Origin of the sequence: Streptomyces sp. NPDC056600, assembly GCF_042792855.1 — a bacterium.
Taxonomy (GTDB): Bacteria; Actinomycetota; Actinomycetes; order Streptomycetales; family Streptomycetaceae; genus Streptomyces.
This window is the reverse complement of record NZ_JBHTVQ010000012.1, coordinates 1-57,205: the sequence shown is the minus strand read 5'-3', so window position 1 is coordinate 57,205 and position 57,205 is coordinate 1. Positions and strand designations below refer to the sequence as shown.

The following is a 57,205-nucleotide window of genomic DNA, read 5'->3' as shown; positions in this document are numbered from 1 at the left end:
CTGTGCCCCCACAGGTCTCGTCGAGGCGCGGCGTCACACGATGCCGCACGCGGGACACATCGAAGCGCTCGGGGCGGAACGGGCACAAGGGAGTTGTGTGACAAGCGTGTACCAGGCGCCGGGTACCGGGCACGGGGGCATGTCCGCCGCTCCGTGCCGCCCGCCGCCGGGTGGCGTGCGCGAGGATGGAGGCATGGCAAACCGACTCGCGCAGGCCACGTCCCCCTACCTCCTCCAGCACGCCGACAACCCGGTCGACTGGTGGGAGTGGCAGCCCGCCGCCTTCGAGGAGGCCCGCCGGCGGGACGTCCCGCTGCTGCTCAGCGTGGGGTACAGCAGCTGCCACTGGTGCCATGTGATGGCGCACGAGAGCTTCGAGGACGAGACGGTCGCCGCCTACCTCAACGAGCACTTCGTCCCCGTGAAGGTCGACCGCGAGGAGCGGCCGGACGTGGACGCCGTGTACATGGAGGCGGTTCAGGCGGCCACCGGGCAGGGCGGCTGGCCGATGACCGTCTTCCTCACCCCGGACGCCGAGCCGTTCTACTTCGGCACGTACTTCCCGCCCGAGCCCCGGCACGGCCAGCCCGGTTTCCTGCAGGTGCTGCAGGGCGTGCACGCCGCCTGGGCGGAGCGGCGCGACGAGGTCACCGAGGTCGCCGGGAAGATCGTGCAGGACCTGTCGGGGCGGGTCATGCCGTTCGGCGACGCGGGCGAAACGGCGCCCGGCGAGGAGGACATGGCGGCGGCCCTGCTGGGGCTGACCCGCGAATACGACGCGGTGCGCGGCGGGTTCGGGGGCGCGCCCAAGTTCCCGCCGTCCATGGTGCTGGAGTTCCTGCTGCGCCACCACGCCCGCACCGGCTCGGAGGGCGCGCTGCAGATGGCCGCCGACACCTGCGAGCGGATGGCGCGCGGCGGCATCTACGACCAGCTCGGCGGCGGCTTCGCCCGGTACTCGGTGGACCGGGACTGGATCGTGCCGCACTTCGAGAAGATGCTCTACGACAACGCGCTGCTCTGCCGGGTCTACGCCCACCTGTGGCGGGCCACCGGCTCGGACCTGGCCCGCCGGGTGGCGCTGGAGACCGCCGACTTCATGGTGCGCGAACTGCGCACCGCCGAGGGCGGGTTCGCCTCCGCGCTGGACGCGGACAGCGACGACGGCGCGGGCCGTCACGTGGAGGGCGCGTACTACGTCTGGACGCCGGAACAGCTGACCGAGGTGCTCGGCGAGGAGGACGGCGAACTGGCCGCCCGCGTCTTCGGGGTGACCGAGGAGGGCACCTTCGAGGAGGGCGCCTCGGTGCTGCGGCTGCCGCAGCAGGAGGGCGTCTTCGACGCCGACCGCGTGGCCTCGATCCGTCGCCGGCTCACCGAGGCCCGTACCCGGCGCCCGGCTCCCGGCCGGGACGACAAGGTGGTCGCGGCGTGGAACGGGCTGGCGGTCGCCGCGCTCGCGGAGACCGGCGCGTACTTCGCCCGGCCGGACCTGGTGGAGGCGGCGGTGGCCGCGGCGGACCTGCTGGTGCGGGTCCACATGGACGAGCACGCCGGACTGACCCGGACCAGCCGGGACGGCCGGGCGGGCGCCAACGCGGGCGTGCTGGAGGACTACGGCGACGTCGCCGAGGGGCTGATCACCCTGGCCGGGGTCACCGGGGAGGGTGTCTGGCTGGACTTCGCCGGGCTGCTGCTCGGACACGTGCGGGAGCGGTTCACCGACGAGGAGACCGGGACGCTGTACGACACGGCGGCGGACGCCGAGCGGCTGTTCCGGCGCCCGCAGGACCCCACCGACAACGCGGCGCCGTCCGGCTGGACGGCCGCGGCCGGGGCGATGCTGTCCTACGCGGCGCACACCGGTTCCGACGCGCACCGCACGGCGGCGGAGCGGGCGCTGGGCGTGGTGCGGCTGCTGTCCCGGCGGGTCCCGCGCTTCATCGGCTGGGGTCTCGCGGTGGCCGAGGCGGGCATCGACGGTCCGCGTGAGGTGGCCCTGGTCGGCCCGCGGGACGACGAGGCGACGCGCACCCTGCACCGGACCGCGCTGCTCGGCACGGCGCCGGGGGCGGTGGTGGCGGTCGGCGCGGAGGGCGGCGACGAGTTCCCTCTGCTGGCCGGCCGGCCGCTGGTGGGCGGCGCGCCCGCCGCCTACGTCTGCCGCCACTTCACCTGCGACGCCCCCACCACCGACCCCTCCCACCTTGCCCAGGTGCTCAACGCGCAGATGGCCTGAGCTCGGGGAGGCCTGAGCCCTGAGCCCGGGGGCGGGCACCGGCGGGTCGCTGCGTCCCCGCCACGCCTCGGCCCCGGGGGTCTCGCTCACCCGAGGGCAGGGGCCGCACGAGCCGGGACGTCGGCCTCGCCGTGCTTCGGCCCCCGAGGGCTCAGCGCTCGCCCGAGGGTAGGAGGCCGGACCCCGGCACGGGCGCCCGTGCGGGGGCCGGTGCTGGAGCGGCGGCGTGCCGGCCGGCTCTGTCCGGCATGAGGAGCGGCGTCGGCCCGGCACGGGGTTCGCGGGCCGACGGGCCGGTCGTCGGCGACACAGGTCCCGGCCCGGAGGCGGTCCGCCCTCTCGTGACGGCGCGGCGACCGGCCGCCGTGCGGGCTCCCGCTGGGCGGTGACCCCCTGTGCCGGCGCAGGGGCCGGACCCAACGCCAGGGCCCGGCCCGGCCCGGCGCAAAAGCCGGCCTCGGCGCGAAGACCCGCGCGCCGCGAGGACGTGCGAGGGGCTCAGATCGCGCGAGGGGGGCAGGTCGCGCGCGAGGGCTCAGGCTGTGCGCCAGGGCTCAGGACGTGCGAGGGAGTCAGGACGTGCCGGGGCCGTGCTCGGCGACGGCGCGGTCGACGATGTCGACCAGCTGCTGGTGGTGCGCGCCCTTCCAGTACACCCGCCCGCACCCGGCGCACTCGGCGAACACCTCGTAGGACCGCGACGTCCCCGCCTCCAGCCGGTCGGCGACGTCCTCCTTGGTGGCGGACCGCAGCTCCCCGTTGCACGCGGTGCACCGGGTCCACGGCCGCAGCCGGGGGGCGAACCGGCGCAGGACCTCGCCCAGCTGCTCGTCGGGCCGGGTGCTGTAGACGTACGCGCCCGCCCAGATCTCGCGCCGCCGCAGCAGTCCCCGGTCCCGGCTGAGCAGGATCCGGCGCTCGGCGGCGGACCGGGTGGCCAGGGCGGGGTCGCCGATGTCGGTCGACTCGTAGGCGACGTCGACGCCCAGCAGCCGCAGCCGCCGTGCCAGCGTCCCGAGGTGGACGTCGAGCAGGAACCGCAGCGGCACCTCCGGCGCCCCCGGCGTGAGCTGCGGCGGCCGCACCGCGCGGACCTCCACGCTCTCCCCCGCGGTCGGGTGGTGCGAGACCGGCACCGTCCGGCCGTCGACCAGCAGCTCGCCGACCTCGGTCAGCGGCACCCCCAGCGACTCCACGACGTGCCCCAGCGTCGACACCCCGTCGACCCGCGCCGTCGCCTCCCCGGCGCGCACGAAGAGCCGCAACTGCGGCGCGACCCGCACGTGGATCCCCGTCGCCCCCGCCCCCGTGCCGCCCGCACCCGCGCCCGTGCCGGCGCCCGCACCCGTTCCCGCACCCGCACCCGCACCCGCGGCACCCGTGTTCCCCGTGCCCTTGGCACCCGTACCCGTACCCGCGCCTGTGCTCGCACTGCCGACCATGCGGCCAGAATGACACGTGCGCCCGGGCGGACCGGAACGATTTCCGGCCCTCCCGGGCGCACGGTCCAGGGCGCGCGGACTACGCCTTCGTGTAGGCGACCAGCGAGATGCCGACGTAGTGGGCGATGAACGCCGCCAGCGTGAACGCGTGGAAGACCTCGTGGAACCCGAAGTACCGCGGCGACGGGTTCGGCTTCTTCATCGCGTAGATCACGCCGCCCACGCTGTAGAGCACCCCGCCGACCACCACGCACACCAGGACCGCGATGCCGCCCGTGCGCATGAAGTCCGGCAGGAAGAAGACCGCGGCCCAGCCCATCGCGATGTAGCAGGGCGTGTAGAGCCAGCGGGGCGCGCCGACCCAGAAGACCCGGAAGAGGATGCCCGCCACCGCGGCGGCCCAGATGCCCCACAGCAGCCACTGGCCCTGGGCGTCCGGCAGCAGCAGGATCGTCAGCGGCGTGTAGGTGCCGGCGATGATCAGGAAGATGTTGGCGTGGTCCAGTCGGCGCAGTACGCCGTCCATTCGGGGGGACCAGTCGCCACGGTGGTAGAGCGCGCTCACACCGAAGAGAAGACATGCCGTGAGGGCGTAGACCCCGCAGGCGATGCGTCCCCGGGTGGAGTCGGCGAGAGCGGTCAGGACGAGTCCGGCGATCAGGGCTGCCGGGAACATCCCCAGATGCAGCCAGCCGCGCAGCCGGGGCTTGATCTCCTGCGAGATCTGCTCCGGAAGTGAGGGTGCGGTCATGTCAATCATCGTACCTACGGGACCGTAAGTTACAGGTGAGTGCCCAGGTCACCGAGGGACCCGTGACCAGGCAAGTGTGCTCTTCCCCGCCGCCAAACACCACAATCAGTGAGGTTGCTCACGCCGCTCAGGTGTGCGCCCCCCTGGACAGATGGGCGCTTCTCCTCGAAGATCATATGAGTGAGACCTGCCGCGAATGAGCACCCGTAATCATCCGGGGCGGTCGAAACGCACCAAAAGGGCACCACCCACGTCCCGGGCAAGACCACCCGCAGCAACCCTGATTAGGAGCAATTCGTGGCGCGCGACATCGAGGCTCCCCCGTCCGTCCCCGCCGACGCGACGGAAGAACCCCCCACCAAGCACCGTGAACTGGTCTCGTGGGTCCACGAGATCGCCGAACTGACGCAGCCCGACAGGGTGGTCTGGTGCGACGGCTCGGAGGCCGAGTACGACCGGCTGTGCGAGGAGCTCGTCGGCAAGGGCACCTTCAGGCGGCTGGACCCGGTCAAGCGCCCGAACTCGTACTACGCGGCCTCGGACCCCACCGACGTCGCCCGGGTCGAGGACCGCACGTTCATCTGCTCCGAGCGCGAGCAGGACGCCGGCCCGACCAACCACTGGAAGGCCCCCGCCGAGATGCGGGAGATCTTCCAGGGCGCCGACGGGCAGGGCGGCATCTTCCGCGGCTCCATGCGCGGCCGGACGATGTACGTCGTCCCCTTCTGCATGGGCCCGCTGGGCTCCGACCTCTCCGCCATCGGCGTGGAGATCACCGACTCGGCGTACGTGGCCGTCTCGATGCGCACCATGACCCGGATGGGCCGGCCGGTGCTGGACGAGCTGGGCGACGACGGCTTCTTCGTGAAGGCCGTCCACACCCTCGGCGCCCCGCTGGAGCCGGGCGAGCAGGACGTGCCGTGGCCGTGCAACTCCACGAAGTACATCTCGCACTTCCCCGAGAGCCGTGAGATCTGGTCCTACGGCTCGGGCTACGGCGGCAACGCGCTGCTCGGCAAGAAGTGCTACGCCCTGCGCATCGCCTCGGTGATGGCGCGCGACGAGGGCTGGCTCGCCGAGCACATGCTGATCCTCAAGCTCACGCCGCCGCGGGGCGAGTCCACGTACGTGGCCGCCGCGTTCCCGAGTGCCTGCGGCAAGACGAACCTGGCCATGCTGGAGCCCACGGTCCGCGGCTGGACGGTGGAGACCATCGGCGACGACATCGCCTGGATGCGCTTCGGCGAGGACGGGCGGCTGTACGCCATCAACCCGGAGGCCGGCTTCTTCGGCGTCGCCCCCGGCACCGGCGAGCACACCAACGCCAACGCGATGAAGACCCTCTGGGGCAACGCGGTCTTCACCAACGTGGCGCTCACCGACGACGGCGACGTCTGGTGGGAGGGCATGACCGAGGAGCCCCCGGCCCACCTCACGGACTGGAAGGGGAACGACTGGACGCCGGAGTCCGGCACCCCGGCCGCCCACCCGAACGCCCGGTTCACCGTGCCGGCCGCGCAGTGCCCGATCATCGCGCCCGAGTGGGAGGACCCCAAGGGCGTCCCGATCTCCGCGATCCTCTTCGGCGGCCGCCGCGCCAGCGCGGTGCCGCTGGTCACCGAGTCCTTCGACTGGAACCACGGCGTCTTCCTCGGCGCCAACGTGGCCAGCGAGAAGACGGCCGCCGCCGAGGGCAAGGTCGGCGAGCTGCGCCGCGACCCGTTCGCCATGCTGCCGTTCTGCGGCTACAACATGGGCGACTACATGGCGCACTGGGTCGAGGTCGGCAAGGCCGCCGGCGAGGACGGCCAGGCCAAGCTGCCGAAGATCTACTACGTCAACTGGTTCCGCAAGGACGAGAGCGGCCGCTTCGTGTGGCCCGGGTTCGGCGAGAACAGCCGCGTCCTGAAGTGGATCGTCGACCGGCTCGACGGCAAGGCGGAGGGCGTCGAGACGCCCATCGGCATCCTGCCGGCGAAGGCCTCCTTCGACACCGAGGGCCTGGACATGCCGGAGGCGGACCTCGACCTGCTGCTCAGCGTCGACAAGGAGGTCTGGAAGCAGGAGGCCGCCCTGGTGCCGGACCACCTCAACACCTTCGGCGACCACACGCCGAAGGAGCTGTGGGACCAGTACGAGTCCCTGGTCCGCCGCCTCGGCTGACCCAGCTCCCGCGTACCCCGCGGCCGGCCACTCCCGACGTATGCCCTGACCGCGACGTCGCCTGGCCGGCCGCGGCCGTTCCCGGACCGCGGCAGGCTGCGCCGGGGGCGCCCGGGCCTCCCCGGGCCTTCTGAGTCACGCCGGGCCCCAGCCGGGCCTCGCCGGGCCTCGCCGGGCCTCGCCGGGCCTCAGCCGAGGATCTCGCGGGCGGCGCGGGTCGGGGTGAGGTCCAGGCGCCACGCCGCCCACGCCTCGCCGGGCGGGAGGCCGCGGCGCAGGTAGAGCTCCCAGGTGGCCGCGCAGTCGGCCAGCCGCGGGTCCTTCACCGTGGGGAGCAGTTCGGCCAGCTCCCGCTGGGCCACCGCGGCGCCGTCCGCCGAGGCGTACGGCAGCAGCGTGCAGCGCAGGAACCGCGCCCAGGCCTCGGCCCGGACGTCGCCGCAGGCGGCCGCCAGCTCCACCGCCTCGTCGCACAGCGCGAGCGCCCGTTCCTCGCGCGAGTTGCCCGCGTCGATCACCGCGAGCTCCACGCAGCTCCACGCCTCCCCGTGCACCACCCCGGCACGCCGGAAGTCGGCCCGCGCGTCCACCAGCAGCTGCCGCGCGAAGCCGGAGTTGCGCAGCGACCCGGCCCGCGCGGCGCGCTGGTCGCGCGTCACCCGGGCCAGGTGGTGGCGGGCCCAGCCCAGCCCGTAGACGTCCCGCATCCGGGAGAACAGCGCGCGGGAGCGTTCCAGTTCGCGGCCCGCCTCGTCGAGGTCGCCGGTCTCCTCCAGCGCCTGGCCCAGGTAGTGCAGCGTCCACGCCTCGCCGCGCAGGTCCTCCACCTCACGGTGCAGCGCGACCGCCTTGCGCAGGCCCTCCACGGCGGCGGCCGCCTCCCCGTCCGCCAGCCGGGCCCGCTCCAGCTGGGTGCGGGTCCACGCCTGCCCGCGGGTGTCCCGGGTGCGCCGGTACCCGTCGAGCGCGGCCCGCAGCTCCTGGCGTCCGCGCTCCACGTCGCCGGTGCGCAGCGCCAGCTGGCCGAACTGGTAGCGGGCCCACGCCTCTCCGTGCACCGCCTCGGCGGCCCGGTGCAGCGCCAGCGACTGCCGCAGCAGCTGACGCGCCTCGGCGAGGTTCCCCCGGTCGCGCTCCACGGCGCCCAGCGCGTGCAGGGTCCACGCCCGGTCGGCGGACAGCTCCGGCGCGCCCTGGAGGTTGACGGCCTCGCGCAGCTTGGCGGCGGCCTCCGGGAGGTTGCCCTGGTGGTGGAGCGTGATGCCGAGCGAGCCCATCGCCCGCGCCGCCTCGGCCTCCTGCTCGGAGGCCCGGTAGTCGTCCACCAGCGACGACAGCGTGCTCCTGGCCTTGTCGAGGTCGCCGATCTGCCGGGCGGCGATGCCGGTGCGCCAGGTCACCGAGCGGAGCATCAGCCCTTCGTCGACGGACCGGGCCAGCTCGTTGATCTCGCCCAGCCGGTACATGTCGCCCCGCAGCAGGCAGTAGTCGCAGAGCGCGCCGAGCAGGGCGTGCACGGCCGAGCTGTCCACGCCGTCCGCGTTGCGCAGTGCGGCGGTGATGAACGCGGACTCGTCGTCCAGCCAGCGCAGCGCCTCCTTGAGGGAGGAGAAGCCCTGCGGGGCCGCGCCGGCCGGGGTGGACAGGCCGGTGCGGGTGGAGATGTTGCCGTCGATCAGCCGCAGCACGGAGTCGGCGAGGGCGGCGTAGGTGGTGATCAGCCGGGTCTGGGCGGCGGTGCGTTCGGCCGGGGTCTCCTCCTCCTGGAGGCGTTCCTGGGCGAAGGCGCGGACGACGTCGTGCAGCCGGCAGCGGGTGCCGCGGACCGGCTCGACCAGGCCGGCCCGGGCCAGCGAGGCGAGGTGCCGCCAGGCGTCCCGCTCGTCGGTGTCCAGCAGCGAGGCGGCGGCCGCCGCGCCGAGCGAGGCCCGGCCGGCCAGCGCGAGCCGCCGCAGCAGGCGGCGGGCCTGCTCGGGCTGGTCGGAGTAGCGCAGCCACAGGGCCCGCTGGACGGGGGTGACCGGGCCGTAGGCGCCCAGGTCGTCGGCGAGCCGGCCCGCGCCGCGGGCACCGAGGGCGGTGCCGGCGACGCGCAGGGCCAGCGGCAGACCGCCGCACAGACGGTGGACGCGCTCGGTGGCCTCGTCGTCCCGGGCGCGTTCGGTGCCGGGTGGCGTGTAGGCGGCCAGGGCCTCCCGGGAGGCCTCCACCGGCAGTGGCTGCACGGCCAGCTGGTGGGAGCGGGCGGGCATGTCGCGCAGCAGCGCCAGCGGGGTGCGTGAGGTGACCAGCACCAGGCTCTCGGAACGCTCCGGAAGCAGGGCGCGCACCTGCTCCGGGTCGGAGGCGTCGTCCAGCACGACGATCACCGGCAGTCCGGCCAGGTGACGGCGGTAGAGCTCGGTGAGGCGGGTCAGCTGCTGCTCCGGGGTGGAGCCCTCGCGGAACAGGAGCTGTTCGCGGGGCGCGCCCAGGCGGTTCAGCAGGTGCAGCAACGCCTGTCTGGTGGGCAGCGGCGGGTCGGAGGGGGAGTCGCCGCGCAGGTCGACCAGGCAGGCGCCGCGGTACTCGTCGCGCAGGTCGTGGGCGGCGCGGGCGGCCAGCGCGGTGCGGCCGGAGCCGGGGGCGCCGTGCAGCACCACCACGGTGGGGCGGCTGTCGGCGTCGGCGCGGGCGGCACGGGCCCAGCGGCGGATGGCGGCCAGTTCCTCGCGGCGGCCCGCGAACGGGGCGTCCGCCGGCGGTAACTGGTCGAACGACCGCTCCAGCACGGCGCGGCGGCGGGCGGCGGCGCTCTTGTCGGTGCCGCGCAGCCGGGGCGGCGCGGTCGGCGTCCGGGGCGGGGCGGCGAGCCGGCGGTGCTGCTCCAGCCACGGCCGGATGCCGCGTAACTCCAGCGCGGTGAGCCACTGCAGCCGCAGCGCCTCGTGTCCTCCGGGCTGCAGCACGGCGCCGGCGTGGTGGTGGGCGGCGGGCACGTGCGAGGCGGTGACCCGCACGACGGCGGTCGCGGTGGCGGTCAGCCCGACGGAGATCCCCGCGCCGAGGGCGACCGCCCCGCCGGTGCCGAGGGCGAGGTCGGCGACGGTGGCGGTCGCGGCGGCCACCCCGGCCACCAGGAAGGTGGTCGGGCCGCCGCCCTCACGGGCGAAGCGCCGGGCGAAGGTGGGGTGGGCGTCGCGGACGGCGTCCAGGGCGCGCAGGTAGGCCTGGTACTCCGGCTCGGCGGCGCGGGCCATGTCGTCCAGGGCGGCGCGAGCGCGGGTGAGCAGGACCGCGGGGTCCGCGCCGCTGCGGCGCGCCTCCTCCTTGACCGTGCGGTCGAGCAGGTTTTCGGCGTCCTGGCGGTGCGGGTCGCGCATGTCCGGTCCCCCTCCGGTGGCGATGCCGTGCGCCTGCGGCGGTCCCGGGAGATGTTCCGCCCCCGTGCGTCCCCCGTAGCCGCCCAGTGTTCCTCCCCCGTCCCCCGGGGGGCCGAAACCGCCCCTTCCCCCCGAACAGCCCCTTCCCGGCCACGGGTTGGGACGCCGGGGGTTCGCTCCGGGCTCCCGTGCGGGGCGGTCGGCCCGGGGGGGCCGGTCAGCCGGCCCGGCGGACCGGTGCGGCTCCGGTGGCGACGAGGAAGCGGGTCATCTCCTCGGCCAGACGTTCGGGCTGGTCCTCGGGGACGAGGGTGGAGGAGTCGGCGATCTCGACCAGCCGTCCCTGGGGATAGAGCTCGGCCAGCCGGGGTCCGTGCTCACGGGGCATCAGCCGGTCCTCGGCCGCCCAGACCACCAGGACCGGGCGGTCGAAGTCGCGCAGTCGCCCGCTCCAGTCCAGCAGGGTCGCGCGGTCGGGCGCCCCGGTGGCGAACTTGGCGAAGTCCCGGCGAACGGCCCTGCTGCGGGTGGCCGGGCCGAACCAGTCGTCCATGACCTCGTCCGGGATCCCGCGCAGGCTCATCCCGCCGTAGCCGCCCCGGGCACGGCGGACCGCGCGGACGCCCATGAGCCGGGTCAGGAGCCGGACGCCGCCGGGAACCCGGCACACGTGGGCCATCGCCCTGGCCGGTCCCGGGGGGAAGTTGTCGAAGGCCTCGCAGGCCACCAGCACCATGCGCGCGAGCCGCTGGGCACGCCCCTCGGACACCAGGAACTGGCCCCCGCCCCAGTCGTTCAGGACCAGGGTCACCTCCTCCAGGTCCAGGCGTTCGAGGAACTCGCCGAGGAGCAGGGCGACCCCGCGCTGCGACAGGTCGGCGTCCGGCCTCATGGGCCGGCGGTGACCGCCGAGGGGCAGCGTGGGAAGGACGCAGCGGTATCCGTCCAGCAGCGGGACCACCTTGCGCCACTGGGTCTCGTTCATCGGCGGGCCGTGCCCGAAGACCAGCACCGGCCCGTCCCCGCCGGTGTCCTGGTAGTCCACCGGCCCGGCCGACAGTTCGACACTCGGCATCGCAGCCTCCCGCCACTTGATAGATTGTTCTACTGTCATCCTGCATGCGCGGAGAGTGGAGAGCAATGGGACGTCCCGACAGTGGCGGCATCCGCGACACGCGCGCCCGGATCAGGGGGGCGGCCGCGACGCTGTTCCGCCGCTACGGCTACTCGGCCACCGGACTCAAGCGGATCGCGGCGGAGGCGCAGGCGCCGTTCGGCTCGATCTACCACTTCTTCCCCGGCGGCAAGCAGCAACTGGCCGAGGACATGATCCGCACGACCGGCCCGGAGTACGGCCGCATGGTGCTGGCCGTGCTGGAGAGCGAGCCGGACCCTGCCGCGTCCCTCGTGCGCGCCTTCGAGGCGGCCGCCGACGACCTCGCGGCGGCCGACTACGCCGACGCGTGCCCGATCGGCACGCTCGCCCTGGAGGTCGCGAGCAGCGACGAGGTGCTGCGGGCCGCGACGGCGGACGTCTTCGGGGAGTGGGTGGACGGCGCGGCGGGGTGGTTCGGCCGCTGGGTGCCCGACCCGCGGGAGGCGAGGTCGCTCGCCACCTCACTGGTCATGATGCTGGAGGGAGCCTTCATGCTCAGCCGGGCCGCCCGCGACCCGGAACCACTGCGCGTCGCCGGCCGCGCGATGGCCGACCTGTTCCACGCGACGATCACCCGGACGGACCAGCACTGAGGCACCGCGCCGGCCACACCTGGTCGGCAGGGGTCGCGAGGGGCACGTGGCCCGGTCGGACAGCACGCGTGGCGGCCCGGCGCGGTCGGGCAGCGCAAGGCGCGTGCCACCTGTGGGGCCGGACCGGCGCCGCGGTCGGTCGGGACCGGGCCTCGGCAGGCAGCGTGCGGCCGGAGCCGGGCGGACCCAGGGCCGGTCTCCCGCCCGGGCGCGCGCCGCGGATGCGGCGGTGCCCCCGGGCCCGGGGCGGTGGGCAGGCGAACGCGACGGCCGCCCCGCCGCGCGGGGCGCGGAGGCGGGGCGGTCGGTGGCGCGCGGCCGTCGGTCCCGCCACGTCGGGCGGGACCGGCGGGCGGCGGCTACTTCTCGGCGGAGGGCGCCGAGGCGGTGGAGGCCGCCTCGGCGGAGGGCGCGGTGTCGGAGGCGGCGGCCTCGTCCTCGCGGCCCACCATCTTCGCCCGCTCCATGTGCTTGTTCATGGACTTCATCAGTCCCCACACCGCCAACGCCATCACGGCGAAGACGATGAACCCCAGCACGCCGGGCGTGACCTTGTCCTTGTCGAATTCCTCCGCGGCCAGAACCAGGAGGCTTGCGCTTGCGCTCATGTCAGCCATTCTCCCGGACCCCTGCGAAGAGGTCCGACTCGGGGATGGAGGTCTCCACCAACGACTTCGCGAGCTCGTAGTCCTCGGTGGGCCAGACCTCCCGCTGGAGGTCCAGCGGGATGCGGAACCAGCCGCCGTCGGGGTCGATCTGCGTGGCGTGCGCGATCAGCGCCCGGTCCCGCGTCTCGAAGAACTCCCCGCACGGCACGAACGTGGTGAGCGTGCGCTCGACCCGCTCGAACTCGTCCCACCGCTTGAGCCAGTCCCCGTAGGGGGACTCCAGCCCGCGCGACTCCATCGCCTCGTGCAGCGCGACCGTGCGCGGCCGGTTGAAGCCCTGGTTGTAGTACAGCTTCACCGGCTGGTAGGCGGCCCCGTACTCCGACTCCGGGTACTTCTCCAGGTCGCCGGCACCCTCGAAGGCCACCATCGTGATCTTGTGGGTCATGATGTGGTCGGGGTGCGGGTAGCCGCCGTTCTCGTCGTACGTGGTGACGACCTGCGGGCGGAAGGACCGGATCTGCCGCACCAGCTCACCGGCCGCCTTGTCGACGTCCTCCAGCGCGAAGCACCCGTCGGGAAGCGGCGGCAGCGGGTCGCCCTCCGGCAGGCCGGAGTCGACGAAACCGAGCCACGCCTGCTTGATCCCCAGGATCTCGCGCGCCGCGTCCATCTCCTTGCGGCGGACCTCGTGGATGTTCTCCTCGATGTACGGGTCGCCCTGGAGCTTCGGGTTCAGGATGGAACCGCGCTCACCACCGGTGCAGGTCACCACGAGGACGTCGACGCCCTCGGACACGTACTTCGCCATGGTGGCGGCGCCCTTGCTCGACTCGTCGTCGGGGTGGGCGTGGACTGCCATCAGTCGCAGCTGCTCGGTCAAGGCTCAATCCTCAGAGATCGGTCGGCGCCCGGGCGGCGCACACGCGTGCGCGAGCGGTCCCCGGTGGGCATGGGTACCATCCGCGCCTTCTATAGTGACGGAATCGGGGGACGATTGATTCCGGGGTCCGGACAGGACGCTCCGCCCCCGCCCGAGAGGACCGATCATGAGCACGGCGAATGACCAGCAGTCCGAGGGCCGGCCCACCGGGCAGCCCACGGGCTCCCGGCCGCCCGCCGGCCGTTACGGACGTGCCGCGGACGCGGAGGCGGACCGCCGCGCCGACCGCACGCTGAAGATCGTGGGCTCGGTCCTCGGGGCCGTCCTGATCGCCGTCGTCGCCTGGTTCGGTTTCTACCACGTCGGCGGCAGCGAGATCAGCGGTCAGATGATCACCTTCAAGACGGCCGAGGACTCCGTCCGGGTCGAGCTGGAGGTCTTCAAGGACGAGGGCGTCACCGGTTACTGCACGGTCCGCTCCCAGGCGGAGACCGGCGCCGAGGTCGGCCGCGCCGACTTCCGGTTCGACGAGGACTCCACCCGCGTCCACAAGACGGTCACCCTGCGCACCACCAGCCGCGGCACCACCGCCGAGCTGCTGGGCTGCCACACCGGCTGAGCCGCCGGACCACCGCACCGGACGGGCGGCCGCGGACCTCCGGCCGCCTGGCATTTCTTCTCCCACTTTCGCGGCGCGATTGTTAGGCTCGTGGTTTCGCCCACCCATGAGGGACCATTCTTCTGGGTAGGGCGTTGCTTTGTATTTCCAGTACGGACGAGGAGCACCTGTGACCCAGACCAGCGAGAACGTCACCTGGCTCACCCAGGAGGCGTACAACAAGCTCAAGGACGAGCTTGCGTACCTTACTGGTCCTGCGCGCACCGAAATCGCCGCCAAGATCGCGGCCGCGCGCGAAGAGGGCGATCTGCGGGAGAACGGCGGCTACCACGCCGCCAAGGAGGAGCAGGGCAAGCAGGAGCTCCGGGTGCGGCAACTCCAGCAGCTGCTGGAGTCGGCGAAGGTCGGCGAGGCGCCGGCCGCCGACGGCGAGGTCGCTCCGGGCATGCTCGTCACGGTCGCCTTCGACGGCGACGAGGACGACACCCTGACCTTCCTGCTCGCCTCCCGGGAGTACGCCAGCGAGGACATCGAGACGTACTCCCCGCAGTCCCCGCTCGGCCGTGGCGTGATCGGCCACTCGATCGGTGAGGACGCGGAGTACGAGCTGCCCAACGGCAAGAAGGCCTCCGTGCGCATCCTGAAGGCCGAGCCCTACAAGGGCTGAGCCGCCGCAGGCGTGCCGCGCGGTCCCCGCGCAGGACACGGAACCGGAACGAGGAGGACCCCCGGGCGCCGAGCCCGGGGGTCCTCGCGCGTCTCCCGCCGTGCGGCGTGCCCGCGTTATCGCGTGCCCGCCGTGCGGCGGCACCGGACGGACCGGTCACCGGTCACGCGGACGCGTCAGACGGTGGCGGACCGGTACTTGCGCACGGACAGCGTCCGGAAGAGCACGATGATCGCCACCGAGTAGATCAGCGACGCCCACACCGGGTGCTGCATCGGCCACGCGTCCGAGGTGGACTGCCCCGGGTTGGCCCACAGCACACGGCACGCCTGCACGATCGCGCTGAACGGGTTCCACTCGGCGATGTGCCGCAGCCAGGGCGTCATGTTGGCCGGGTCGACGAACGCGTTGGAGATGAAGGTGACGGGGAAGAGCCAGATCAGCCCGCCGTTGGTGGCCGCCTCGGGGCTGCGCACCGAGAGGCCGATCAGCGCGCCGATCCAGGTGAACGCGTAGCCGCAGAGCATCAGCAGCCCGAACCCGGCGGCCACCCGCAGCGGGTCGGTGTCGCCGTTCGTCCCGACCCGCCAGCCCAGCAGCAGGGCGACCGCGGCCAGGACCATCACGGTCAGCGCGGTCTGCACCAGGTCGGCCAGCGTCCGCCCGGTGAGCACCGCCCCGCGGGCCATCGGCAGGGCGCGGAACCGGTCGATCAGCCCCTTGTGCATGTCCTCGGCGATGCCCGCGCCCGCGCCGGCGGTCGAGAAGGTGACGGTCTGCGCGAAGATGCCGGCCATCAGGAAGTTCTTGTAGGCCTCGGAGCTCGTCGAGCCGCCGACCTTCAGGGATCCGCCGAACACGTAGGTGAACAGCACCACGAACATGACCGGCTGGATGAGCCCGAAGAGCACGATCTCGGGAATCCTGGTCATCCGGATCAGGTTGCGCTGCGCCACGATCACGGAGTCGCGCCACGACTGCCGCACCCGCCCGCCACGGCTCGTGACGGGCCGGCGTCCCTCGGCCTCGGTGACGGCGCTCATCCGCTTGCCTCCTCGGTCTCGGCCGCCTCGGCCATGTGGCCGGTGAGCGAGAGGAACACGTCGTCCAGCGTCGGGCGCCGCAGCCCGACGTCGTCCATCTCGATGCCCCGCGCGTCGAGCTCGCGGATCACCTCGGCCAGCAGCTTGGGGCCGCCGCTCACCGGGACGGTCAGCTTGCGGGTGTGGTCCTCGACGGCGAGTTCGCCCACCCCGTACCCGGTCAGCACCGTGGCCGCCTCCGGCATCAGCTCCCGGGCGCGGACGATGACCTCGATGCGTTCCCCGCCGGTGCGGGACTTCAGCTCGTCGGAGGTGCCGCGGGCGATCACCTTTCCGTGGTCGACCACCGCGATGTCGTGGGCGAGGTGGTCCGCCTCCTCCAGGTACTGGGTGGTCAGCAGCAGCGTCGTGCCGCCGGAGACCAGGTCCTTGATCACGTCCCAGAGCTGGAGCCGGTTGCGCGGGTCCAGGCCGGTGGTCGGCTCGTCCATGAACATCACCGGCGGCCGCACCACCAGCGCCGCGGCCAGGTCGAGGCGGCGGCGCATACCGCCGGAGTAGTTCTTGGTGATCCGTTCGGCGGCGTCGGTGAGATGGAACTGCTCCAGCAGTTCGTTCGCCCGGACCTTCGCCGCGCGGCGGCCCATCTGGTAGAGCCGGCCCACCATCACCAGGTTCTCCCGCCCGGTGAGGTACTCGTCCACGGCGGCGAACTGACCCGACAGCCCGATGTTGTGCCGCACCGCGTCGGGATCCTTCAGCACGTCGATCCCGGCGACGACGGCGTGCCCGGCGTCCGGGCGCAGCAGCGTCGTCAGGCACCGCACGGCGGTCGTCTTCCCCGCGCCGTTGGGGCCGAGCAGCCCCAGCACGGTCCCCTCGGGAACGTCCAGATCGACGCCGTCCAGCGCCCGCACGTCCCCGAAGGTCTTGACCAGCCCTTCCGCCCGAATGGCCCCCGGCATACCGCCTCCGGCCCCGCTCGACGACAGTCGTCCGCCTCCGAGCCTAGAGTCGCCCGCCCTCCGCCGCGCGCCGGACTGGGCGGCCCGGGTGGGCCTCCCCCGCCGCGGTTCGCCGCCCGCCGCGGCGCGCGCGGTGGCGGGCGGGCACCGTCCGTCGGCCCCGCACCGCCCCGCGCGGCCCCCGCACCGCCCGGCGCGCCCCACACGCCGTCACCGCGACGAGGTCTTCGCCCGCGACCCGTTACGCTCGGTGCACATGAGTGACACCCACTTCAGCGAGCACTTCGAGACGCTGGCGATCCACGCGGGCAACACCGCCGATCCCCTGACCGGCGCCGTCGTTCCCCCCATCTACCAGGTCTCCACGTACAAGCAGGACGGCGTCGGCGGCCTGCGCGGCGGCTACGAGTACAGCCGCAGCGCCAACCCCACCCGCACCGCCCTGGAGGAGAACCTCGCCGCGCTCGAGGGCGGCCGCCGGGGTCTCGCCTTCGCCTCCGGCCTCGCCGCCGAGGACTGCCTGCTGCGTACCCTGCTCGCGCCGGGCGACCACGTGGTCATCCCCAACGACGCCTACGGCGGCACGTTCCGCCTGTTCGCGAAGGTGGTCTCCCGCTGGGGCGTGGAGTGGTCGGTCGCCGACAGCAGCGACCCGGAGGCGCTGCGCGCCGCGATGACCCCGAAGACCAAGGCCGTCTGGGTGGAGACCCCTTCCAACCCGCTCCTGGGCATCACCGACATCGCCGCCGCCGCGCAGATCGCCCACGCCGGCGGGGCCCGTCTGGTCGTCGACAACACCTTCGCCACGCCGTACCTCCAGCAGCCGCTGGCGCTCGGCGCGGACGTGGTGGTGCACTCCCTCACGAAGTACATGGGCGGCCACTCCGACGTGGTCGGCGGCGCGCTGATCACGGCCGACCAGGAGCTGGGCGAGGAGCTGGCCTACCACCAGAACGCCATGGGCGCGGTGGCCGGACCGTTCGACTCCTGGCTGGTGCTGCGCGGCACGAAGACGCTGGCGGTCCGCATGGACCGTCACTCGGAGAACGCGGCGAAGGTCGTCGACATGCTGAGCCGTCACCCCAAGGTGACTAAGGTCCTGTACCCGGGCCTGCCGGAGCACCCGGGCCACGAGGTCGCCGCCAAGCAGATGCGGGCGTTCGGCGGCATGGTGTCCTTCCAGGTGGCCGGCGGCGAGGAGGCCGCGGTGGCGGTCTGCGACCGCGCCAAGGTCTTCACCCTGGGCGAGTCCCTGGGCGGCGTGGAGTCCCTGATCGAGCACCCGGGCCGCATGACCCACGCCTCCGCCGCGGGCTCCGCCCTCGAGGTCCCCGCGGACCTCGTGCGCCTCTCCGTCGGCATCGAGAACGCCGAAGACCTCGTCGAGGACCTCCGCCAGGCCCTGGGCTAGGACTTGGGCCGGGCATCTCGCGGTGCCCTCACCTCTGCGGGAAGCCCGGGGAAGGTGGGCGCGGGGCCTCATGTGCGGGCAACGGCTCGCACCGCAGCGGTTCGGTCTCCCGGGCAGGGGGCGGGTCGGGGAAACAAGTGGTGCCGCCCACCGGGTGCACGGCTCCCGCCGCTCCCGCCGCACGAGTCCACCGGGCCCGTCTCCCTTCCGGGGGCGGGCCCGCCGGGCTCCGGGGAACTCTCGGGCCGGGGGAACAGGCCGCCGCCCCAGGCGCAACCGCGGCCGCCCCTACCCCCAGCCGCCCTCACCCAGGGCCACAGCAACCAGCACGCCGACTCCGAGCAGCACCCCCACCACACCCAGCACCCGCACCACCCACACGCGCCCCCGCACCCGCCGCCCCTCCGCGACGGCCCGCTCCGGCATGCCCACCGGCACCGCGGGCAACCGCACCGCCGCCAGCGCGCGCCGCGCCGCCGCCTCGCACCGAGGTCCCGCCCCCGCCGCGAATCCCCTGGTCGCACGCGTCGTCAGGGCATCGACCCGACCGGCCGTGATCCCCAGCAGCACCCCCGCGCGCTCCGCGTCGATCCCTTCGTGGAGCCGCAGCACCAGCACCATCCGGACGAGCGGCCGCAGCTGGACCAACGGCCCGAGGTCACCACCGGGACCAGGCGGAACGCCGCCGCCCCGCCCGCGCCACCCCTCCCGCACGCCTCGCCGGAAGCGGATCCGCCGCAGATACCCCCGCGTGAGCTCGACCCGAGCGAGGTCGTACGGGTCCTCCCCGTCGATCCGCCCCCACCGGGCGTAGGTCCGCGCCAGCGCCTCCACCAGCAGCCGCCGCGCCAAGGGGCAGTCCCGCGGATCCTCGGCGGTGAACAGCGTGGCCGTGCGCAGCAGCCGTCCGCCGGACGCCGCGGCGAAGGCCCGGAACTCCTCCTCGCCCCGCTCCTCGCCGACTCCGAGAGCCGTCACACCCGCCCCCTCCTCCGGTCACCCACCCGTCAGGAACCGCCCCCGCGATGTGGTGGCCCCAGGAATCTTCGGGACCGACAGGACTGACCGGCGGGACCGACAGGACCGGCGGGATCCGTCGGACTCAGGAGCCGGAAGGCTCCGCCGCCCCCCGCACGCCCCCGGCACCGCCCGCCTGCCCCGCCATCCGTTCCGACAACGCGTCGTTCATCCGCGTCAGCAGCCCGCAGAAGGAGTCCCGCTCCTCCTCCGACCAGTCCTCGGTCAGCTCCGCCATCAACTGCCGGCGGGACGCACGGACCTCCTCCAGCCGCCCGCGCCCGCGGGGCGACAGGTCGAGCACGACGGCACGGCCGTCCTCCGGGTGCGAGGTCCGCCGGACCAGACCGGCCTCGACAAGGGGCGCCACCTGGCGGGTGACCGTGGAGGAATCGATGCCCATCCCGGCGGCCAGCGCCTTGACGCCCATCGGGCCTTCCTCTTCGAGACGGTGGAGAAGCAGGTACGCCGCACGGTCCATCGAGTCGCGCAGCCGTCCGACTGCCCCCAGCCGGGTCTGCTCGGCGCGGCGCGCGAACAGGGCCATCTGGTACTGGAGCGACTCGAGGAGACCGTCGTCGTCGGTGGTCGTCACGTCCGTCGACTCCGTCGAGATGTCGGGTGCAGTGGGCATGGCCGGAAGCTCACTTCGATCTGGGCCGGTAATGGGGGACAGGCTACGCGGACTCGCACCGGTGCGTAATGAGCCTGTGGAAAACCCGCCCCCGGAGCGTCAGGCCTTGGGCACGACCGGTCACGGTTTTCCACAGGACAGGTGGCGCGCGAGTTCTCCCTGCGAGACTGGCCCCATGAATCACCGCACATCCGCGGCTCCGTCTCCCGTCACCCTCGACGACGTCCGCGGTGCCCAGAAGATGCTCTCCGGCATCGCGCGGGTCACCGGCCTGGAGGGCAGCAGGTACCTGTCCCGGCTGGTGGGCGCCCCGGTGCTCCTGAAGTGCGAGAACCTTCAGCGCACCGGGTCGTTCAAGCTGCGCGGCGCCTACATCCGGATCGCCGGCCTGCTCCCCGAGGAGCGCGCGGCCGGCGTGGTGGCCGCCAGCGCGGGCAACCACGCGCAGGGCGTCGCCCTGGCCGCCTCGCTGCTCGGCGTGAAGGCGACGGTCTTCATGCCGAAGGGCGCTCCGCTGCCCAAGATCAGCGCGACCAGGGAGTACGGCGCGGAGGTCATACTCCACGGCCAGGTGGTCGACGAGACCATGGCCGCGGCGATCGCGCACGCCGAGGAGACCGGCGCGGTCTTCATCCACCCCTTCGACCATCCCGACGTGATCACGGGTCAGGGCACGGTCGGGCTGGAGATCCTCGAGCAGTGTCCCGAGGTCCGCACGATCGTGGTCGGCGTCGGCGGCGGAGGGCTGGCCGCCGGCATAGCGGTCGCGGTGAAGTCGCTGCGCCCGGACGTCAGGATCGTGGGCGTGCAGGCCGAGGGTGCGGCCGCCTACCCGCCCTCGCTCGCGGCGGGCCATCCGGTGGCGGTGCCCCGGCCGGTGACGATGGCCGACGGCATCAAGGTGGGCCGGCCGGGCGAGGTGCCGTTCGCCCTGGTCAGCGAGCTGGTCGACGAGGTGCGCACGGTCGGCGAGGACCAGCTGTCGGCGGCGCTGCTGCACTGCCTGGAGCGCGCCAAGCTGGTGGTGGAGCCGGCCGGCGCGAGCCCGGTCGCCGCCCTGCTCGCCGACCCGAGGTCGTTCCGGGGCCCGGTGGTGGCGGTCCTCTCCGGCGGCAACGTGGACCCGGTACTGCTCCAGGGCGTCCTGCGGCACGGCATGACGGTGCAGGGCCGCTACTTCGCGGTCCGCGTCCGCCTCGACGACCGCCCGGGTTCCCTCGCCACCCTCCTGTCGGTCCTCTCCGAGATGGACGCCAACGTCCTCGACGTCAGCCACCGCCGCACGGCCCCGCGTCTGGGCCCCACCGAGGCGGAGGTGGAGGTCCATCTGGAGACCAAGGGCCCGGAGCACTGCGCCGAGGTGCACCGGGCGCTGCGCGCCGCGGGCTACGCCATAGCGGACTGACCCGGCCGAAGGCGGGTGCGGGGCGGGTGCGGGGCGGGTGCGGGGCGGGTGCGGCTGCCCGGCGCGGGTGCCGTGCAGGTCACCCCCACATTGGCCCCACCCCCACCCCGTCTGGTTCGCTGGTGGCATGGAATTCATCTGGGTGCTCTTCGCCGTCGCCCTCCTCGGCTTCGTCGTCGCGTCGATCTACCGCCGCAGGAGCGCCGGAGGCATCGCCCTGGCGCGCCCCGGCGACCCCGACGCGGCCGACCCGGCGGCGTACGGGTTCCTGCGCCAGGAGGACCTGGACGTCCGGCTGCCCGGCCCGGACCAGGACCTGACCGACGTCCTGGACCTGGTGCAGCGCACCCAGGACTACCGGGCCGCGGCCCAGCTGCTGGCCGGTACCGAGAAGGAGGGCGAGGCGCGCTGGCAGCGCGTGCAGTCCTTCGCGGGGGCCGCCTCGCTGGAGCTCGCCCGCAAGCCGGCCGGCGACCCGTCGCAGACGCCCGGCGGCCAGTGGCTGCGCGTGTGGCGCACCGAGCAGCCCAAGGACGCGGGCGGCGCGGCCGTGCACGCGGAGTTCCTGGTCCAGCAGGCCTGGCGCACGTCCACGCCCGGCAGCGACGAGTTCCGGATCATCATGGAGGAGGCCAAGGAGGCGTGCGGCCGGGCCGCGCTGCTCGCCCCCGGCGACCCCGTCCCGTACCTCACCGAGCTGTCGGTGGCCCGCGGACTGGGCTACTCCCGCGAGGAGTTCGAGCAGCTCTGGCTCAAGGTCCTGGACCGGGCCCCGCACCACATGGGCGCCCACCTGGCCGCGCTGCACTACTGGTGCGAGAAGTGGTACGGCTCGCGTGAACTGGCCTACTCCTTCGCCGAGTCGGCGGCCGCCCGGGCCCCGGAGGGCTCGCTCCTCTCCGCGCTCCCGCTGTTCGCCGTCTTCGAGCACCTGCAGGACCTGACCCTGGTGGCCAACCTGTACGAGAGCGAGGTCGTCACCAAGGCGATGCACGGCGCGCTGTACGCGGCCGGCCGGGCCCGGCCCGACGACGCGGTCCTTCCGCACGTGCGTCACCTGCTGATCTGGTTCCTGGTCAACGGCTCCCGCTGGTCGGAGGCGATGGGCCAGCTGATCCACGTCGACGGGCACGTGGGCGCGCTGCCCTGGACGCTCAGCCAGGACCCGGCCGCCGAGTACGCCGTCTACCGCGCCCTCGCCGTGGCCGGCTTCGAGGCCAACGGCGGCACCCCGGCGTCGCTCCTGCGCTGACCAGGCGCCCCGGCCCGGGGCTCTCCGCCGACGGGGACTCCTCGCGGCCGCCGTCACCACCCACCGCCGCCCCGAACACCTTTGCGGTTCGGGGCGGCGGTGCGTCATAATCCGCATCCCCCACACGGCCCCGGCCGCGCCTTGTCATGCCCGTTTCCAGCCGCTTTCCCCGTAATGCCCAGCCGTCCTTCCTCCCCGTTGCCCTCTTCCAGTGATGTGTAGGGAAGCTCCATGAGTTCCACGTTGCGGGCCGTCCGCGCCCTGATCCTGCTCGCGGGATTCCAGTTGCTCAGCCTGGTCCTGCTCGGCGTCCTGGCGGCCGTCGACTGGGCCGCGATCTACGCCCCGAGCAGCGTCACCAGCAAGGTCTGGCTGGTCTCGGTCGTGCTCGCGATCCCCGTGGTCCGGGGCATGTTCATGCTCCGTCTGCCGGACATCGAGGAGCCCCCGGGCGTCCCGCTCACCGAGGAGGCCGAGCCCCGTCTGTGGGCCATGGTCCGTGAACTGGCCGAGGCCGCCGGCACCCGCGCCCCGAACACCATCATCCTGACCGCCGAGGTCAACGCGTCCGTGATGGAGCGCCCCCGGTTCGGCGGCCTGCTCCCCGGCCGCCGCAGCCTCCACCTCGGTCTGCCCCTGCTCACCGGCCTGAGCGAGGCCCAGTTCCGCTCGGTCCTCGCCCACGAGTACGGCCACTACATCGGCGGCGACACCCGCCTCGGCCCGATCGTGGCCCGCGGCCGCCTGCAGATCCGGCGCACCATCGCCCACTTCCACGAGAAGGCCGACAAGAAGGTCGCGCAGGAGCGCGCCGAGCAGGAGAAGAAGTCCGCCCGCCGGGTCGCCAAGGGCAAGGAGGCGAAGGAGGTCGACACCACCGGAGCCGGCGCCACCTACCGGGCCATGGCGAAGATCTACACCTGGTACGGCACGTTCTTCCTGCGCGCCTCGCAGTCCACCGCCCGCGCCGAGGAGTTCGCCGCGGACCGCTCCGCCGCCCGCCTGGCCGGCCGTGACGCCACCGCCTCGGCCCTGCGCGAGATCCCGGTCCTGTCCTCCGCCTACGACTTCTACCTCGAGTCGTACGCCACCGTGGGCCTGGACGCCCGCACCATGCCCCCGCGCGGCGCCTTCTTCGGCGGCTTCAACGACCTGCTGACCGCCCGCGAACTGCAGCTCGCCGACATGCGCGCCGAGCTCCCCGTGCAGCAGCTCTCCCCCTACGACTCCCACCCGCCGATCGGCGAGCGGGTGCGCGCCGTCGAGGCCCTGCCGGACGACGGCCGCACCGACGACGGCCGCGGCTCCGCCCTCGGCCTGCTCGCCGACCCGCGCGCCCTGGCCACCGCCCTGGAGCCGGCCGTCCTCGCCGAGGAGCTGCTCGGCTTCCGCCGCGCCGAGGACTGGCCGGAGCTCCTTCGTTCCGGCATGACCGCCCGCCTCGGCGAGCTCGACACCCCGCTGCACCGGGCCCTCGCCGTGTACACCAAGTCGGCCCCGACGCTGCCCGCCCTCCTCCAGGTGATCGACGAGGGCCACCTCTGGCAGCTCGCCCGCCGCCTCCCCCTCTCCGAGGAGGCGTCCGCCGCGCAGGGCCGCGCCTTCCGCGAGTTCGTCCGTCCCTCGCTCGAAGGCCTCGTGCGCACCTGGGTGATCTCCGAGCTGAGCAAGCAGGGCCTTCTGGACTGGGAGTTCTCCTGGTCCGAGTCGGCCACCGTGGTCCTCCCCGGCGGTGACCCGGAGGCCGCGGGCGAGGCGCTCGGCGCGGCCGTCACGGCCGCGGTCGCCGACCGCCCGGACACCGCCCCGCTGCGTGCCCTGCTCCCGCCGACGCCCTCCGAGACGGGCACCGACACCGACATCGAAAGCGTGTGACCCCCTGATGACCGTACTGCTCTGGGTCCTCGCGATCCTCGCCCTGCCGGTGGTCGCCTTCGGCCTCTACATCGGCTTCGTCTTCGTCAAGACGTTCATCAAGCACGACCCCGACGCCCCCGACGAGAACGCGGGGGCGGAGGCGGCCGCGAAGCTCGGGCTGCTCCCCGCCTCCCGGCTCGACCTGGACCGGCCCGGCGTCGCGGACCCCGCCGCCGAGGCCGTCCTGCAGGCCGTCCGGCGCGGTGACTGGGAGGCCGGCGCCCGGTTCCTGGCCGAGGCCGGCCGGGACTGGGAGGAACGCGGCCGCCGGGTCAGCATCCTCGGCCACGAGGCCGCCAAGGAGGACGCCTGGCTGCTGGCCTGGCGTGCGGCCCGCCCCGGCGACGCGGACGCCGCGCTGGTCAACGCGGACTCGATGATCTACCTGGCCTGGGACGTCCGGGGCAGCCTGCAGGCCAAGAACACCACCCGGGAGCAGTTCGACAGCTTCCACCGGATCCTCGCCCAGGCGCGGGAGGCCTGCGCGGAGGCCCAGGCGCTGGGCGGGGACGACCCCAACCCGTACGTCGTGGAGATGCCGCTGGCGATGGGCCTCGGCTACTCCCACAAGGACTTCGACGAGCTGTGGGACCAGGCCATGGCGCGGGCCCCGCACCACCTCGGCGCGCACCAGTCCGCGCTCCAGTTCTGGTGCGCCAAGTGGCGCGGCTCCCACGAGCTGGCCCTCTCCTTCGCCCGCGAGGCCGCGGCCAAGGGCGCTCCGGGCCAGCTGCTGACGCTGGTCCTGCTGGAGGCCCACTTCGAGTTCGAGTTCGCCCACAGCGACCTCGACGAGGACGAGTACTACAAGCGCCCCGAGCTGATGAAGGCCGTCGACGCCGCGCTCCTCGACCTCGCCGCCGCCGCTGCCGAGGCCGGCGACCCCAAGGCCCGGCGCCTGCTGCCGATGCGGCACATGCTCGCGTACATGCTGTACTGGCAGGACCGGTACGAGGCCGCGATGGAGCAGTTCACCCTGATCGACGGCTACATCGGCACCACCCCGTGGACCTACCTGGCCGGCAAGCCGGGCTTCGCCGAGCGGTACGTCGCGATCCGCGACTTCACGGCCCAGCGCGTCCTGGAGGCGGCCGAGGCCCGCACGCCGACGACCGCCTGACCCGGCCGCTCCCGCGCGGCTCCCGCGACCCGGCCCCGCCCCCTTCCCCGGGGGCGGGGCCGCTGCCGTTTCCAGGGCGGAGCAAGGAATCACCGGCCCGCCCCGCGCGTTGTACGAGCGCACCCTCCGGCCGGCCCCAGGCCCGCCGGTCCCCACCCGACCCGGGAGGACCCCCATGCTCTTCGGCCGCACGACGCCCGTGATGGTCACCGCCGACCAGGCCCTGCCCGGCCGCGCCGCGCCGGTCCTCACGCCGGAGGCCGCCGGGGCCCACACCGTCCTCGGCACGCCGCTCTTCGACCACCCGGAGGGGATGGCCGTGGCCGACTTCGCCCTCGGCTGTTTCTGGGGCGCCGAGCGCAAGTTCTGGCAGCTCCCGGCCGGGGTGTGGACCACCCTCGTCGGCTACCAGGGCGGCTTCACCGAGAACCCCACGTACGAGGAGGTCTGCTCGGGCCTCACCGGCCACACCGAGACGGTCCGCGTCGTCTACGACCCGGACGTCCTCTCCTACGAGGCCCTCCTGAAGACCTTCTGGGAGTCCCACGACCCCACCCAGGGCTACCGCCAGGGCAACGACGTCGGCACCCAGTACCGCTCCGCCGTCTTCACCCACACCCCCGAGCAGGCGGCGACCGCCGAGGCCTCCCGCGCGGCCTACCAGCAGGTCCTCACCGAGGCCGGCTACGGCTCCGTCACCACCGAGATCGAGCCCGCCGCCGCCCAGCCCTTCTACCCGGCCGAGCTCTACCACCAGCAGTACCTCTCCGACGCGAAGAACCCCAACGGCTACTGCGGCATCGGCGGCACGGGCCTCTCCTGCCCGGTGGGCGTGGCAGCGGCCCCGGACGCGAGCTGAGCAACGCGGTCCCTCGTTCGCCTCACCCGTTCGAGCGGTGAGGCGAAGGGACCGCCCGCTAGGCTGGCCGATGGGATCAGAATCGCGCCCATGGGAGCAGCCATGACCACCTCCTCCGCCGCTGGGCATCCCCTCATCCCCCAGCCGCCGAGCACCGTGTCGGCCTTGCGGCAGGCGATCCGACAGATCGCTCCTGCCGCACTGCCGGCCTTCACGAGCGAGCTCGACCAGGCGGCGGACCAGGCACGCCAAGGCTCTGACCTGAGCCCGCTCCAGAGCTTCATCGCCCAATGGGCCGTCTTCGTCCACATCCAGCGCCAGCCGGATCTGGCCGCGGAGTTTCGCCGCTGGGAAGACGCCGCAGAGTCCGGGGACGCAGCCGAGGCACGGCAGGCGGCCTCCGCGCTCGGTCGAATCCTGGATCAGGCACACGCGGCCGTCGGCCTCCCCGCCCGGTGAGCGGGAAGTGGCACTGGGAGTACGACCCCGACGAGGACCACGTGACGCGTGGCCTGCCGGTCCACGTGGTGGCGGAGGTGGAGCGGCTCGTCTCCCAGCTGGTCGATCTCGCCGACATGGGCGTCGATGTCAGTGATCTGGGGAACGGCCCACGGCAGGGCGGGTTGCGACGCATGGACGCGACCGGAGGCTGGTTCTACTTCCTCGTGGCACCCCGCGACCCACTGATCATCGTGGTGCGGATCGTGTCTCCCTTCGATGCCCTGTAGCACCGCTGCCGCCCGGCCGACTCCCGAACCCAGCACACACGCGGACGTCCTCTGCGTTCCCTCGGCACCCCATCGTGTCGGGCACGGACCGACGGGCGAGGCGGTTTCCCCCGGTTCAGCTCCGGCGACGTCCCTCGAGGTACTCCCGCAGCCGGGGCGTGCGGACGGCGGGGAGGCGGATCAGGGTGGCCTGGAACGCGCCGGGGTGTCCCGTCAGCGCATGCCACGGGAGCGGCGGCAGGGGGTAGTCGTCGCGCAGGACACCCGGGGGGAGGACGCCGGTCGCGGGGAGCGGCGAGGTCTCGCCCGGGAGGGCGAGGTACGCCCAGACACCGCTGTCCAGTGGCACCACGGCCCCGTCGCCGCCGGGCTCACGCCACGGCTCGCCCGTGAGGGGGTGTCGTGGGACGAGGAGGACGTCGGAACGGGGCCGCGGCGTGCCGATCCCCGGGCCGGCCAGGCCGACCGAGCGGGGATCGGGGCCCGCCGGGAGATGGCGGCCGACGGCGTGGCCGAGCAGTTCGGCGACGGGTCCGGCGGGCAGGGCCACCGGGCGGGCCCCGGTTACCGCCACGAGGTGGGCGAGCGCAACCCCGACCGCCGCGTCCCAGCGGCGGCTCCACGACCCGTCCGCCTCCACGGGCGGAAGGCGGTGCTCGGGGCGCAGCAGGTCGTCCCATCCGGGAGGCGGTGCGGCCGGGCCCGGTGCGGGGCGGCGGACTACGGCGTCGGGCTCCAGCCATACCGCCTGCCACATCCCGCAGTCGTCCTCCCGGGTCGCCACGGCTCGCCCGCACCCCTCGCACGCCAGGTTGGGGCCGGCCCGGCCGTCCACGCCCTGGCAGTAGCCCTCGCACTTCTCGGGGATCAGCCGCATGCTCCGGGAGTCGCCGGGAGCAATGACGATCCTGTTCGGCGAGCCGAAGGAGAGCGCGTACACGGGCGCGTACACGCCCCGACGGGCGGCCTCGTCCTCCCCCACTTCCTCCCACCGCCGCCAGGGCGGTCCGGAGGGGCGGGGGTCGACGGCGTACGTCGCGGGGTCCATCAGCGGGGGGTGCAGCTCCTCCCACCCGCCGTGGCCGGTGTGCACCGGGAGAGCGACCCGGGACACCGGCGCCGTCAGTTCCGCACCGCACCCGGCGCACACGAACACGTCCAACCAAGCTCCCCCTTGCCCCGACCCCTCTGCCATGAGTCCTTGCCCCGGCAGGATTGTGTCTCGCCCTCGACCTGGGCTCCAGTGGATTTCGGCCCGCGCCGAGAGAAGGGCTCCGGGGGACTTCGTCCACGGATGCGGGCCGGTGCAGCGAGGGGCACACCTCCAGCTCGTGTTCCCGTGGGGGTGTGCCCTGAATGTGTCGCTGGAGCAGCACATTCAGGGCACACCCCCTGGGGACGATTGCCTGGGCCCCCGGCAGCGGGTCGGGTGCGGGCACGGACGGGCGGGGGCGGGCGGGGGCGGGTCAGTAGCCGCGGGCTGTGGGGACCGCCAGGGCTGGGGTTCGGCCCGCTTCGAGGGCGCGCCAGGCGGAGAGGAGGTCGGTGACGACGTCCTCGTCCGTGGTGGGGCCCGAGGTGTGGGAGGTGACGGTGGTGCGGGGCAGGCGCCAGGCGGGGTGGTCGGGGGCGGCCGGCTCGTCGGGGAGGACGTCGAGGACGGCGGAGTGGACGGCGTCCGCGTGCAGCGCCGCCTCCAGTGCCGCCAGGTCGACCGTCGCGCCCCGGCCGATGTTCAGGAACGTCGCGCCGCGCAGCGCGCCGAGGCGGCGCGGGCCGAAGAAGTCGCGGGTGGCGGGGGTGAGGGGGAGGACGTCGACGACCCAGCGGGCGTCGGGGAGGAGGGCGTCGGCGTCGGGCACGGTCGCGCGGCCCGCCTCGACCACGCGGATGCCCGCGCCGCGCAGGTAGTCGGCGACGCGTGAGCCGATGCGGCCCGCGCCGTAGACGAGGGCCAGTTGGCCGGCGGCGAGTTCGGTGTCGCGGCGGGACCAGTCGGCGCGGTCGTGGGCGGTGAGGAAGTCGGGGACGCGCTGGCACTCGGCCAGGACCCAGCCGAGGACGTACTGGGCCATGCGGTCGCCCATCCGTCCGACCGTGCGGGTCAGGAGGACGTCGGCCGGCCAGGCGTCCTGGTCCTCGCCGCCGCGCAGCAGCGCGTCCACGCCGGCGTTGACGCTGTGGAACCAGACCACGCGCTCACCGCCCTCGGCGAAGGCGGGCCGCCGGGAGCCGACCCGGACCACCGGGGCGCCGTCGGGGGCGGGGGCGGAGCCGCGTCGTACGGCGCGGCCAAGGGCCTCCGCGAGGGCGGCCCGCAGCGGACCGGAGACCTCGTCCCCGGCGACCACCACCGCCCGGTCCAGGTTCCGCGCGACGTCCGTCGCCGTCGCCGCCGCCGTCAGCCGTTCCACGCCCACGCTCATCCCGTGCCTCTCACGTCACCTGTGTCCACCGTGCGCCCCGGCGCGTGCCCACCGTGCGCCCCGGGTCACCCCGCCGCATCCCCAGGAGGCGAGACCCGGGCCCCGGCCCCACGCCCCGCGGGAGCACCTCACGCACCCCCGGGTCTCCCGTGTCACGCCCGTGGAATCCCGGCGTCCGCCCGCCATCCGACCGTCCACGGACCGTCACTTCGCGGTACCGGCGCGTTACCCGCCGCTCCCTAGCGTCGTGAACATGACCAGGGAAACCAGGGACACGCGAAGCCGGACCTTCAGGCCCACGACCGTACCGACCGTACTGGCGATCAGCGTCGCGTTCACCGCGGGGGCGTCCGCCCCGTCGGCGGTGGCCATGCCCGACGTCCCCGCGACACCGACCCCGATCCGCGCGACCGTGGCCGCCCCCGGCACCACGGTGGTCAGTCAGACCTTCGGCGGCACCGCCCTGCCCTCCGGGTGGAAGACGGTCAGCGGCAGCTGGAAGGTGCGCAACGGCCGTCTCGTCGGCGACGGCGGCACCCGCGCCCGGATCACCTTCGGCACCCAGCTCACCGACTACCGCTTCGAGGCCACCGCCCGGTTCGAGTCGGTGGACGACGCCTCCCGCTGGTTCGCGCTCGGCCTCGACCTGCCGTCGAGCGGCGCCACCCCGTGGTGGATCGCCACCCTGCGCTCCCGCTCCACCGCCGCCAACGGCGTGGAGTTCGCCCAGCGGACGACGGCCGGCACCTGGAACGTCACCGACACCGCCGCCGCTCCTGTCGCGGCCGGCACCGGCAAGGACGTGCGGGTGCGGGTGGACGTCCACGGCATGAAGGCGACCTGGTACCTCGACGGGCGGAAGGTGCTGAGCACGAACAAGCTGCGGCGTTCCGCGAACGGCCGTCAGGCGCTGCTGGTGGACGGCGCGACCGTCGCGTTCGACGACGTGAGAGTCACCGCCCTGCCCTCGCTCAACCCCTACCTGCGCGGCCCGGGCGAGCCCGCGCTGGCGGTGGCGCACCGGGGGGCGTCGGCCGCCGCGCCGGAGAACACGCTGGCAGCGCAGGACCTGGCGCGCCGGGTGGGCGCGGACCTCATCGAGACGGACGCGCAGATCAGCAAGGACGGCGTCCCGTACGTCATGCACGACAGCACGGTGGACCGCACCACGAACGGGACCGGGGACCTCACCGCGCTCACCTCGGCGCAGCTGGACAAGCTGGACGCCGGGTCGTGGTTCTCCTCGGCGTACCGGGGCGAGCAGGTGCCGACCCTGCGGGCACAGGGCGCGGACCTGAAGGCCCGGGGCGGCAAGCTGCTCCTGGAGATCAAGCGGGCCTCGTCCAAGGACCAGGTGTCCCGGATGTTCGACGCGCTCCGGGCGGCCGGGGTCCTCTCGCCGGACCGGGTGTTCGTGCAGAGCTTCAGCAAGCAGCACCTGAAGTGGGCGCGTGAACTGGCCCCCAAGCTGCCCCGGGGCTACCTGACGTCCACGCTGGACGCCGACCCGGTGGCGGTCGCCCGCGACCTGGGCCTCACCGCGTACAACCCGAAGGCGTCGGCGCTGACGGCCAGGCCGTCCGTGGTGGGCGACCTGCACCGGTCGGGCGTCGCCACCATGGCGTGGACGGTGGACGAGCCGGCGCAGTGGAAGACGCTGGACGCCCTGGGGGTGGACGCGATCATCAGCAACCGTTCGGCGGAGCTGATCGCCTGGCAGCAGACACAGCAGGGCTGAGCCGCGGGAGGGAGCACGGGGAAGGGCCCCGGCGTCGCCCGCCGGGGCCCTTCCTCGTACGCGCGGAGGCGTTCCTCATCGCGCGGAGACGCGCGGAGACGTTCCGTCAGATCGTGGCCGTGTCGATGACGAAGCGGTAGCGCACGTCGGAGGCGACGACGCGCTCGTAGGCCTCGTTGATCCGGTCGGCGGAGATCAGCTCGATCTCCGCGCCCAGCCCGTGCTCGGCGCAGAAGTCCAGCATCTCCTGGGTCTCGGCGATGCCGCCGATCATGGAGCCGGCCAGGTTCTTGTTCCCGCCGATGAGGGCGAAGAGCTGGAGCGAGATCGGGTTCTCGGGAGCGCCGACGTTGACCAGGGTGCCGCCGGTCTTCAGCAGGCCCAGGTAGGCGTTGAAGTCGACGTTGGCGGAGACCGTGGAGACGATCAGGTCGAACTCGCCGCGCAGCTCCTCGAAGGTGCGGGGGTCGGCCGTCGCGTAGTAGTGGTCGGCGCCCAGCTTGAGGCCGTCCTCCTTCTTGCGCAGCGACTGCGACAGCACGGTCACCTCGGCGCCCATGGCGTGGGCGATCTTGACGGCCATGTGGCCGAGGCCGCCCAGGCCGACCACGGCGACCTTCTTGCCGGGACCCGCGCCCCAGTTCTTCAGCGGAGAGTACGTGGTGATGCCGGCGCACAGCAGCGGGGCGGCGACGTCGAGGGAGAGGCCCTCGGGGATGCGGACGGTGTAGTTCTCGTCGACGACGATGTGGGTGGAGTAGCCGCCCTGGGTGATCTCACCGTCCCGGCCGCGGGAGCCGTAGGTGCCGACGTTGCCCTTGAGGCAGTGCTGCTCGATGCCGTTGAGACAGTTCTCGCACTCACGGCAGGAGTCCACCATGCAGCCGACGCCGACACGGTCGCCGACCGTGAACCGGGTTACGCGGGGGCCGACCTCGGTGACCACACCGGCGATCTCGTGGCCAGGAGTCAGGGGGAAGTGGGCCTTGCCCCACTCCTCGCGGACGGTGTGGATGTCGGAGTGGCAGATACCGGCGTACTTGATGTCGATCAGGACGTCGTGCTCGCCGACCTCCCTGCGCTCGACGGTGGTGCGCTCCAGCGGAGCCTTGGCGGCGGGGGCGGCGTAGGCGGCGACAGAAGTCATGCCGGGGGGTTCTCCGGTTTCCTCGGGGGTGCTGGGTTGCTCGCGCGCGTGGTCGGCGCGCGCGGACGACGGTGCGCGTGGCGCGGACGTCCTTCAGAGAGACAACTGCCCCGCGACCCGGTTCATTCCGCATGGCGGATCGGAGGGAACCAGGACACGGGGCAGCGGGGAGTCACGCAGAGCTCCGGCAACGGCGGCGGACGGCACGGAACCCGGGGCGGAGCGAGGCCCAGGTCCGGCGCGGGGCCCGGGTCCGGCGCGGGGCCCGGGTCCGGCGCGGGGCCCGGGTCCGGCGCGGGGCCCGGGTCCGGCGCGGGGCCCGGGTCCGGCGCGAGCCTCCGGCTCAGCTCGCGATGCGGCCCTTGCGGAGGGTGACCACGCGGGGGGACTGCTTGGCCAGGTGGGAGTCGTGGGTGACCATGACGAAGGTCAGTCCGTGCTCCTTGCACTGGGTCTCCAGCACGGCCATGATCTCGTCGCGGGTGGTCTCGTCGAGGTTGCCCGTGGGCTCGTCGGCGAGGAGCACCCTGGGCTGCTTGACCAGGGCGCGCGCGATGGCCACCCGCTGCTGCTGGCCGCCTGAGAGCTCGCTCGGCACGTGCCCGAGCCGCTCCCCCAGTCCCACCGAGGCGAGGGCCTCGGCGGCCCGCTCGCGCCGTTCCCTGCGGTTCACGCCGAGCGGCACCAGGGCCGTCTCGACGTTCTCCTGCGCGGTGAGGGTCGGGATGAGGTTGAAGCCCTGGAAGACGAAGCCGATCTTCTCGCTGCGGATCCGGGTCAGCCGCGCCTCGGACAGCTGGGCGAGGTCCACGCCGTCCAGCACGACGCTGCCGGCGGTGGGGCGGTCGAGGCCGCCGAGCATCTGGAGGAGGGTCGACTTGCCGCCGCCCGTGGGGCCCTGGATGACCAGGCGGTCGCCGTCGGCGATGGTGAGGTCGATGCCGGCCAGCGCGTCCACGACCCCCTTGCCGCGGGTGTAGCGGCGGGTGACGCCGGTGAGTTCGTACATGGTGTCGTTGCTCCTGCTGAGAGGGCGGAAGGAAGGGCGGAGAGGGGCGGGCCGGGTGCTGGGAGGGTTGTGCGGAGCACCCGTCAGGCGACGCGGGACAGGGCGTCGGCGGGGCGCAGCCGGGAGGCACGCCACCCTCCGAAGGCGCCCGCGACCAGGCCGCCCGCGACGGCCAGACCCACCGCCAGCGCGATCATGGAGAGGTTCACGGGAGCGGTGAGGGCCACGTCGAGCGACCGGGAGGCCGCCTGCCGCATCCCGCCGCCGGGGCCGCCGCCCATGCCGCCCATGCCGCCGCCGGGACCGCCCGCACCGCCCGCGCCGGAGCCGGCGGAGCCGCCCAGCTGTGCGGTCAGCGAGGGCCCGAAGGCCGTGACGGCCCACGCGCCGGCGAGGCCGAGCGCGATGCCCAGCGCGCCGCCGAGGAGGCCGGTCACCACGGCCTCGCCGACCACCTGGCCGGTGACCCGGCGCGAGCGCCAGCCCAGTGCCTTGAGGGTGCCGAACTCGCGGACCCGGCGCGCTACGGCGGAGGAGGTCAGCAGGCCGGCCACCAGGAACGCGGCGGCGAGGACCACGATTGACAGCCACCGGCCGACCGTGACGGCCAGCCCGGAGGCGGTGGACAGGGACCCGGACACCGTGTCGGCGAGGTCCTCGGAGGTGGTGACGGTGGCGTCCGGCACGGCCTTGAGCACCGCGCTCTTCACCGCGTCCAACTGCTGCGCGTCGTCCGCCTGGACGTAGACGGTGGTGATCTTGTTCTTGGCGTCGGCCAGCGTCTGCGCCTGGGCGAGCGGGATGTAGACGTCGGCGGCGGCGTCGCCGCTGGAGGCGGTGGCCACGCCCACGACGGTGAACTTCGTGCCGCCGACGGTCACCTTGTCGCCGGTCCCGATCTCCTTCTCCTTGGCATAGGCGCTGTCCACCACGGCCGTCTTCGCCGAGGTCTCGGACTTCTCGAAGCCGCGCCCGGAGGTGATCTCGGAGGAGGTCAGCGGGCCGAGGCCGGGCTGCGTGACGTCGGTGCCGTACACGCTGAAGCTGTCGATGGAGAAGTCGGCGCCGCCGCCCTCCACGGAGCCGCCGGGACCGCCGCCGGCGCCCGGACGGCCGCCGCCGCCCTGGTCCTGCTTGAACTCGCCGCGGGTGAACTGGCCGTCGACCTTCATCACGTTGAGGCTGAGCCCACCCACCGCGTCGGCCACCCCGTCCGCCTTCGCGACCTTCGCGGCGGTGGAGGCGGACAGGGTCTGGAAGCCCTGGACCATCACACGGTCGCTGCTCTGCTGGTCGCCGTCGTCGCTGTCCTCACCGGGCTTGGCGTCGAACCTGAATCTGGGCCTGCCGCCGTTGTCGTCCCCGTCGCCGGAGGGCGCCTCGGGGGCCTTGGTGACGGTCATGTCGGTGCCCAGTCCGTAGAGGGACTGCAGGACCTGGTCCTGTGCCCTGCCCATGCCGGAGGACACGGCGTTGACGACGATGACGAACGCGATGCCGAGCGCCAGACCGGAGGCGACGACCAGCGACGCCTTTCTGCGGCGGCGCAGTTCGCGGCGGAGATAGGTGAGGAACATGCGCGGGACGCTAGAGGGGCGGGCTGGTAGACCCCCGTGGGTTGTGTGAGAAAACCCCGAGAACGCGAGTGCCGACAGCTCCGAGAACCCGAGAGCTCCGAGAACGCGGGAGCTTCCCCAACGCGGGAGCCCCGGAAACGGCGGAGGCGCCCGGTGACGCGTGCGTCGTGCACGCGGCACCGGGCGCCTCCGGCACCGCCTCGGGGGCGGCGCCACGTCAGGGCCGGGGGGTCATCGCCGTCGGGATCAGACGGCGGAGCCCGCCACCCACTGGTCCCACGGCATGTTCCAGCCGTTGAACCCGTTGTCCGGGGCGACCGTCTTGTCGCCGGTGTTCTGGACGACCACCACGTCGCCGATCATCGAGTTGTCGAAGAACCAGGCGCCCGGCTTGTTCGGGTCCTTCGCACCCTTGGCGTCCTCCAGGCCCACGCAGCCGTGGCTGGTGTTGACGTTGCCGAAGACGCCCTGGCCCCAGTAGTTGCCGTGGATGAAGGTGCCGGAGGTGGTCAGCCGCATGGCGTGCGGCACATCCTTGATGTCGTACTCGCCCTTGCCGTCGCCGTCGGTGAAGCCGACGGTCGAGCCGTCCATCCGGGTCTCCTTGTACTTCTCGGAGATCACCATCTGGCCCTCGTAGGTCTTGTTCTCGGGCGAGCCGGCGGAGATGGGGATGGTGCGGACGGTCTCGCCGTTGCGCGTGACCTTCATCTGCTTGGTCTCGGCGTCGACGATGGAGACCTGGTTGCGGCCGATGTGGAAGGTGACGGTCTTCTGCTGGACGCCGTAGACGTTCGGCGCGCCCTCGACGCCGTCCAGCGCGAGCTTCATGGTGACCGTCGCCCCCTCCTTCCAGTAGTCCTGGGGACGGCAGTCCATCCGGGTGGTGCTGAACCAGTGGCAGGCGACCTCCTGGCCGCTGCTCACCGAGACGTCGACGCCCTGCTGGACGGCCTTCTTGTCGGTGATCTCCTTGTCGAACCTGATCGACACGGGCATGCCGACACCGACGGTGGAGCCGTCCTCCGGGGAGAAGTTGCCTATGAAGCTGTTGGAGGGCGAGACCGTGGTGAAGGTGGCGTTCTCGTGGGAGGCCCGGCCCTTGGAGTCCTCGGCCGTCACCGAGACCTCGTAGGTGGTGGCCCGCTCGAGCTGCGTGGTGGGCTTCCAGGAGGTCTTGTCGCCGGACATCTCGCCCTCGACCGCCTCGCCGTCCTTGGTCTTCACCTCGACCTCGGTCAGCTTGCCCTTCTTGACGGAGACGTGACCCGCGTTGTTGATCGACGCGTTGTCCGTGCCGTCCTTGGGCGTGACGGAGATCTCGGCGACCGACGTCTCCTTCGCGGCCGCCTCGTCGGCCCTCTCCTGGGCGTCCGGACGGGCGGGCTCGTCGCCCCCTCCACAACCGGACAGGACCATCACGCCGCCCAGAAGTGCGGACGCGACCGCCAGACCCCTGCGCCGCCGCCGCTCACCGACCGTCTTCACACGTATCTCCATCATCGCTGGTCACCCGACCCCGTGGGGAGGCCCCCGCCCGTGCCGCGACCCGGTGCGGGCATACACCCCCGTCAGCATTCTCAACGCCAGGACGGGCCGTTCCGGTTCCGTCTCGCGGTGAATTGTGCAATGCGCCACGCCGCGGACCGCCGGAACGGTCCGCGGAGGACCGGAAGACATCGTTCCGTAGGGGTCGCCTTCCCCGCCAGGGGTCAGCCGATGCCGATGCGAACCGTCACGTCCCCGCCTGCGACGGGACCGCCGGTCCGATCGCCGGGGAAGTCCTCCTCGTGCTCGCCATCATCGCCGTACAGGTCGCCGTCGAGCGAATCCAGACCCCCGTCCACGTGCTCCGCGCTCCACGAGGTGTGGGTCAGCTCGATCCCCGGCAGCGCCCCCACCAGGTCGAACGGGTCGACGAGGTAGGCCAGGGCCTCCGCAGTGTCATGCGTCACCACGGCCCCGATCCGCCCCCGCTCGCCGTCCGGCAGGGCGCCGTCCGCGGCGATCCGGTCCTGAGCGGCGCGCCGGAGCGCCTCCGGGTCGTCGACCTCCACGATCAGCTGGACGTCGATACGGACAAAGCGGCTGTTTTCGGTTGCAGTCATGGCAGGGAGAGTACGGTGGTCCGGGCCCTCGGGTTTCCCGCGACCCGCGCCTTTCACTAGCATCAGGTCACACGGTCAATTCGCCAGCGCCACAAGGGGATCGATATCCGTGTCCACGACGCGCCGCTCACTGCTGACCGCCGCTGCCGCGGGTGCCCTGCTGGGTGCCCTCTCCTTCGTCCCGTCCGCCAACGCGACGATGACGCCGGAGGAACCGGAACCGCGGTCCGCCGCCGCCGCTCCCGCCGCCGCGGGCGCGGAGGACGCCTCCGGGGTGCGCACCATGACCACCGTCTCCGACACCACCTCGACGTCGACCACGGTCCACTCCCAGGCCGACGGCACCGAGCTCGCCGACACCGGCGCCTTCGACACGACGCCGTACATCATGGGCGGCACCGCGTTCCTCGGCATCGGGGCGGCGTTCGTGGCGTACTCGGTCCGGCGGGAACGCATGGGGCTGTAGACGGAGAGCCGCTCGGGAGGCGGGCGTGCACTCCCTTGACCGCTTGTGACGGAGACCGCATAGTCCGACGGTGAAGATCACCCCGCGGGCGCGTACGGGCGCCGTCGTCGCCGCAGTCGCGGCGGCCCTGACCCTGGCTCTGATCACCGGCTGCGGCTCCGGCGCCGAGGCCGCCGCATCCGCGCCCGTGGCGCTCTCCGAGAAGGAGCTCACCGAACTCGGTCTCACCGGGCACGACCTCGAGGGCTTCGCCGTCGAGGTCGTGCAGCAGGACGGGTCCGGCACGAAGGACCAGGCGAAGCCCGACAGGTTCTGCGGGCCGCTCGCGCAGGTGTACAAGGGTGGCGCGGTCGGCACCCCGGCCGCCGAGACCGTCCGCGTGGCTCTACGAGATCCTGATCTTGGCGCGGACTTCAAGGAGGCGCTGCGGGTGGACGTCACCTCGGTCAACCTGGCCTCGTACCACGGGCAGGGCGCACAGCGGACGCTGAGGACGGTCGCCGACGCGGTCGAAGCCTGCCACGAGTGGGTCAGCCGTACGGCACGGGACCGGAGCTCGACGGGCTACACCGCCGTGACCCCGCGGAAGGCGGTGGGGGCGAAGGGCGCCGACGAGGCCGTCGCCTTCTCCCTGAGCGGCAAGGGCCCGACCCCGAACTCCCCGACGACCAGCAGCGTCTACTGCCAGGTGGTGCGCCACGGCAACAACGTGGCCGCCTACGTCACCCTCAACATGGGCAAGATGACGGACGGCACGCCCTACGAGCTCGACGCCGCGGTCGTGACGGCCCAGTCGGAGAAGCTGAGCCGAGGCTGACGCGGCCACCGGACCGGCGCCCCGTGAGGACCGGCCCGGTGGCGGGACGTGCCGTCAGCTCAGCGGACCCGTGACCGCCGCGGCCGCGCGGGCGACGCCGCCCTCGCGGACGAAGGCCTCGGCCGCCGCGAGGTCGGGGGCGAGGTAGCGGTCCGGGCCGGGTCCCTCGACACCGGCCGCGCGGGCGGCCTCGACGACGGCCCAGGTGGCGGGCGCGGCGCCCAGCCCCGTGGCCGCGCGGCGCAGCTCCAGCGCGCGGGAGGCGGCGACCAGCTCCACGGCGACGACCCGGGCCAGGTTGTCGACCACGTGCCGCAGCTTGCGCGCCGCGGACCAGCCCATGGAGACGTGGTCCTCCTGCATCGCGCTGGAGGGGATGGAGTCCACCGAGGCGGGGACGGCGAGCCGCTTGAGCTCGCTGACCAGGGCCGCCTGGGTGTACTGGGCGATCATCAGCCCGGAGTCGACGCCGGGGTCGTCGGCGAGGAACGCGGGGAGCCCGTGCGAGCGGGCCTTGTCCAGCAGCCGGTCGGTGCGCCGCTCGGCGATGGAGGCCAGGTCGGCCGCGGCGATCGCGAGGAAGTCGAGGACGTAGGCGACCGGCGCGCCGTGGAAGTTGCCGTTGGACTCGACGCGGCCGTCCGGCAGCACCACCGGGTTGTCCACGGCGGCCGCCAGCTCCCGCCCGGCCACCAGCTCGGCGTGGGTGAGGGTGTCCCGGCCCGCGCCCGCCACCTGCGGCGCGCAGCGCACCGAGTAGGCGTCCTGCACCCGGGGCTCGTCGCCCTGGTGCTGTCCGGTCATCTCCGAGCCGTGCAGCACGGCCAGCATGTTGGCGGCGGAGTCCGCCTGGCCCGGGTGCGGGCGGATGGCGTGCAGCTCGGGCGCCAGGACGCGCTCGGAGCCCAGCAGCGCCTCCAGGGTCATCGCGGCGGTGACGTCCGCGGAGGTGTACAGCAGGCGCAGGTCCGCCAGGGCCATCAGCAGCATGCCGAGCATGCCGTCGGTGCCGTTGAGGAGGGCCAGGCCCTCCTTCTCCTTGAGCTCGACGGGGCGCAGCCCGTGCGCCGTGAGCAGCTCGCGGACGGGGCGGAGCTCGCCGTCGGGGCCCTCGGCCTCGCCCTCGCCCATCAGGGCGAGCGCGCAGTGCGAGAGGGGGGCGAGGTCGCCGGAGCAGCCGAGGGAGCCGTACTCGTGCACCACGGGGGTGATGCCGGCGTTCAGCAGGTCCGCCATGGCCTGGGCGACCTCGGGGCGCACGCCGGTGCGGCCGGAGCAGACGGTCTTGAGCCGCAGGAACATCAGGGCGCGCACCACCTCGCGCTCGACCCGCGGGCCCATGCCGGCCGCGTGCGAGCGGACGATGTTGCGCTGGAGCCGGGTGCGCAGGTCCGGGCCGATGTGCCGGGTGGCCAGCGCGCCGAAGCCGGTGCTCACGCCGTAGACGGGATCGGGCTTGGCGGCGAGGGCGTCGATGACCTCGCGGGACGCGGTCAGTTCGCGCACCGCCTCGTCCGAGAGCTCCACGCGCGCGCCGTGCCGTGCCACGGCGAGCACCTGCTCGGGGGTGAGGCCGGAGGTTCCCACCACCACAGTTTCCGTCGAACCGGTGTGCATATCCATATTCAGGAGCCTAGAGCTTGAATTCGTCAGTGTCATCGGTGGGTTGGACCACACCCGGCGACGCGTCCCCGAGGGGGCGGTCGGCGCCCGGCGGCGGGAGGTCCCGGCCACGCAGCGCGCGCCGTTCCCCGCCGCCCTCCGGCGGGGGTGCGTCGGCCAGCCGCAGGACCGGGTCCTGCGGTCCTTCGACGCCCGCGACCACGGGTCCGGCGGTGCGCCCGGCCTTGGCGCGGTACTGGGCGGCGTCGGCCAGCCGGAACAGCCGCCGCGCCGAGGTGACGGGGCCGACCGGCTCCTCCGTGGTGGCGATCCCGCAGGCCACGCCCTCGCCCGGTTCGAGGTCCCGGGCGCGCCGGCACAGCTCCTCGGCGGCGCGCACCACCTCCTCGGTGGACGGGCCGACCGCGATCAGGCAGAACTCGTCGCCGCCGAGACGGGCGGCCAGCGCGTCCGGCAGCATCGCCCCGCACAGCGAGAGCACCGAGCCGAACCGTTCCAGGAGGCGGTCGCCCGCCGCGTGACCCAGGGTGTCGTTGACCTGCTTGAGCCCGTTGAGGTCGCAGACCACCAGGCTGACCACGGCGCCCTCCCTGCGGTGCCGTTCGATGGCCTCGTCCAGGCGGGCGTCGACGGCGCGGCGGTTGGCGAGGCCGGTCAGGGCGTCGGTGAAGGCGAGGCGCTCGGCCTCCTCCAGGCGCTTCATCTGGGCGAGCCCGGCGGCGACCACGGCGGCCAGGACGGTGGCGAAGTCGGCGTCGGAGCGGCCGAAGACGGGCGCGCCCAGCGGCCGGGCCACGTACAGCTCGCCCCAGGCGCGGCCGTGCAGCACGATCGGCGCGATCACGCAGCAGCCGCGGCCCCGGCGGCGCAGCGCGGCGACCCGCTGGTGGCAGTACCCGGCACGGTCGCCGGGAGACCCCTTCGCCGGGCCGCCGTCGACGGTCTCCACCCAGGCGTCCGGCTCCCCGCCGTTGGCCCAGCGGTCGTGCAGGAACTCGGTGATCTCCGGGAACTGGTGCACCGGGTAGGCCTCGGAGCGGGGGAACTCCTCCTCGTCCGGGGCGCGCTCGCCGACGTTGACCAGGACGCGGAGCCGGCCCATCTCCCGCTCCCACACCGACAGCGCGGCGAAGCTGCCGCCCAGCGCGTGACTCGCGCCCAGGGCGGCGGCCCGCCAGGACTCCCGGGGCGTCCTGGCGGCGGCCATGCCCTGGGCCAGCGTGACGACCGCGCGCAGGCGGTTCTCCTCTGCCATACGTTCAGGCTAGGGATGTTTCGGCACAAACGTGACGTCGGAGAGCGAGCGGCGGTCACTTTCCGTGACCGGGCCGCCCGGCGGACGGGTCAGACCCAGAGCTCGGTGACGCTGACGTCGAGCTTGCCGAGCAGGCGCCGCAGGAGCGGGAGGCTGAGACCGATGACGTTGCCGTGGTCGCCGTCGATCCCCTCGACGAACGGCGCGGACCGCCCGTCCAGGGTGAACGCGCCCGCCACGTGCAGCGGCTCGCCGGTGGCGACGTAGGCGTCGATCTCCTCGTCGGTGGGGTCGCCGAAGCGGACCACGGTGGAGGCGGTGCCGGAGGTGTACCGGCCGGTGGTGGTGTCGTAGACGCAGTGGCCGGTCTGCAGGACGCCCGCGCGGCCCCGCATGGCCTTCCAGCGGGCGGTGGCCTCGGCGGCGTCCGCCGGCTTGCCCAGCGGCTCGCCGTCCAGGTCGAGCACGGAGTCGCAGCCGATCACCAGGGCGCCGGCCGCATCGGGGCGGGCGGCGACCACGGAGGCCTTGGCCTCGGCGAGCGCCAGGGCCAGCTCGGCGGGGGTGGGGGCGGTCACGGCGTCCTCGTCCACGCCGCTGACGATCACCTCGGGGGCGAACCCGGCCTGCCGGAGCAGTCCGAGCCGGGCGGGGGACTGGGACGCCAGGACGAGGCGGCGGGGCCGGCCGGCGGCGTGGCCGGCGGGCCGGTGGTCGATCTGATCGGTCATAGGGGCAGCGTATCGACGCCGAGGACCACCATGGCGAGGATCATCGCGAGGGCCATCAGGACGCCGAGCCGCCGGAGCATGACCTGCGTCCTGCGCAGTTCCTCGGGCGGCCCGGCCTGGGGATCGGGGTCGGACCAGAGCACACCACCGAGCATGCGGCCCCGCCCCGCCCGCCGCCTGAGTACGCGTACTCAGGCCGCCCCCGGTATCCCCCGTCACCCACGTCCCCGCAGGTCACACGGGTTACCGCGGCGGAGTGGCCCGCGTCACGGCTCGGGGCGGGGCAGGGCGGCGCGGCGCGGCACGGGGCGCTCGGGCGGCGGGGCAGGACGCGCGCCGTCGCGGGAGCGGCGTCGCGGGAACGGCGCAGGGGCCGGTGGTCGCCCACCGGCCCCTGCGTGTCGTCCGGCCCCGTCCGCCCCGGGGGTGCGGGTCAGGCGGGCCAGTAGGTGCGGGCCCAGGCGCCCGGGCCCGGCTGCGGGAGCCGACGCGCGGCCAGGGCGGCCGGGTCGGACCAGGCGTCCCGCGTCCCGTCGGTCCCCTCCCCCGGCGCCGCGGCGACGGCCGCGGCGCGGGCTCGGACCACCGCCAGTGCGGCGGCCAGCTCCTCGGGTGTCGGGTTGCCGCGCACGACCTTGATCGTCATAGCCAGGACCCTTCCTAGAGCGGGATGTTGCCGTGCTTCTTCGGCGGAAGTGATTCCCGCTTGGTGCGCAGATGACGCAGCCCGCGGACGATCTGCGAGCGGGTCTGGGACGGTGCGACCACCGCGTCCACGTAACCGTTCTCCGCGGCGATGTACGGGTTCAGCAGGGTGTCCTCGTACTCCTGGATCAGCCGCGCCCGCACCGCCTCGAGATCCTCGCCGTTGGCCTCGGCCTCGGCGAGGGTCCTGCGGTGCAGGATGTTGACCGCGCCCTGCGCGCCCATCACCGCGATCTGCGCCGTCGGCCACGCCAGGTTGAGGTCGGCGCCCAGGTGCTTGGAGCCCATCACGTCGTACGCGCCGCCGAACGCCTTCCGGGTGATCACGGTGATCAGCGGGACGGTGGCCTCCGCGTAGGCGTAGATCAGCTTGGCGCCGCGGCGGATGATGCCGTCGTGCTCCTGGCCGACGCCCGGCAGGAAGCCGGGGACGTCCACGAACGTCAGCACCGGCACGTTGAACGCGTCACACGTCCGGACGAACCGCGCCGCCTTCTCGCTGGCCTTGATGTCCAGGCAGCCTGCGAACTGCATCGGCTGGTTGGCGACCACGCCCACCGGGCGGCCCTCCACGCGGCCGAAGCCGGTGAGGATGTTCGGCGCGAACAGCGGCTGCGTCTCGAAGAACTCCCCGTCGTCCAGGATGTGTTCGAGCACGGTGTGCATGTCGTACGGCTGGTTGGCGCTGTCCGGGATCAGCGTGTCCAGCGCCAGGTCCTCGTCGGTGACCGTGAGGTCGGCCTCCTCCGGGAAGGACGGCGGCTCGCTCAGGTTGTTCGACGGCAGGTACGACAGCAGCTGCTTGACGTACTCGACCGCGTCCTTCTCGTCGCCGGCCATGTGATGGGCCACGCCCGAGAGGGAGTTGTGGGTGTGCGCGCCGCCCAGCTCCTCGAAGCCGACGTCCTCGCCGGTGACCGTCTTGATGACGTCGGGACCGGTGATGAACATGTGCGAGGTCTTGTCGACCATCACGGTGAAGTCGGTGATGGCGGGCGAGTACACGGCGCCGCCCGCGCAGGGGCCGACGACCAGGCTGATCTGCGGGATCACGCCCGAGGCGTGCGTGTTGCGGCGGAAGATCTCGCCGTACGCGCCCAGCGAGGCCACACCCTCCTGGATGCGGGCGCCGCCGGAGTCGTTGATGCCGATGACCGGGCAGCCGGTCTTCAGCGCGAAGTCCATCACCTTGGCGATCTTCTGCCCGTAGACCTCGCCGAGGGCTCCGCCGAAGACGGTGAAGTCCTGGGAGAACACCGCGACCGGACGGCCGTCGACGGTGCCGTAGCCGGTCACCACGCCGTCGCCGTACGGCCGGTTCCGCTCCAGGCCGAAGTTGGTGGATCGGTGCCGGGCGAACTCGTCGAGCTCCACGAACGAGCCGTCGTCCATGAGGAGTTCGATCCGCTCACGGGCGGTCAGCTTGCCCTTGGCGTGCTGCTTCTCCACCGCCTTGCCCGAACCGGCGTGCGTGGCCTGCTCGATGCGGTTCCGGAGATCCGCCAGCTTGCCCGCGGTGGTGTGAATGTCGCCCTGCTGCAGCTCTTCCGGCTCGGCCATCGGGGGTGCGGCTCCCTGCTGGTGGTGTGTGGTGACGTCGGTGTTCGGCGTGGAGTGGGGTGTCGGCGGGAGGATGGTTACTCAGCCGTAGCGTAATGGCGGACCGCCTGTCCGGCAGTGCGGCGTATCCCACACCTACGCTGGGTTGCATGACGCCGCGTGATCGCTCAGAACGCCCTTCCTCCCCCGGCGACGGGGTCCCGGCCGCCGGCCGCTGGTCGGACCTCGGCCGCCCGCCCCTGAACGCCGCCGCGCTGCGGCGGGCGCTGGTGCGGGAGGACTCCGTGTGGACCGCCCTCGACGTCGCGCAGGTCACCGGCTCCACCAACTCCGACCTGGTCGCGGCGGCGCGCGCGGGCCGGGCCGAGGAGGGAGCGGTACTGGTGGCCGAGGAGCAGTCCGCGGCGCGGGGGCGGCTGGACCGGGTGTGGTCGGCGCCCGCCCGCTCGGGGCTCTTCTTCTCCGTGCTGCTGGCCCCCAACGACGTCCCGGTGACCCGCTGGGGATGGCTGCCGCTGCTCACCGGCGTCGCGGTGGCGACCGGGCTGGCCCGCACGGCCGGTCTCGACACGGCCCTGAAGTGGCCCAACGACCTGCTGGTCACGGTCGACGGGCAGGAGCGCAAGGCCGGCGGGATCCTCGCGGAACGGGCCGGCACCGAGGGCGTGGTGGTGGGCGTCGGCCTCAACGTCACGCTCCGTGCGGACGAGCTGCCCGTGCCGACGGCGGGCTCCCTCGCGCTGGCGGGCGCGGAGGTCACCGACCGCGACACGCTGCTGCGCGGCGTCCTGCGCTCCCTGGAGCAGTGGTACACCCGCTGGCGGGTGGTCGGCGGGGACCCCGAGATGAGCGGGCTCCTGGAGACGTACGCGGCGGGCTGCGCGACCCTCGGGCGGCAGGTGCGCGCCCTGCTGCCGGGCGGCGACGACCTGGTGGGCGAGGCCACCGCGCTCGACGGCGACGGCCGCCTCGTCATCACCGCCGCCGACGGCTCCCGCCACCCCGTCTCCGCCGGCGACATCGTCCACCTCCGCCCGGCGTGACGCGCGCCCGCCCACGCGGGGTGGTGAGGGCCTCGGAGCGGTGCGCCCGGGGCACACCACTCCGGCGGTGCGATCGGGGAGTGAGCTGCGGCACACCTGCCGTAGAGTTGAGGCCGGTCCAAACCTGACCTCGGCAGATCGGAAGGGCAACAGGCGTGACCGTCGACGACGCGGGCTCCGGCACCGGCGGACATCCCGGACCGGACGGCGACCCCCGGCCCGGCCCCGGCCGCGCTGCCGACCGCTCCGCCGACGCCTCCCCCGGCCCCCGGCCCGCCGCCGCTGAGGCCGCGGCCGACTCCGGCCCGGGCTCCGGCTCCCGTGACTCCGACGGCTCCGCGGCACACGCCGACGGCGGCTCCGAGGGTGAGGGCGCCGCCGGGTCCACGGACGGCGCCGGCCGGCCCGGCAGAGCCGGCGACGAGCGCCCGTTCTCCGGCTCCGACCACGGCGAGGAACCCACCGCCGCCGACCGCACCGCCGCGCAGAACACCACGGGCACGTCCGACGAGGACCCGCTGGCCCTGCGCCTGGAGTCCCTGATCCTCGGCGCCGAGCGCCGCTACAGCCCCTTCCAGGCGGCCCGCAGCGCGGGCGTCTCCATGGAGCTGGCCTCCCGCTTCTGGCGCGCCATGGGCTTCGCCGACATCGGCCAGGCCAAGGCCCTCACCGAGGCCGACGTGCTCGCCCTGCGCCGCCTGGCCGGTCTCGTCGAGGCGGGCCTGCTCAGCGAGGCCATGGCGGTGCAGGTCGCCCGCTCGACCGGCCAGACCACCGCCCGTCTGGCGGAATGGCAGATCGATTCCTTCCTGGAGGGCCTCACCGAGCCCCCCGAGCCGGGTATGACCCGCACCGAGGTGACCTACCCGCTCATCGAACTGCTCCTGCCCGAGCTGCAGGAGTTCCTCGTCTACGTCTGGCGCCGCCAGCTCGCCGCCGCGACCGGGCGCGTCATCCAGACGGCCGACGACGAGGAGATGGTCGACCGCCGCCTGTGCGTCGCCTTCGCCGACCTGGTCGGCTTCACCCGGCTGACCCGCCGCCTCGAGGAGGAGGAGCTGGGCGAGCTGGTGGAGGCGTTCGAGACCACCGCCGCCGACCTGGTCGCCGCGCACGGCGGCCGGCTGGTGAAGACCCTCGGCGACGAGGTCCTCTACGTCGCCGACGACGCGGGCGTCGCCGCCGACATCGCGCTGCGTCTGATCGAGACCCTCTCCCACGACGAGACCATGCCCGAGCTGCGCGTCGGCATGGCCTTCGGCACCGTCACCACCCGGATGGGCGACGTCTTCGGCACGACGGTGAACCTGGCCTCCCGCCTCACCTCCATAGCCCCGAAGGACGCCGTCCTGGTCGACAGCGAGCTGGCCCAGGAGCTGCGCCGCACCCAGGACGCGCCGGCCGCCGAGGAGCAGGTCAAGGAGGACGAGGAGGAGCGGTACCGGTTCGCCCTGCAGCCCATGTGGCAGCGGCCGGTGCGTGGCCTCGGCGTGGTCGAGCCGTGGCTGCTCACCCGGCGGGGCAACCGCCCCTGACGCCCTGAGATGATCCCCGGCGACAACAGTGCAGTCGTCGAACCAGGAGGTCGTCCACCATGAGCGAGCACCAGGCCCCAGCGGAACGCGCACGGGGCGCGGAGCAGGCGGAGCCGAAGGACGGCGAGCGGTACGGGGAGTTCGTGCGGGTGGTCCGCCACGGGTACGTCGCCGAGCTGGTGCTGGACCGTCCGCGGGCGATGAACGCGGTCTCCACGGACATGGCCCGCTCCCTCACCGCCGCCTGCGACGCGCTGTCGGCGGACCCGGACGCCCGCGTGGTCGTGCTGACCTCCAGTCACGAGCGGGCGTTCTGCGTGGGCGCGGACCTCAAGGAGCGGAACGGCTTCAGCGACGCGCAGCTGCGGCTTCAGCGGCCCGTCAACCGGGCCGCGTACACGGGTGTGCTGGAACTGCCGATGCCGACGATCGCCTCGGTGCACGGCTTCGCCCTGGGCGGCGGCTTCGAGATCGCGCTGTCCTGCGACCTGATCGTCGCGGACCGCACGGCGGTGGTGGGGCTGCCGGAGGTGTCGGTGGGCGTCATCCCCGGCGGCGGCGGCACGCAGCTGCTGCCGCGCCGGGTGGGCGCGGCGCGGGCCGCCGAGCTCATCTTCACCGCGCGGCGGGTGGAGGCGGCCGAGGCCCGTGACCTGGGCCTGGTCGACCTGCTCGTGGAGGAGGGCACGGACCGCGAGGAGTCCCTGGCCCTCGCCGCACGGATCGCCGCGAACTCCCCCGTGGGCCTGCGCGCCGCCAAGCGGGCGATGCGGCTCGGCTGGGGCAAGGACCTCCCCTCCGGCCTCGACCTCGAGGACAACGCGTGGCGCACGGTGGCGTTCTCCGGCGACCGCGCCGAGGGAGTCGCCGCGTTCAACGAGAAGCGCCGCCCGAACTGGCCGGGCGAGTAGACCGCGGGCCGGGCCGGGCCACGACGGCACGGCCCTGCCCTGCCCCGCCCGGCACGGCACGGCTGAACGGCGCGCGAGGGCGACGTCTGGTGGTGCCGGTGCGGCTGCCCGGGCACACCGCGCCGGCGTCCGCCGCCTCGACGGCGGGTCGGGGCACGATGGGGCGAGGCATGACCCGGCTCGACGGCGGGTGGGTGCACGGTGGGGCGACGCTCGAGCGCCCGGTTCGGCGGGCGCGGCCCCGGACGATGTGTCACTCCGGTGCGAGGGCGGGGGTCGACTTCCGCTGCGCTGCGGCTCGACGGGGAGCGGGTCCGCGGTGGAGCGGCCCGCGCCCGGCTCGACCGCGGGTCAAGTGGCGGTGGAGCGGCGCTTGTCCCCTCTCGACGGCGAGTCGGGCCGCGGTCGAAGGAGGCTCGCATGCCTCGACGGCGGCTCGGGCCACAACGGAGCGGGGACTGACCCGCCTCGACAGCAGATCGAGGCGCGGTGGAGGAAGCCTGCTCCCGCCACTGGCAGGTCGGCTCGTGGTGGAGCGGGACTCGCACCGCCCCGACAGAGCGGTCGGCCCGCGGTCGAAGGGGGCTCGTACGCCTCGACGGCGGGTCGGGCCTGGGTGCAGCGGGGCTCGCGCCGAGTCGACGGCGGCTCGGGCCGCGACGGAGCGGGGGCTGACCCGCCTCGGCGGCGGGTCGCGGCGCGGTGGAGGGGTGGGCGGGGCGCCCCCGTGGCCGGCCACGTGAACGGCACGCGGGTGTCGCTCCGAACGGGGCGCCGCCGGCCGGCGGCTGGGGCGGCGCCGGCCGGGTGGACCGGTGGCGCCGCCCCGCGCGCGTCGGCGGTGCCCCGCCCGGCCCCCGTCGTGCGGCGGGGTCAGCCCGCGACGGCCGGGGCCGGGTCGGACGGCGCCGCCGGCGGCTGCTCGGCCCCGGAGCCGGAGGCGGCGTCGGGGCCGGCGGCCCGCGGCCGTCCCGGCGAGGACAGGAAGAGCAGGATCAGCACCAGCACCGCCGCGAGGACCGCGAACGCCTTCACCCCCACCAGCGCGAACGCCGCCGCGCCGAGGACTCCGTGCACCACGGCCACCGTCACCAGCACGCCCGTACCGAACCGTCCCGGCGCGCGGTTCCGGACCGTGGAGACCACGACCAGCACGCCGCACCCCACGAAGAAGAGGGCGAACAGCACCGCCCCCACGCGCGACGACCGCGCCACCATGTCCGGGTCGAGGCCCGCCAGCGACATCTGCTGGTTCTGCACCATCATGGCCAAGAACCAGTTGAGCCACGCCACCCCGGCCGCCTCGGCGAACATCGCCACCGCCAGGACGAAGCCCACCGTCCTGCGCACCACCGGCCCCACCCACTTCCGCTGATTCCGCCGTGCCCTGGGGCTGGAAGAGCCCTCCGCAAGGCTCCCATTGGCCCGCCCGGCGTATTACCCGGGGTACTTCCCAAGGTGGCGTGAACGTTACTCACGGGTAAGAGAAGCGACAAGAGTTCCGGCGACCGCAAAGATTCCACGAGGTGTTCGTAGGGACCCGACAAAGAAACACGGCCCGCGGCGGCGTGGCTTTACAGAGACCTGGGCCACATCGCCGGGCTAGGGTTTCCGGGGGGAGTCCCGCACCGCCCGGTGCTACAAGGGATTTCACGGTTCGGCACCCGCCGCCAGGCCCTCGCTTCACACTCCGTGTGGGCAAGCTCACCACTGTGTACGGGTCGTAGTGACGTGTCGGCAGTCCCTAAACTCGGCTTGTTTCAAGGAGGGAGCCTCAATCGTGCGCAAGGTGCTCATCGCCAACCGTGGCGAAATCGCAGTCCGCGTCGCCCGGGCGTGCCGGGATGCCGGTATCGCGAGCGTGGCCGTATATGCCGACCCCGACCGGGACGCTCTGCATGTGCGGGTCGCGGACGAGGCGTTCGCCCTCGGCGGTGACACCCCGGCAACCAGCTACCTGGACATCGCCAAGGTGCTCAAGGCCGCCGCGGACTCCGGTGCGGACGCGATCCACCCCGGCTACGGCTTCCTGTCCGAGAACGCGGAGTTCGCGCAGGCGGTGATCGACGCCGGGCTGAACTGGATCGGTCCGCCGCCGCAGGCCATCCGTGACCTCGGCGACAAGGTGGCCGCCCGTCACATCGCGCAGCGCGCGGGCGCCCCGCTGGTCGCCGGCACCCCGGACCCGGTGTCCGGCGCCGACGAGGTGGTGGCGTTCGCCAAGGAGCACGGCCTGCCCATCGCCATCAAGGCGGCCTTCGGCGGCGGCGGCCGCGGCCTGAAGGTCGCCCGCACCCTCGAAGAGGTGCCGGAGCTCTACGACTCCGCCGTCCGTGAGGCCGTCGCGGCGTTCGGCCGGGGCGAGTGCTTCGTCGAGCGCTACCTGGACAAGCCGCGTCACGTCGAGACCCAGTGCCTCGCCGACAAGCACGGCAACGTGGTCGTGGTCTCCACCCGTGACTGCTCCCTGCAGCGCCGCCACCAGAAGCTGGTCGAGGAGGCCCCCGCGCCGTTCCTCTCCGAGGCGCAGGTCGAGGAGCTGTACGCGGCGTCCAAGGCCATCCTCAAGGAGGCCGGCTACGTCGGCGCGGGCACCGTCGAGTTCCTGGTCGGCGCGGACGGCACCATCTCCTTCCTCGAGGTCAACACCCGTCTCCAGGTGGAGCACCCGGTGACCGAGGAGGTCGCCGGCATCGACCTGGTGCGCGAGATGTTCCGCATCGCCGACGGCGAGGAGCTCGGCTACGGCGACCCCGAACTGCGGGGCCACTCCTTCGAGTTCCGCATCAACGGCGAGGACCCGGGCCGCGGCTTCCTGCCCGCGCCGGGCACCGTCACCGTCTTCGAGGCGCCGTCCGGTCCGGGTGTCCGCCTGGACGCGGGCGTCGAGTCCGGCAGCGTCATCGGCCCGGCCTGGGACTCCCTGCTCGCGAAGCTGATCGTCACCGGCCGCACCCGCAAGGAGGCCCTGCAGCGGGCCGCGCGGGCCCTGGACGAGTTCAAGGTCGAGGGCATGGCCACCGCCATCCCGTTCCACCGAGCGGTGGTCCGCGACCCGGCGTTCGCCCCGGAGCTCACCGGCTCCGAGGACCCGTTCACCATCTACACCCGGTGGATCGAGAGCGAGTTCGTCAACGAGATCCCGCCGTTCGCGGCCCCGGCCGACGCCGAGGGCGACGACGAGGGGGACCGCGAGACGGTCGTGGTCGAGGTCGGCGGCAAGCGGCTGGAGGTCTCGCTGCCCTCCTCGCTCGGCATGTCCCTGGCCCGCACGGGGCTGGCCGCGGGCGCCAAGCCGAAGCGGCGCGCCGCGAAGAAGTCCGGGCCGGCCGCGTCCGGCGACACCCTCGCCTCTCCCATGCAGGGCACGATCGTCAAGGTCGCGGTCGAGGAGGGCCAGGAGGTCAAGGAGGGCGACCTGATCGTCGTCCTGGAGGCCATGAAGATGGAGCAGCCGCTGAACGCGCACCGGTCCGGCACGGTGAAGGGGCTCTCCGCGGAGATCGGCGCCTCCATCAGCTCCGGCGCCGCCATCTGCGAAATCAAGGACTGACCCCACCGGGGACCCCGTCCACCCCGCCGCCCGCGCCCCCACCGGCGCGGGCGGCGTCGCATTCCGGCCCACGCCGTCCCCGCAGTCACGACCGACCCGCCGCACACGCCTGCGGGCGGCTCCGCCTCCGGGCGCCCGTGCCGTCCTGTCCCTGCGGGGGCCGCGCCTTCCACCCCCTGCGGGCGGCTGGGCCGCCCAGGGGGGGCGATGGGGGTACCCCCTGGACGAAGTCCTTGGGGGAGGCGGGCGCAGGGCGGCGCCTCCGCGGCGGGCGGCTCGCTCCACCATGCGCAGGCCGACCCTGCCGTACGCACGGGATCCGTACCGCAGCGCGGCACAGGGTTGAGCCCCGGTGGGCAGCGCCGCTTGTTCCCCCGACCCGCCCCCTCTCAGGAGGGAACTGAGGTTCCGGGTGCGAGCCGACTCGTGAGGACGTGAGGCCCTGCGCCCACCCGTGCCGCCCAGCGGCACGATTGCCCGCAGGGGCGCAGGGGGTGGAACCGGCACCGTCCCTCAGGGCGAGGCTGCACAAGTGCCCGCAGGGGTGATGGGGGTGCAACCGGCGCCGTCGCCCCAGGGCGGGGCGGGGTGACGCGGCGTTCGGGCCGGCTCCGCACTCGGGCCGGGCCCCGCTGAAGGGAGCCCCTGCTCCGTGAAAGGGAAGTCCCTTCAGAGGGGCGGGGTCAGCGGCGGCGCATGTCGGCGACGCGGGCCGCGGTCCGCTCCTGCTGGGCGCCCTCCCCGAGGACGGACGCGGCGCGAAGCTGCGGCCCCCCGGGCGCGTGCCCCCGCCGCGGCCCCGGCAGCGGCACGTCCCGCCGCTGACGCCCGCTCCCCGGCGGCTCCGCCCGCTCCGACCCCGGCGTCCCGGCCACCGCGATCTGCACCCCCTGGTCGGCCAGCGCCTGCAACTCCGTCGCGGAGCGCTCGTCGTGACCCGGCGGCTCGTCCGTCACCAGACGGGTGATCAGCTCCGTCGGAACCGTCTGGAACATCGTGTCGGTGCCCAGCTTGGAGTGGTCCGCCAGGACCACCACCTCGGAGGCGGCCTGCACCAGCGCACGGTCGACGGACGCGGAGAGCATGTTGGAGGTGGACAGGCCCCGCTCGGCGGTCAGGCCGCTGCCCGACAGGAAGGCCTTGGAGACCCGCAGCCCTTGCAGGGACTGCTCCGCCCCGCTGCCCACCAGCGCGTAGTTGGAGCCCCGCAGGGTGCCGCCGGTCATCACGACCTCCACCCGGTTGGCATGGGCGAGCGCCTGTGCCACCAGGAGGGAGTTGGTGACCACCGTCAGACCCGGCACCCGCGCGAGCCGGCGGGCCAGCTCCTGCGTGGTGGTGCCCGCCCCGACCACGATGGCCTCGCCCTCCTCGACGAAGCCCGCGGCGAGGTCGGCGATGGCGGTCTTCTCGGCGGTGGCGAGATGGGATTTCTGCGGGAAGCCCGACTCCCGCGTGAACCCGCCGGGCAGTACCGCACCGCCGTGACGGCGGTCGAGGAGTCCTTCTGCCTCCAGCGCGCGCACGTCCCGCCGCACGGTCACTTCGGAGGTCTGGACGACGCGGGCGAGCTCACGGAGCGACACCGCTCCGTTGGCGCGCACCATTTCGAGGATCAATTGACGACGTTCTGCAGCGAACACGAAACTGACAGTAACCCCAACGACCGCCGGGTTTCAGCAGTTTGCGGCGAATTGCAGAAGATGTACGCACTCGAGGGTCCAGGGTGGTATAAGGCGTCGCGCGGGGGACTATGCCACACGCATGGGCGGCGACGGACCGTGATCGGCGAAGTCGGCCGGCTCCGCACGGGCCCGGAAACGCCAAGCGCCGGCCCCGAGTTGGGGCCGGCGCCGCGGTGGAGAAGGGGGCGTCAGGACTTGCGGGTGTGCAGCTGACGCGCCACCTCGGCGATGGAGCCGGACAGCGAGGGATACACCGTGAACGCGTTTGCGATCTGCTCCACGGTCAGGTTGTTGTCCACCGCGATGGAGATCGGGTGGATGAGCTCGGAGGCGCGCGGGGCGACCACCACGCCGCCGACCACGATCCCGGTGCCGGGCCGCGCGAAGATCTTCACGAAGCCGTCCCGGATGCCCTGCATCTTGGCGCGCGGATTGCGCAGCAGCGGCAGCTTCACCACCCGGGCGTCGATCTTGCCGGCGTCCACGTCGGCCTGGGTGTAGCCGACGGTGGCGATCTCCGGGTCGGTGAAGACGTTGGAGGAGACGGCCTTCAGGTTGAGCGGGGCCACCGCGTCGCCCAGGAAGTGGTACATCGCGATCCGGCCCTGCATGGCCGCCACCGAGGCCAGCGCGAAGACGCCGGTGACGTCGCCGGCCGCGTAGACGCCGGGCGCGGTGGTCCGGGAGACCTTGTCGGTCCAGATGTGGCCGGAGTCCTTCAGCCGGACTCCGGACTCCTCCAGGCCCATGTCGTGGGTGTTGGGGATCGCGCCGACCGCCATCAGACAGTGCGTGCCGCTGATGACCCGGCCGTCGGAGAGGGTGACCTCGACCCGGTCACCCACCCGCTTGGCGGACGCGGCGCGCGAGCGGGACATCACGTTCATGCCGCGTCGGCGGAACACGTCCTCCAGCACCGCGGCGGCGTCCGGGTCCTCGCCCGGCAGCACCCGGTCGCGGCTGGACACCAGCGTGACGCGGGAGCCCAGCGCCTGGTACGCGCCGGCGAACTCGGCGCCGGTGACGCCGGAGCCGACCACGATGAGCTCCTCGGGGAGCTCGTCGAGGTCGTACACCTGGGTCCAGTTCAGGATCCGCTCGCCGTCGGGCCGAGCGTCGGGCACCTCACGGGGATGGCCGCCGGTGGCGATCAGTACGGCGTCCGCGGTGAGCGTCTCCTCGCTGCCGTCCACCGCCCGCACGACCACCTTGCGCGAGCCGTCGGCGGCCTGCAGGCCCTCCAGGCGGCCGCGGCCCCGCAGCACCCGGGCGCCCGCCCGGGTGACGGAGGCGGTGATGTCGTGCGACTGGGCCAGCGCCAGCCGCTTCACACGGCGGTTCACCTTGCCCAGGTCCACGCCCACGACGCGGGCGGGAGAGTCTATGTGCGGGGTGTCGTCGGCGACGATGATCCCCAGCTCCTCGTACGACGAGTCGAAGGTGGTCATCACCTCGGCCGTCGCGATGAGCGTCTTCGACGGCACGCAGTCGGTCAGCACCGACGCACCGCCCAGACCGTCCGCGTCGACGACGGTCACCTCCGCGCCGAGCTGCGCGGCGACCAGGGCCGCCTCGTATCCGCCGGGCCCGCCACCAATGATCACGATCCGAGTCACGTGCCCCATTGTCCCGCACCCTTCAAGATCACACCGCCCGGGGTCCGCCGACGCCGCCTCATGGGGGCGCCGGGGCCGCTGTGCGAGGACGGAAACGACACGGCAACGATCGGGCCGCGAACCCTCTCGGATCTACGCGCGTAGGGGTAGAAGGGATAGGGTCTGGCGGGTGAACGCTTCTCTTCTTCGGGACGACCCCTACGCGGCCGCCACGGCGGCGGCCGACCGCCTCCGGCAGCTCACGGGCGCCGAGACCCACGACGTCGCCCTGGTGCTGGGTTCGGGCTGGGCCCCGGCCGTCGACGCCCTCGGCACTCCGGAGACCGATCTGGAGGTCACCGAGCTCCCCGGCTTCCCGCCCCCGGCGGTCGAAGGCCACGGCGGGCGCGTCCGGTCGTACCTGCTCGGCGACCGCCGGGTCCTGGTCTTCCTCGGCCGCACCCACTACTACGAGGGCCGCGGCGTCGCCTCCGTGGTCCACGGCGTGCGCACCGCGGCCGCCGCGGGCTGCCGCACGGTGGTGCTCACCAACGGCTGCGGCGGCCTGCGCGAGGGCATGCGTCCCGGCCAGCCGGTGCTGATCTCCGACCACATCAACCTGACGGCCACCTCCCCGATCGTCGGCGCGAACTTCGTGGACCTCACCGACCTGTACTCCACGCGCCTGCGCGAGCTGTGCCGTGAGGTCGACCCGAGCCTGGAGGAAGGCGTCTACGCGCAGTTCCCCGGCCCGCACTACGAGACGCCCGCCGAGATCCGGATGGCCCGCGCGATCGGCGCGGACCTGGTCGGCATGTCCACCACCCTCGAGGCGATCGCGGCCCGCGAGGCCGGCGCCGACGTGCTGGGCGTCTCCCTGGTCACCAACCTGGCGGCCGGCATGACCGGCGAGCCGCTCAACCACGAGGAGGTCCTGCAGGCCGGCCGCGACAGCGCCACCCGCATGGGCGAGCTCCTCGCCCGGTTGCTGCCGCGACTCTGACCGCGCCGCGCCCCGCGCGCGCCGGGGCGGGCCCCCACGAGGGTGCGGCTCCGCCCCGGCGGACTTCCCGTCCCGGGGAGGCCGGCCCCCGGCAGGACGACCCGCCCCGGGCAGGCCGGGTTCACGGACCGGGAGCGGAATCCCCGTGCGGGGGAACCCGCCCCACCGCGAACCGAACACCGAACCGGAGGACGTACCCACCGTGCAGGACACCCTGATCGCCCGGGCGCAGGCCTGGCTCGCCGAAGACCCGGATCCGGACACCCGGGCGGAACTGAGCGCCCTGATCGAGGCGGGCGACGAGGCCGCGCTCGCCGAGCGTTTCGCCGGCACGCTCCAGTTCGGCACCGCCGGCCTGCGCGGCGAACTGGGCGCGGGCCCGATGCGGATGAACCGCTCGGTGGTGATCCGCGCGGCCGCCGGCCTGGCCGCCCACCTGCGCGCCCGCGGCCAGGGCGACGGGCTGGTCGTCGTCGGCTACGACGCCCGGTACAAGTCCGCCGACTTCGCGCGGGACACCGCCGCCGTGATGACCGGCGCGGGACTGCGCGCCGCCGTGCTCCCCCGGCCGCTGCCGACGCCGGTGCTGGCGTTCGCGATCCGGCACCTGGGTGCGGTGGCCGGCGTCGAGGTCACCGCCAGCCACAACCCGCCGCGGGACAACGGCTACAAGGTGTACCTGGGCGACGGTTCGCAGATCGTCCCGCCGGCCGACGCTGAGATCGCCGCCGAGATCGCGGCGGTGGCCTCGCTGCACGACGTGCCACGGCCGGAGTCCGGCTGGGAGATCCTGGACGACTCCGTCCTGGACGCCTACCTGGCGCGCACCGACGCGGTGCTCGCGCCGGGCTCCGCGCGGACCGCCCGGACCGTCTACACGGCGATGCACGGCGTCGGCAAGGACGTGGTGCTGGCGGCCTTCGCCCGCGCCGGGTTCCCCGAGCCGGTGCTGGTCGCCGAGCAGGCGGAGCCCGACCCGGCCTTCCCGACCGTGGCCTTCCCCAACCCGGAGGAGCCGGGGGCGATGGACCTCGCCTTCGCCACCGCGCGCAAGGCCGTCCCGGCCCCCGACCTGGTGATCGCCAACGACCCGGACGCCGACCGGTGCGCGGTCGCGGTGCCGGACGGCTCCGGCGACTGGCGGATGCTGCGGGGCGACGAGGTGGGCGCGCTGCTCGCCGCGCACCTGGTGTCCCGGGGCGCGCGCGGCACCTTCGCCGAGTCGATCGTGTCGTCCTCGCTGCTCGGCCGGATCGCCGGGGCGGCGGGCCTCGGGTACGAGGAGACGCTCACCGGCTTCAAGTGGATCTCCCGCGTGGAGGGCCTGCGCTACGGCTACGAGGAGGCCCTCGGCTACTGCGTCGACCCGGACGGCGTGCGGGACAAGGACGGCGTCACCGCCGCGCTGGCGATCACCGAGCTGGCGTCCGGGCTCAAGGAGCAGGGGCGCACCCTGCTCGACCTGCTCGACGACCTCGCCGTGGAGCACGGTCTGCACGCGACCGACCAGCTGTCGGTGCGGGTCGCGGACCTGTCCGTCATCTCCGACGCGATGCGGCGGCTGCGGGAGAACCCGCCCACCCGCCTGGCCGGCCTCGCGGTCACCAGGGCCGAGGACCTGTCCGAGGGCACGCAGACGCTGCCGCCGACCGACGGGCTGCGCTACACGCTGGACGGCGCGCGGGTGATCGTGCGGCCGAGCGGCACGGAGCCGAAGCTGAAGTGCTACCTGGAGGCCGTGGTCCCGGTCGCGGACCACGCCGGCCTCCCCGCCGCCCGCGCCCGCGCCGCCGAAACCCTGACCGCCCTCCGCACCGACCTGGCCGACGCCGCCGGCCTCTGATCCCCCGAGTGGGGTGAGCCCCGGTTTCACTGCTGGAGCAG

The 57,205-nt window shown here is 73.7% G+C and carries 48 protein-coding genes; 22 read left to right on the top strand and 26 right to left on the bottom strand.

The window, feature by feature from the left end:
• The first annotated feature begins 193 nt into the window (after window positions 1-193).
• Window positions 194-2,239 (top strand): thioredoxin domain-containing protein, encoded by a 2,046-nt coding sequence (locus ACFRAV_RS09125; RefSeq protein ID WP_382552964.1) that lies wholly within the window; start codon window positions 194-196, stop codon window positions 2,237-2,239.
• A gap of 572 nt (window positions 2,240-2,811) precedes the next feature.
• Here the strand turns inward: ACFRAV_RS09125 and ACFRAV_RS09120 are convergent.
• Together ACFRAV_RS09120 and ACFRAV_RS09115 are read right to left on the bottom strand one after the other, a co-directional pair.
• A complete protein-coding gene (locus tag ACFRAV_RS09120; RefSeq protein WP_382553058.1) occupies window positions 2,812-3,528 on the bottom strand; it encodes a Mut7-C RNAse domain-containing protein in 717 nt (238 codons plus the stop codon).
• Between the two features lie 232 nt (window positions 3,529-3,760).
• A complete protein-coding gene (locus tag ACFRAV_RS09115; protein ID WP_382552962.1) occupies window positions 3,761-4,441 on the bottom strand; it encodes a hemolysin III family protein in 681 nt (226 codons plus the stop codon).
• A 288-nt stretch (window positions 4,442-4,729) separates the two neighbouring features.
• Here ACFRAV_RS09115 and ACFRAV_RS09110 point away from each other — a divergent pair, with 288 nt between their 5' ends.
• Window positions 4,730-6,595: a phosphoenolpyruvate carboxykinase (GTP) gene (locus ACFRAV_RS09110; RefSeq protein ID WP_382552961.1), complete on the top strand. Its 1,866-nt coding sequence runs from the start codon at window positions 4,730-4,732 to the stop codon at window positions 6,593-6,595.
• A 188-nt stretch (window positions 6,596-6,783) separates the two neighbouring features.
• On the opposite strand, the gene ACFRAV_RS09105 is transcribed toward ACFRAV_RS09110, so the two are convergent.
• On the bottom strand, window positions 6,784-9,957 hold the full coding sequence (locus ACFRAV_RS09105; RefSeq protein WP_382552960.1) for a tetratricopeptide repeat protein: 3,174 nt from the start codon (window positions 9,955-9,957) through the stop codon (window positions 6,784-6,786).
• A 217-nt stretch (window positions 9,958-10,174) separates the two neighbouring features.
• Window positions 10,175-11,032, bottom strand: a complete 858-nt coding sequence (locus tag ACFRAV_RS09100) for an alpha/beta fold hydrolase (protein ID WP_382552958.1) — start codon at window positions 11,030-11,032, stop codon at window positions 10,175-10,177.
• Window positions 11,033-11,097: 65 nt separating this feature from the next.
• Here ACFRAV_RS09100 and ACFRAV_RS09095 point away from each other — a divergent pair, with 65 nt between their 5' ends.
• Window positions 11,098-11,706 carry a TetR/AcrR family transcriptional regulator gene (locus tag ACFRAV_RS09095; protein ID WP_382552957.1) on the top strand — a complete coding sequence of 203 codons (609 nt, stop codon included), beginning with the start codon at window positions 11,098-11,100 and terminating at the stop codon, window positions 11,704-11,706.
• A 359-nt stretch (window positions 11,707-12,065) separates the two neighbouring features.
• Here the strand turns inward: ACFRAV_RS09095 and ACFRAV_RS09090 are convergent, their stop codons facing one another.
• Window positions 12,066-12,323: a hypothetical protein gene (locus tag ACFRAV_RS09090; protein WP_382552955.1), complete on the bottom strand. Its 258-nt coding sequence runs from the start codon at window positions 12,321-12,323 to the stop codon at window positions 12,066-12,068.
• A complete protein-coding gene (gene mca, locus ACFRAV_RS09085; RefSeq protein WP_382552954.1) occupies window positions 12,316-13,197 on the bottom strand; it encodes a mycothiol conjugate amidase Mca in 882 nt (293 codons plus the stop codon). Before mca ends, ACFRAV_RS09090 begins: the two co-directional genes overlap by 8 nt.
• Window positions 13,198-13,363: 166 nt before the next feature.
• Between mca and ACFRAV_RS09080 the strand changes: the two genes are divergently transcribed.
• A complete protein-coding gene (locus ACFRAV_RS09080) occupies window positions 13,364-13,816 on the top strand; it encodes a DUF4307 domain-containing protein (RefSeq protein WP_382552952.1) in 453 nt (150 codons plus the stop codon).
• A gap of 169 nt (window positions 13,817-13,985) precedes the next feature.
• The gene (gene greA / locus ACFRAV_RS09075; protein ID WP_382552951.1) at window positions 13,986-14,483 is read left to right on the top strand and encodes a transcription elongation factor GreA; all 498 of its coding nucleotides are present in this window, start codon (window positions 13,986-13,988) and stop codon (window positions 14,481-14,483) included.
• A 176-nt stretch (window positions 14,484-14,659) separates the two neighbouring features.
• Here the strand turns inward: greA and ACFRAV_RS09070 are convergent, their stop codons facing one another.
• Both ACFRAV_RS09070 and ACFRAV_RS09065 read right to left on the bottom strand, forming a co-directional pair.
• Window positions 14,660-15,526: an ABC transporter permease gene (locus tag ACFRAV_RS09070; protein WP_382552949.1), complete on the bottom strand. Its 867-nt coding sequence runs from the start codon at window positions 15,524-15,526 to the stop codon at window positions 14,660-14,662.
• Complete coding sequence (locus ACFRAV_RS09065) at window positions 15,523-16,491, bottom strand: ATP-binding cassette domain-containing protein (RefSeq protein ID WP_382552948.1); 969 nt, start codon at window positions 16,489-16,491, stop codon at window positions 15,523-15,525. Before ACFRAV_RS09065 ends, ACFRAV_RS09070 begins: the two co-directional genes overlap by 4 nt.
• A gap of 256 nt (window positions 16,492-16,747) precedes the next feature.
• Here ACFRAV_RS09065 and ACFRAV_RS09060 point away from each other — a divergent pair, with 256 nt between their 5' ends.
• Window positions 16,748-17,902: a cystathionine gamma-synthase gene (locus tag ACFRAV_RS09060; protein ID WP_382552947.1), complete on the top strand. Its 1,155-nt coding sequence runs from the start codon at window positions 16,748-16,750 to the stop codon at window positions 17,900-17,902.
• 288 nt (window positions 17,903-18,190) lie between these two features.
• On the opposite strand, the gene ACFRAV_RS09055 is transcribed toward ACFRAV_RS09060, so the two are convergent.
• Together ACFRAV_RS09055 and ACFRAV_RS09050 are read right to left on the bottom strand one after the other, a co-directional pair.
• The gene (locus tag ACFRAV_RS09055; protein ID WP_382552945.1) at window positions 18,191-18,880 is read right to left on the bottom strand and encodes an RNA polymerase; all 690 of its coding nucleotides are present in this window, start codon (window positions 18,878-18,880) and stop codon (window positions 18,191-18,193) included.
• A gap of 124 nt (window positions 18,881-19,004) precedes the next feature.
• Window positions 19,005-19,553, bottom strand: coding sequence for a MarR family winged helix-turn-helix transcriptional regulator (locus ACFRAV_RS09050; RefSeq protein WP_382552943.1), 549 nt, complete (start codon window positions 19,551-19,553; stop codon window positions 19,005-19,007).
• A gap of 175 nt (window positions 19,554-19,728) precedes the next feature.
• Between ACFRAV_RS09050 and ilvA the strand changes: the two genes are divergently transcribed.
• The 7 genes from ilvA (at window position 19,729) to ACFRAV_RS09015 (ending at window position 26,834) form a co-directional block, all read left to right on the top strand.
• Window positions 19,729-20,958 (top strand): threonine ammonia-lyase, encoded by a 1,230-nt coding sequence (gene ilvA / locus ACFRAV_RS09045; protein ID WP_382552942.1) that lies wholly within the window; start codon window positions 19,729-19,731, stop codon window positions 20,956-20,958.
• 127 nt (window positions 20,959-21,085) lie between these two features.
• A complete protein-coding gene (locus ACFRAV_RS09040; RefSeq protein ID WP_382552940.1) occupies window positions 21,086-22,210 on the top strand; it encodes a hypothetical protein in 1,125 nt (374 codons plus the stop codon).
• A gap of 231 nt (window positions 22,211-22,441) precedes the next feature.
• On the top strand, window positions 22,442-24,085 hold the full coding sequence (locus tag ACFRAV_RS09035; RefSeq protein ID WP_382552938.1) for a M48 family metalloprotease: 1,644 nt from the start codon (window positions 22,442-22,444) through the stop codon (window positions 24,083-24,085).
• A gap of 7 nt (window positions 24,086-24,092) precedes the next feature.
• Window positions 24,093-25,247 carry a hypothetical protein gene (locus ACFRAV_RS09030; RefSeq protein WP_382552936.1) on the top strand — a complete coding sequence of 385 codons (1,155 nt, stop codon included), beginning with the start codon at window positions 24,093-24,095 and terminating at the stop codon, window positions 25,245-25,247.
• 175 nt (window positions 25,248-25,422) lie between these two features.
• The gene (gene msrA, locus ACFRAV_RS09025) at window positions 25,423-26,106 is read left to right on the top strand and encodes a peptide-methionine (S)-S-oxide reductase MsrA (protein WP_382552935.1); all 684 of its coding nucleotides are present in this window, start codon (window positions 25,423-25,425) and stop codon (window positions 26,104-26,106) included.
• Window positions 26,107-26,208: 102 nt separating this feature from the next.
• The gene (locus ACFRAV_RS09020) at window positions 26,209-26,565 is read left to right on the top strand and encodes a DUF6247 family protein (RefSeq protein WP_382552933.1); all 357 of its coding nucleotides are present in this window, start codon (window positions 26,209-26,211) and stop codon (window positions 26,563-26,565) included.
• On the top strand, window positions 26,562-26,834 hold the full coding sequence (locus tag ACFRAV_RS09015; protein WP_382552932.1) for a hypothetical protein: 273 nt from the start codon (window positions 26,562-26,564) through the stop codon (window positions 26,832-26,834). Before ACFRAV_RS09020 ends, ACFRAV_RS09015 begins: the two co-directional genes overlap by 4 nt.
• Window positions 26,835-26,949: 115 nt before the next feature.
• On the opposite strand, the gene ACFRAV_RS09010 is transcribed toward ACFRAV_RS09015, so the two are convergent.
• Window positions 26,950-27,996, bottom strand: coding sequence for a hypothetical protein (locus tag ACFRAV_RS09010; RefSeq protein WP_382552931.1), 1,047 nt, complete (start codon window positions 27,994-27,996; stop codon window positions 26,950-26,952).
• A 304-nt stretch (window positions 27,997-28,300) separates the two neighbouring features.
• Complete coding sequence (locus ACFRAV_RS09005; RefSeq protein WP_382552929.1) at window positions 28,301-29,248, bottom strand: NAD(P)-dependent oxidoreductase; 948 nt, start codon at window positions 29,246-29,248, stop codon at window positions 28,301-28,303.
• A 265-nt stretch (window positions 29,249-29,513) separates the two neighbouring features.
• Here ACFRAV_RS09005 and ACFRAV_RS09000 point away from each other — a divergent pair, with 265 nt between their 5' ends.
• Window positions 29,514-30,998, top strand: coding sequence for a glycerophosphodiester phosphodiesterase family protein (locus tag ACFRAV_RS09000; RefSeq protein WP_382552926.1), 1,485 nt, complete (start codon window positions 29,514-29,516; stop codon window positions 30,996-30,998).
• Between the two features lie 106 nt (window positions 30,999-31,104).
• On the opposite strand, the gene ACFRAV_RS08995 is transcribed toward ACFRAV_RS09000, so the two are convergent.
• From ACFRAV_RS08995 to ACFRAV_RS08975, 5 genes are all read right to left on the bottom strand, one after another.
• Complete coding sequence (locus ACFRAV_RS08995) at window positions 31,105-32,145, bottom strand: NAD(P)-dependent alcohol dehydrogenase (RefSeq protein WP_382552924.1); 1,041 nt, start codon at window positions 32,143-32,145, stop codon at window positions 31,105-31,107.
• A gap of 343 nt (window positions 32,146-32,488) precedes the next feature.
• Complete coding sequence (locus tag ACFRAV_RS08990; RefSeq protein WP_382552922.1) at window positions 32,489-33,154, bottom strand: ABC transporter ATP-binding protein; 666 nt, start codon at window positions 33,152-33,154, stop codon at window positions 32,489-32,491.
• Between the two features lie 83 nt (window positions 33,155-33,237).
• Window positions 33,238-34,731: an ABC transporter permease gene (locus ACFRAV_RS08985; protein WP_382552920.1), complete on the bottom strand. Its 1,494-nt coding sequence runs from the start codon at window positions 34,729-34,731 to the stop codon at window positions 33,238-33,240.
• Window positions 34,732-34,977: 246 nt separating this feature from the next.
• Entirely contained in the window at window positions 34,978-36,231 is a 1,254-nt protein-coding gene (locus tag ACFRAV_RS08980) for an Ig-like domain-containing protein (protein WP_382553055.1), read from the bottom strand.
• 212 nt (window positions 36,232-36,443) lie between these two features.
• A complete protein-coding gene (locus ACFRAV_RS08975) occupies window positions 36,444-36,839 on the bottom strand; it encodes a hypothetical protein (protein ID WP_382552918.1) in 396 nt (131 codons plus the stop codon).
• Between the two features lie 109 nt (window positions 36,840-36,948).
• Between ACFRAV_RS08975 and ACFRAV_RS08970 the strand changes: the two genes are divergently transcribed.
• Window positions 36,949-37,305, top strand: coding sequence for a hypothetical protein (locus tag ACFRAV_RS08970; protein ID WP_382552916.1), 357 nt, complete (start codon window positions 36,949-36,951; stop codon window positions 37,303-37,305).
• Window positions 37,306-37,375: 70 nt separating this feature from the next.
• Window positions 37,376-38,122 (top strand): hypothetical protein, encoded by a 747-nt coding sequence (locus tag ACFRAV_RS08965; protein ID WP_382552914.1) that lies wholly within the window; start codon window positions 37,376-37,378, stop codon window positions 38,120-38,122.
• 54 nt (window positions 38,123-38,176) lie between these two features.
• Here ACFRAV_RS08965 and hutH read toward each other — a convergent pair whose 3' ends face one another.
• The 6 genes from hutH to ACFRAV_RS08935 form a co-directional block, all read right to left on the bottom strand.
• Window positions 38,177-39,745: a histidine ammonia-lyase gene (gene hutH, locus ACFRAV_RS08960; RefSeq protein WP_382552912.1), complete on the bottom strand. Its 1,569-nt coding sequence runs from the start codon at window positions 39,743-39,745 to the stop codon at window positions 38,177-38,179.
• Window positions 39,746-39,755: 10 nt separating this feature from the next.
• Complete coding sequence (locus ACFRAV_RS08955; protein ID WP_382552910.1) at window positions 39,756-41,000, bottom strand: diguanylate cyclase domain-containing protein; 1,245 nt, start codon at window positions 40,998-41,000, stop codon at window positions 39,756-39,758.
• A gap of 89 nt (window positions 41,001-41,089) precedes the next feature.
• Window positions 41,090-41,731 (bottom strand): Maf family protein, encoded by a 642-nt coding sequence (locus tag ACFRAV_RS08950; RefSeq protein WP_382552908.1) that lies wholly within the window; start codon window positions 41,729-41,731, stop codon window positions 41,090-41,092.
• Window positions 41,728-41,874 (bottom strand): morphogenic membrane protein MmpB, encoded by a 147-nt coding sequence (gene mmpB / locus ACFRAV_RS08945; protein ID WP_351117080.1) that lies wholly within the window; start codon window positions 41,872-41,874, stop codon window positions 41,728-41,730. Before mmpB ends, ACFRAV_RS08950 begins: the two co-directional genes overlap by 4 nt.
• A gap of 290 nt (window positions 41,875-42,164) precedes the next feature.
• Window positions 42,165-42,377 (bottom strand): acyl-CoA carboxylase epsilon subunit, encoded by a 213-nt coding sequence (locus tag ACFRAV_RS08940; protein ID WP_382552905.1) that lies wholly within the window; start codon window positions 42,375-42,377, stop codon window positions 42,165-42,167.
• Between the two features lie 14 nt (window positions 42,378-42,391).
• Entirely contained in the window at window positions 42,392-43,996 is a 1,605-nt protein-coding gene (locus tag ACFRAV_RS08935; RefSeq protein ID WP_382552903.1) for an acyl-CoA carboxylase subunit beta, read from the bottom strand.
• Between the two features lie 149 nt (window positions 43,997-44,145).
• On the opposite strand from ACFRAV_RS08935, the gene ACFRAV_RS08930 reads away from it, so the two are divergent.
• The 3 genes from ACFRAV_RS08930 to ACFRAV_RS08920 all read left to right on the top strand — a co-directional run bounded on the left by ACFRAV_RS08930 (window position 44,146) and on the right by ACFRAV_RS08920 (window position 47,485).
• Entirely contained in the window at window positions 44,146-45,039 is an 894-nt protein-coding gene (locus ACFRAV_RS08930) for a biotin--[acetyl-CoA-carboxylase] ligase (RefSeq protein ID WP_382552901.1), read from the top strand.
• 155 nt (window positions 45,040-45,194) lie between these two features.
• Window positions 45,195-46,574: an adenylate/guanylate cyclase domain-containing protein gene (locus ACFRAV_RS08925; protein WP_382552899.1), complete on the top strand. Its 1,380-nt coding sequence runs from the start codon at window positions 45,195-45,197 to the stop codon at window positions 46,572-46,574.
• Window positions 46,575-46,633: 59 nt separating this feature from the next.
• A complete protein-coding gene (locus ACFRAV_RS08920) occupies window positions 46,634-47,485 on the top strand; it encodes an enoyl-CoA hydratase/isomerase family protein (protein ID WP_382552897.1) in 852 nt (283 codons plus the stop codon).
• 873 nt (window positions 47,486-48,358) lie between these two features.
• Here ACFRAV_RS08920 and ACFRAV_RS08915 read toward each other — a convergent pair.
• Complete coding sequence (locus ACFRAV_RS08915) at window positions 48,359-48,838, bottom strand: hypothetical protein (RefSeq protein ID WP_382552895.1); 480 nt, start codon at window positions 48,836-48,838, stop codon at window positions 48,359-48,361.
• A 427-nt stretch (window positions 48,839-49,265) separates the two neighbouring features.
• Here ACFRAV_RS08915 and ACFRAV_RS08910 point away from each other — a divergent pair, with 427 nt between their 5' ends.
• A complete protein-coding gene (locus ACFRAV_RS08910) occupies window positions 49,266-51,038 on the top strand; it encodes an acetyl/propionyl/methylcrotonyl-CoA carboxylase subunit alpha (protein ID WP_382552893.1) in 1,773 nt (590 codons plus the stop codon).
• A gap of 683 nt (window positions 51,039-51,721) precedes the next feature.
• Here ACFRAV_RS08910 and ACFRAV_RS08905 read toward each other — a convergent pair.
• Both ACFRAV_RS08905 and ACFRAV_RS08900 read right to left on the bottom strand, forming a co-directional pair.
• Window positions 51,722-52,681 (bottom strand): DeoR/GlpR family DNA-binding transcription regulator, encoded by a 960-nt coding sequence (locus tag ACFRAV_RS08905; protein ID WP_351117094.1) that lies wholly within the window; start codon window positions 52,679-52,681, stop codon window positions 51,722-51,724.
• Between the two features lie 230 nt (window positions 52,682-52,911).
• Entirely contained in the window at window positions 52,912-54,348 is a 1,437-nt protein-coding gene (locus tag ACFRAV_RS08900; RefSeq protein ID WP_351117096.1) for an NAD(P)H-quinone dehydrogenase, read from the bottom strand.
• A gap of 160 nt (window positions 54,349-54,508) precedes the next feature.
• On the opposite strand from ACFRAV_RS08900, the gene ACFRAV_RS08895 reads away from it, so the two are divergent.
• The gene (locus ACFRAV_RS08895; protein ID WP_382552890.1) at window positions 54,509-55,321 is read left to right on the top strand and encodes a purine-nucleoside phosphorylase; all 813 of its coding nucleotides are present in this window, start codon (window positions 54,509-54,511) and stop codon (window positions 55,319-55,321) included.
• A 202-nt stretch (window positions 55,322-55,523) separates the two neighbouring features.
• Complete coding sequence (locus ACFRAV_RS08890) at window positions 55,524-57,164, top strand: phospho-sugar mutase (protein WP_382552888.1); 1,641 nt, start codon at window positions 55,524-55,526, stop codon at window positions 57,162-57,164.
• Window positions 57,165-57,205: the final 41 nt, after the last annotated feature.

Bases quoted from the DNA above. Each gene is read 5' to 3' on its own strand.
- ACFRAV_RS09035 (WP_382552938.1), top strand. From the start codon at position 22,442: ATGAGTTCCACGTTGCGGGCCGTCCGCGCCCTGATCCTGCTCGCGGGA.
- ACFRAV_RS08920 (WP_382552897.1), top strand. From the start codon at position 46,634: ATGAGCGAGCACCAGGCCCCAGCGGAACGCGCACGGGGCGCGGAGCAG.
- ACFRAV_RS08995 (WP_382552924.1), bottom strand. From the start codon at position 32,145: ATGACTTCTGTCGCCGCCTACGCCGCCCCCGCCGCCAAGGCTCCGCTG.
- ACFRAV_RS08950 (WP_382552908.1), bottom strand. From the start codon at position 41,731: ATGACCGATCAGATCGACCACCGGCCCGCCGGCCACGCCGCCGGCCGG.
- ACFRAV_RS09000 (WP_382552926.1), top strand. From the start codon at position 29,514: ATGACCAGGGAAACCAGGGACACGCGAAGCCGGACCTTCAGGCCCACG.
- ACFRAV_RS09030 (WP_382552936.1), top strand. From the start codon at position 24,093: ATGACCGTACTGCTCTGGGTCCTCGCGATCCTCGCCCTGCCGGTGGTC.
- ACFRAV_RS08955 (WP_382552910.1), bottom strand. From the start codon at position 41,000: ATGGCAGAGGAGAACCGCCTGCGCGCGGTCGTCACGCTGGCCCAGGGC.
- ACFRAV_RS09100 (WP_382552958.1), bottom strand. From the start codon at position 11,032: ATGCCGAGTGTCGAACTGTCGGCCGGGCCGGTGGACTACCAGGACACC.
- ACFRAV_RS08990 (WP_382552922.1), bottom strand. From the start codon at position 33,154: ATGTACGAACTCACCGGCGTCACCCGCCGCTACACCCGCGGCAAGGGG.
- ACFRAV_RS09105 (WP_382552960.1), bottom strand. From the start codon at position 9,957: ATGCGCGACCCGCACCGCCAGGACGCCGAAAACCTGCTCGACCGCACG.
- ACFRAV_RS09090 (WP_382552955.1), bottom strand. From the start codon at position 12,323: ATGGCTGACATGAGCGCAAGCGCAAGCCTCCTGGTTCTGGCCGCGGAG.
- ACFRAV_RS09095 (WP_382552957.1), top strand. From the start codon at position 11,098: ATGGGACGTCCCGACAGTGGCGGCATCCGCGACACGCGCGCCCGGATC.
- ilvA (WP_382552942.1), top strand. From the start codon at position 19,729: ATGAATCACCGCACATCCGCGGCTCCGTCTCCCGTCACCCTCGACGAC.
- ACFRAV_RS08900 (WP_351117096.1), bottom strand. From the start codon at position 54,348: ATGGGGCACGTGACTCGGATCGTGATCATTGGTGGCGGGCCCGGCGGA.
- ACFRAV_RS09020 (WP_382552933.1), top strand. From the start codon at position 26,209: ATGACCACCTCCTCCGCCGCTGGGCATCCCCTCATCCCCCAGCCGCCG.
- msrA (WP_382552935.1), top strand. From the start codon at position 25,423: ATGCTCTTCGGCCGCACGACGCCCGTGATGGTCACCGCCGACCAGGCC.
- ACFRAV_RS08985 (WP_382552920.1), bottom strand. From the start codon at position 34,731: ATGTTCCTCACCTATCTCCGCCGCGAACTGCGCCGCCGCAGAAAGGCG.
- ACFRAV_RS09080 (WP_382552952.1), top strand. From the start codon at position 13,364: ATGAGCACGGCGAATGACCAGCAGTCCGAGGGCCGGCCCACCGGGCAG.
- ACFRAV_RS08930 (WP_382552901.1), top strand. From the start codon at position 44,146: ATGACGCCGCGTGATCGCTCAGAACGCCCTTCCTCCCCCGGCGACGGG.
- ACFRAV_RS09115 (WP_382552962.1), bottom strand. From the start codon at position 4,441: ATGATTGACATGACCGCACCCTCACTTCCGGAGCAGATCTCGCAGGAG.
- ACFRAV_RS08940 (WP_382552905.1), bottom strand. From the start codon at position 42,377: ATGACGATCAAGGTCGTGCGCGGCAACCCGACACCCGAGGAGCTGGCC.
- ACFRAV_RS09060 (WP_382552947.1), top strand. From the start codon at position 16,748: ATGAGTGACACCCACTTCAGCGAGCACTTCGAGACGCTGGCGATCCAC.
- ACFRAV_RS08980 (WP_382553055.1), bottom strand. From the start codon at position 36,231: ATGGAGATACGTGTGAAGACGGTCGGTGAGCGGCGGCGGCGCAGGGGT.
- ACFRAV_RS09065 (WP_382552948.1), bottom strand. From the start codon at position 16,491: ATGCCGGGGGCCATTCGGGCGGAAGGGCTGGTCAAGACCTTCGGGGAC.
- ACFRAV_RS08935 (WP_382552903.1), bottom strand. From the start codon at position 43,996: ATGGCCGAGCCGGAAGAGCTGCAGCAGGGCGACATTCACACCACCGCG.
- ACFRAV_RS08975 (WP_382552918.1), bottom strand. From the start codon at position 36,839: ATGACTGCAACCGAAAACAGCCGCTTTGTCCGTATCGACGTCCAGCTG.
- ACFRAV_RS09050 (WP_382552943.1), bottom strand. From the start codon at position 19,553: ATGCCCACTGCACCCGACATCTCGACGGAGTCGACGGACGTGACGACC.
- ACFRAV_RS09070 (WP_382552949.1), bottom strand. From the start codon at position 15,526: ATGAGCGCCGTCACCGAGGCCGAGGGACGCCGGCCCGTCACGAGCCGT.
- ACFRAV_RS09125 (WP_382552964.1), top strand. From the start codon at position 194: ATGGCAAACCGACTCGCGCAGGCCACGTCCCCCTACCTCCTCCAGCAC.
- hutH (WP_382552912.1), bottom strand. From the start codon at position 39,745: ATGGATATGCACACCGGTTCGACGGAAACTGTGGTGGTGGGAACCTCC.
- ACFRAV_RS09040 (WP_382552940.1), top strand. From the start codon at position 21,086: ATGGAATTCATCTGGGTGCTCTTCGCCGTCGCCCTCCTCGGCTTCGTC.